Annotated in this window: 50 protein-coding genes and 2 pseudogenes (1 of these 52 running past the window's edge); 35 read left to right on the forward strand and 17 right to left on the reverse strand. The window is 54.9% G+C overall.

All coding sequences use genetic code 11. The features are described from left to right. A pseudogene (gene ssuB / locus PEH01S_RS14585) lies at positions 1–341 on the forward strand (aliphatic sulfonate ABC transporter ATP-binding protein); the annotation flags it as partial. A 21-nt stretch (positions 342–362) separates the two neighbouring features. Beyond that, a complete protein-coding gene (locus PEH01S_RS14590; protein WP_025849552.1) occupies positions 363–668 on the forward strand; it encodes a hypothetical protein in 306 nt (101 codons plus the stop codon). Between the two features lie 38 nt (positions 669–706). Here PEH01S_RS14590 and PEH01S_RS14595 read toward each other — a convergent pair whose 3' ends face one another. Next, entirely contained in the window at positions 707–1,936 is a 1,230-nt protein-coding gene (locus PEH01S_RS14595) for an MFS transporter (protein WP_127486277.1), read from the reverse strand. Between the two features lie 207 nt (positions 1,937–2,143). Between PEH01S_RS14595 and PEH01S_RS14600 the strand changes: the two genes are divergently transcribed. From PEH01S_RS14600 to PEH01S_RS14610, 3 genes are all read left to right on the forward strand, one after another. After that, positions 2,144–3,007 (forward strand): transporter substrate-binding domain-containing protein, encoded by an 864-nt coding sequence (locus PEH01S_RS14600; protein WP_036713876.1) that lies wholly within the window; start codon positions 2,144–2,146, stop codon positions 3,005–3,007. A 114-nt stretch (positions 3,008–3,121) separates the two neighbouring features. After that, complete coding sequence (locus PEH01S_RS14605; protein WP_025849549.1) at positions 3,122–3,802, forward strand: amino acid ABC transporter permease; 681 nt, start codon at positions 3,122–3,124, stop codon at positions 3,800–3,802. Further along, complete coding sequence (locus PEH01S_RS14610) at positions 3,795–4,517, forward strand: amino acid ABC transporter ATP-binding protein (protein ID WP_025849548.1); 723 nt, start codon at positions 3,795–3,797, stop codon at positions 4,515–4,517. Before PEH01S_RS14605 ends, PEH01S_RS14610 begins: the two co-directional genes overlap by 8 nt. A gap of 68 nt (positions 4,518–4,585) precedes the next feature. On the opposite strand, the gene PEH01S_RS14615 is transcribed toward PEH01S_RS14610, so the two are convergent. The 3 genes from PEH01S_RS14615 to PEH01S_RS14625 form a co-directional block, all read right to left on the reverse strand. Next, positions 4,586–5,761, reverse strand: a complete 1,176-nt coding sequence (locus PEH01S_RS14615; protein ID WP_025849547.1) for a M20 family metallopeptidase — start codon at positions 5,759–5,761, stop codon at positions 4,586–4,588. 129 nt (positions 5,762–5,890) lie between these two features. Then, positions 5,891–6,073, reverse strand: coding sequence for a hypothetical protein (locus PEH01S_RS14620; protein ID WP_025849546.1), 183 nt, complete (start codon positions 6,071–6,073; stop codon positions 5,891–5,893). Positions 6,074–6,244: 171 nt separating this feature from the next. Continuing rightward, positions 6,245–6,415, reverse strand: coding sequence for an aspartyl-phosphate phosphatase Spo0E family protein (locus PEH01S_RS14625; protein ID WP_084159585.1), 171 nt, complete (start codon positions 6,413–6,415; stop codon positions 6,245–6,247). 189 nt (positions 6,416–6,604) lie between these two features. On the opposite strand from PEH01S_RS14625, the gene PEH01S_RS34600 reads away from it, so the two are divergent. Next, positions 6,605–6,751 carry a hypothetical protein gene (locus PEH01S_RS34600; protein WP_164827846.1) on the forward strand — a complete coding sequence of 49 codons (147 nt, stop codon included), beginning with the start codon at positions 6,605–6,607 and terminating at the stop codon, positions 6,749–6,751. Between the two features lie 157 nt (positions 6,752–6,908). Continuing rightward, positions 6,909–7,637, forward strand: a complete 729-nt coding sequence (locus tag PEH01S_RS14630) for a phosphonate ABC transporter ATP-binding protein (RefSeq protein WP_127486279.1) — start codon at positions 6,909–6,911, stop codon at positions 7,635–7,637. A gap of 66 nt (positions 7,638–7,703) precedes the next feature. On the opposite strand, the gene PEH01S_RS14635 is transcribed toward PEH01S_RS14630, so the two are convergent. Both PEH01S_RS14635 and PEH01S_RS14640 read right to left on the reverse strand, forming a co-directional pair. After that, entirely contained in the window at positions 7,704–8,690 is a 987-nt protein-coding gene (locus PEH01S_RS14635; protein ID WP_127486281.1) for a YpdA family putative bacillithiol disulfide reductase, read from the reverse strand. 127 nt (positions 8,691–8,817) lie between these two features. Continuing rightward, positions 8,818–9,696 (reverse strand): helix-turn-helix transcriptional regulator, encoded by an 879-nt coding sequence (locus PEH01S_RS14640; RefSeq protein WP_127486283.1) that lies wholly within the window; start codon positions 9,694–9,696, stop codon positions 8,818–8,820. Between the two features lie 144 nt (positions 9,697–9,840). On the opposite strand from PEH01S_RS14640, the gene yicI reads away from it, so the two are divergent. The 10 genes from yicI (at position 9,841) to PEH01S_RS14690 (ending at position 25,348) form a co-directional block, all read left to right on the forward strand. Next, positions 9,841–12,168 (forward strand): alpha-xylosidase, encoded by a 2,328-nt coding sequence (gene yicI / locus PEH01S_RS14645; protein ID WP_127486285.1) that lies wholly within the window; start codon positions 9,841–9,843, stop codon positions 12,166–12,168. Positions 12,169–12,281: 113 nt separating this feature from the next. After that, entirely contained in the window at positions 12,282–14,072 is a 1,791-nt protein-coding gene (locus PEH01S_RS14650; protein ID WP_127486287.1) for a sensor histidine kinase, read from the forward strand. After that, positions 14,065–15,621, forward strand: coding sequence for a response regulator transcription factor (locus PEH01S_RS14655; protein ID WP_127486289.1), 1,557 nt, complete (start codon positions 14,065–14,067; stop codon positions 15,619–15,621). The genes PEH01S_RS14650 and PEH01S_RS14655 overlap by 8 nt, the downstream gene beginning before the upstream one ends. Positions 15,622–15,721: 100 nt before the next feature. Beyond that, positions 15,722–16,681, forward strand: a complete 960-nt coding sequence (locus tag PEH01S_RS14660; RefSeq protein ID WP_127486291.1) for an ABC transporter permease — start codon at positions 15,722–15,724, stop codon at positions 16,679–16,681. A 12-nt stretch (positions 16,682–16,693) separates the two neighbouring features. Continuing rightward, positions 16,694–17,602, forward strand: coding sequence for a carbohydrate ABC transporter permease (locus PEH01S_RS14665; protein WP_127486293.1), 909 nt, complete (start codon positions 16,694–16,696; stop codon positions 17,600–17,602). A 47-nt stretch (positions 17,603–17,649) separates the two neighbouring features. Continuing rightward, positions 17,650–19,326: an ABC transporter substrate-binding protein gene (locus PEH01S_RS14670; RefSeq protein WP_127486295.1), complete on the forward strand. Its 1,677-nt coding sequence runs from the start codon at positions 17,650–17,652 to the stop codon at positions 19,324–19,326. Between the two features lie 70 nt (positions 19,327–19,396). Next, positions 19,397–21,781, forward strand: coding sequence for a glycoside hydrolase family 95 protein (locus tag PEH01S_RS14675; RefSeq protein WP_307720093.1), 2,385 nt, complete (start codon positions 19,397–19,399; stop codon positions 21,779–21,781). 75 nt (positions 21,782–21,856) lie between these two features. After that, positions 21,857–23,893, forward strand: a complete 2,037-nt coding sequence (locus tag PEH01S_RS14680) for a beta-galactosidase (protein WP_127486300.1) — start codon at positions 21,857–21,859, stop codon at positions 23,891–23,893. A gap of 131 nt (positions 23,894–24,024) precedes the next feature. Next, positions 24,025–24,456, forward strand: coding sequence for an RbsD/FucU family protein (locus tag PEH01S_RS14685; RefSeq protein ID WP_025849534.1), 432 nt, complete (start codon positions 24,025–24,027; stop codon positions 24,454–24,456). Positions 24,457–24,538: 82 nt separating this feature from the next. Beyond that, positions 24,539–25,348, forward strand: a complete 810-nt coding sequence (locus PEH01S_RS14690) for a hypothetical protein (RefSeq protein ID WP_127486302.1) — start codon at positions 24,539–24,541, stop codon at positions 25,346–25,348. A 336-nt stretch (positions 25,349–25,684) separates the two neighbouring features. Here the strand turns inward: PEH01S_RS14690 and PEH01S_RS14695 are convergent, their stop codons facing one another. The 3 genes and pseudogenes from PEH01S_RS14695 to PEH01S_RS34605 all read right to left on the reverse strand — a co-directional run bounded on the left by PEH01S_RS14695 (position 25,685) and on the right by PEH01S_RS34605 (position 27,138). After that, a complete protein-coding gene (locus tag PEH01S_RS14695; protein ID WP_025849532.1) occupies positions 25,685–26,050 on the reverse strand; it encodes a hypothetical protein in 366 nt (121 codons plus the stop codon). A 92-nt stretch (positions 26,051–26,142) separates the two neighbouring features. Further along, positions 26,143–26,807, reverse strand: a pseudogene (locus PEH01S_RS14700) (transposase). Between the two features lie 76 nt (positions 26,808–26,883). Further along, entirely contained in the window at positions 26,884–27,138 is a 255-nt protein-coding gene (locus PEH01S_RS34605) for a hypothetical protein (protein ID WP_164827848.1), read from the reverse strand. A gap of 499 nt (positions 27,139–27,637) precedes the next feature. On the opposite strand from PEH01S_RS34605, the gene PEH01S_RS14710 reads away from it, so the two are divergent. From PEH01S_RS14710 to abc-f, 4 genes are all read left to right on the forward strand, one after another. After that, positions 27,638–28,171 (forward strand): hypothetical protein, encoded by a 534-nt coding sequence (locus tag PEH01S_RS14710; protein WP_025849531.1) that lies wholly within the window; start codon positions 27,638–27,640, stop codon positions 28,169–28,171. 24 nt (positions 28,172–28,195) lie between these two features. Continuing rightward, complete coding sequence (locus PEH01S_RS14715) at positions 28,196–29,731, forward strand: flotillin family protein (protein ID WP_127486304.1); 1,536 nt, start codon at positions 28,196–28,198, stop codon at positions 29,729–29,731. 130 nt (positions 29,732–29,861) lie between these two features. Further along, on the forward strand, positions 29,862–31,262 hold the full coding sequence (locus PEH01S_RS14720) for an MATE family efflux transporter (protein WP_025845800.1): 1,401 nt from the start codon (positions 29,862–29,864) through the stop codon (positions 31,260–31,262). Positions 31,263–31,607: 345 nt separating this feature from the next. Next, on the forward strand, positions 31,608–33,431 hold the full coding sequence (gene abc-f / locus PEH01S_RS14725; RefSeq protein ID WP_127486306.1) for a ribosomal protection-like ABC-F family protein: 1,824 nt from the start codon (positions 31,608–31,610) through the stop codon (positions 33,429–33,431). 124 nt (positions 33,432–33,555) lie between these two features. On the opposite strand, the gene PEH01S_RS14730 is transcribed toward abc-f, so the two are convergent. Then, on the reverse strand, positions 33,556–34,839 hold the full coding sequence (locus PEH01S_RS14730) for an MFS transporter (RefSeq protein WP_127486308.1): 1,284 nt from the start codon (positions 34,837–34,839) through the stop codon (positions 33,556–33,558). A 69-nt stretch (positions 34,840–34,908) separates the two neighbouring features. Then, complete coding sequence (locus tag PEH01S_RS14735) at positions 34,909–35,505, reverse strand: TetR/AcrR family transcriptional regulator (RefSeq protein WP_025845794.1); 597 nt, start codon at positions 35,503–35,505, stop codon at positions 34,909–34,911. Positions 35,506–35,776: 271 nt separating this feature from the next. On the opposite strand from PEH01S_RS14735, the gene PEH01S_RS14740 reads away from it, so the two are divergent. From PEH01S_RS14740 to PEH01S_RS14760, 5 genes are all read left to right on the forward strand, one after another. Continuing rightward, the gene (locus PEH01S_RS14740; RefSeq protein ID WP_127486310.1) at positions 35,777–36,835 is read left to right on the forward strand and encodes a tripartite tricarboxylate transporter substrate binding protein; all 1,059 of its coding nucleotides are present in this window, start codon (positions 35,777–35,779) and stop codon (positions 36,833–36,835) included. Positions 36,836–36,854: 19 nt separating this feature from the next. Further along, positions 36,855–37,322, forward strand: a complete 468-nt coding sequence (locus PEH01S_RS14745; protein ID WP_025845790.1) for a tripartite tricarboxylate transporter TctB family protein — start codon at positions 36,855–36,857, stop codon at positions 37,320–37,322. 55 nt (positions 37,323–37,377) lie between these two features. Further along, a complete protein-coding gene (locus PEH01S_RS14750) occupies positions 37,378–38,904 on the forward strand; it encodes a tripartite tricarboxylate transporter permease (protein ID WP_127486312.1) in 1,527 nt (508 codons plus the stop codon). Positions 38,905–39,015: 111 nt separating this feature from the next. Continuing rightward, positions 39,016–40,626 carry an ATP-binding protein gene (locus PEH01S_RS14755; RefSeq protein WP_127486314.1) on the forward strand — a complete coding sequence of 537 codons (1,611 nt, stop codon included), beginning with the start codon at positions 39,016–39,018 and terminating at the stop codon, positions 40,624–40,626. Next, positions 40,623–41,351: a response regulator gene (locus tag PEH01S_RS14760; RefSeq protein WP_036712635.1), complete on the forward strand. Its 729-nt coding sequence runs from the start codon at positions 40,623–40,625 to the stop codon at positions 41,349–41,351. The genes PEH01S_RS14755 and PEH01S_RS14760 overlap by 4 nt, the downstream gene beginning before the upstream one ends. 10 nt (positions 41,352–41,361) lie before the next feature. Here the strand turns inward: PEH01S_RS14760 and udk are convergent, their stop codons facing one another. Continuing rightward, a complete protein-coding gene (udk, locus tag PEH01S_RS14765) occupies positions 41,362–41,976 on the reverse strand; it encodes a uridine kinase (RefSeq protein ID WP_025845786.1) in 615 nt (204 codons plus the stop codon). A 165-nt stretch (positions 41,977–42,141) separates the two neighbouring features. Here udk and PEH01S_RS14770 point away from each other — a divergent pair, with 165 nt between their 5' ends. The 3 genes from PEH01S_RS14770 to PEH01S_RS14780 all read left to right on the forward strand — a co-directional run bounded on the left by PEH01S_RS14770 (position 42,142) and on the right by PEH01S_RS14780 (position 46,239). Next, entirely contained in the window at positions 42,142–42,957 is an 816-nt protein-coding gene (locus PEH01S_RS14770) for an SDR family oxidoreductase (RefSeq protein WP_127486316.1), read from the forward strand. Positions 42,958–43,008: 51 nt separating this feature from the next. Next, complete coding sequence (locus PEH01S_RS14775) at positions 43,009–45,711, forward strand: endonuclease (RefSeq protein ID WP_127486318.1); 2,703 nt, start codon at positions 43,009–43,011, stop codon at positions 45,709–45,711. 135 nt (positions 45,712–45,846) lie between these two features. Further along, positions 45,847–46,239: a hypothetical protein gene (locus PEH01S_RS14780; RefSeq protein ID WP_127486321.1), complete on the forward strand. Its 393-nt coding sequence runs from the start codon at positions 45,847–45,849 to the stop codon at positions 46,237–46,239. Between the two features lie 127 nt (positions 46,240–46,366). On the opposite strand, the gene PEH01S_RS14785 is transcribed toward PEH01S_RS14780, so the two are convergent. Further along, positions 46,367–46,702: a hypothetical protein gene (locus PEH01S_RS14785; protein WP_025845780.1), complete on the reverse strand. Its 336-nt coding sequence runs from the start codon at positions 46,700–46,702 to the stop codon at positions 46,367–46,369. Between the two features lie 194 nt (positions 46,703–46,896). Here PEH01S_RS14785 and PEH01S_RS14790 point away from each other — a divergent pair, with 194 nt between their 5' ends. The 3 genes from PEH01S_RS14790 (at position 46,897) to PEH01S_RS14800 (ending at position 49,907) form a co-directional block, all read left to right on the forward strand. Next, the gene (locus tag PEH01S_RS14790) at positions 46,897–48,066 is read left to right on the forward strand and encodes an iron-containing alcohol dehydrogenase (RefSeq protein ID WP_025845778.1); all 1,170 of its coding nucleotides are present in this window, start codon (positions 46,897–46,899) and stop codon (positions 48,064–48,066) included. 18 nt (positions 48,067–48,084) lie between these two features. Beyond that, the gene (locus PEH01S_RS14795) at positions 48,085–49,287 is read left to right on the forward strand and encodes an MFS transporter (RefSeq protein WP_127486323.1); all 1,203 of its coding nucleotides are present in this window, start codon (positions 48,085–48,087) and stop codon (positions 49,285–49,287) included. Positions 49,288–49,508: 221 nt separating this feature from the next. After that, a complete protein-coding gene (locus PEH01S_RS14800) occupies positions 49,509–49,907 on the forward strand; it encodes a hypothetical protein (protein WP_025845774.1) in 399 nt (132 codons plus the stop codon). 87 nt (positions 49,908–49,994) lie between these two features. On the opposite strand, the gene alr is transcribed toward PEH01S_RS14800, so the two are convergent. Continuing rightward, a complete protein-coding gene (alr, locus tag PEH01S_RS14805; RefSeq protein ID WP_127486326.1) occupies positions 49,995–51,239 on the reverse strand; it encodes an alanine racemase in 1,245 nt (414 codons plus the stop codon). Positions 51,240–51,308: 69 nt separating this feature from the next. Next, the gene (gene ald, locus PEH01S_RS14810; RefSeq protein WP_025845770.1) at positions 51,309–52,442 is read right to left on the reverse strand and encodes an alanine dehydrogenase; all 1,134 of its coding nucleotides are present in this window, start codon (positions 52,440–52,442) and stop codon (positions 51,309–51,311) included. A gap of 452 nt (positions 52,443–52,894) precedes the next feature. On the opposite strand from ald, the gene PEH01S_RS14815 reads away from it, so the two are divergent. After that, entirely contained in the window at positions 52,895–54,307 is a 1,413-nt protein-coding gene (locus PEH01S_RS14815) for an amino acid permease (protein WP_025845769.1), read from the forward strand. A gap of 19 nt (positions 54,308–54,326) precedes the next feature. Here the strand turns inward: PEH01S_RS14815 and PEH01S_RS14820 are convergent, their stop codons facing one another. Next, complete coding sequence (locus tag PEH01S_RS14820) at positions 54,327–55,559, reverse strand: PucR family transcriptional regulator (RefSeq protein WP_025845768.1); 1,233 nt, start codon at positions 55,557–55,559, stop codon at positions 54,327–54,329. A 154-nt stretch (positions 55,560–55,713) separates the two neighbouring features. On the opposite strand from PEH01S_RS14820, the gene PEH01S_RS14825 reads away from it, so the two are divergent. Continuing rightward, positions 55,714–57,033, forward strand: a complete 1,320-nt coding sequence (locus PEH01S_RS14825; RefSeq protein WP_127486328.1) for a Na+/H+ antiporter NhaC family protein — start codon at positions 55,714–55,716, stop codon at positions 57,031–57,033. 17 nt (positions 57,034–57,050) lie between these two features. Here PEH01S_RS14825 and PEH01S_RS14830 read toward each other — a convergent pair whose 3' ends face one another. Next, the gene (locus tag PEH01S_RS14830; protein ID WP_127486330.1) at positions 57,051–57,503 is read right to left on the reverse strand and encodes a GNAT family N-acetyltransferase; all 453 of its coding nucleotides are present in this window, start codon (positions 57,501–57,503) and stop codon (positions 57,051–57,053) included. Positions 57,504–57,653: 150 nt separating this feature from the next. Here PEH01S_RS14830 and PEH01S_RS14835 point away from each other — a divergent pair, with 150 nt between their 5' ends. Beyond that, on the forward strand, positions 57,654–57,671 hold the start of the coding sequence (locus tag PEH01S_RS14835) for an MBL fold metallo-hydrolase (RefSeq protein WP_127486332.1). 855 nt of this gene lie beyond the right edge of the window; the window shows 18 of its 873 coding nt (coding positions 1–18); the start codon lies at positions 57,654–57,656; the stop codon falls past the right edge of the window.

A 57,671-nucleotide genomic window follows, 5' to 3' on the forward strand; every position in this document is an offset into this window, starting at 1 on the left:
GCGCTCCGCGTCTGCTGCTGCTTGACGAGCCGCTCGGCGCGCTCGATGCGCTCACGCGCATCGAAATGCAGCGGCTGATCGAACGGCTGTGGCTGGAGCAGGGGTTTTCCGCCGTTCTCGTCACACACGATGTCAGCGAAGCCGTCGCGCTGGCCGACCGGGTCGTTCTCATCGAAGATGGCGCGGTTGCCCTGAACATCCCGATTGCTCTGGCCCGGCCGCGGGAAAGAGACAGCGGCTTTGCCTATTACGAGAAGGTGATCCTCGATCGCGTGATGGGCCCGGACAAGGAACCGGCCGCCGTTCCGGCGCCGAGGCCGGACTATTCGTTCACGATTTAAGAAAAAAAGGAGTGAAGGCGAATGCTTACCCGCACCTCTTTATCCGGGCAGTTCGATGAGGCTGACGTGCTTCAGCTTCCCGATTATCTGTTTGTCACGCATTGCTTCGAACGCTACGGCCTCAACCGGGGCATTTACAATACGATTGACGAATGGCTGTACCGCTTCGGCGTGCGGGACATCGTCCAGCGCCGCGAGGCCGTCCTGGCCTTTCTGGCCTCGCTGCAGCCGCCGGACCGGACGAAAGGAACGTATTTGAAATTCGGCAAGGGCGGCTTGACCAAGCAGCTGTTCGATTTTATGACGAAGCCCAAGCTCGTGGTATAAGCGTCATCCCGCCGACTTCCGGCCGTTGAGCAAACGACTCAACGGCTTTTCGCCGTTGCGACCGCCTCTTGCTCCGGCTTAATCGCGAGCAGCGCAACGAGGACGCCGGCGAGCACGATGCCCGCGAGCAGCCCGAACAGCAAGGCCGACGGCCATTTGATTCCAACGGAGATGAACGGCGGCCCGGCGGCTACCCCGATAAAGCGCATGCTGCTGTACACCGCGCTTACCGTACCCCGCTGCTCCTTCTTGATTCCTTCCGTAATCAAGGCGTCCAGACACGGAAGGGCGATTCCGATACCGATGCCCCCGAGGCCGACCCACACGAACAGCAGCCACAGCCGGGAGACCCCGGGCCAAGCCATACAGACGAGCGCGGCTCCAAGAAGGACGAGCCCGGCTACGGTCAGCCATTTCATCCGCGGTTTGTTTTCCCCGATCGCTTTGCCCGCCAGAAAGGACGCCAGACATAACGCGGACAAAGGCACGGCAAGCAAGCAGCCTTTGACCAGTCCCCGGATGCCGAATCGTTCCTCCAACGTTTCGGACAAGTAGAACAAGATGCCGAACAACACGAACATCGCAACGATCCCGATGACAAATATGGCGGCCAGCCACCGTCCCTCGTTGCGGGCGATTGTCCTCAGCACCGCGGCAAAGCTGCGGAAGCCCGTGTCCTGCCGGCTCTCGGACCCCGGTGTCCGGACCAGGCACGCGACCAGCAGGACAGAGAGGAGACACAGCGCCGGAATCGCGTAAAAGACGGCGGTCCAAGTCCACAGCGCAAGCAGCGAGCCTAACATCGGACTAAGCACTTTGCCGAACGTATTCGAGGTTTCGATCATGCCGAGGCCGCTGCTGACGTCGCTTTCTTTCTGGAACATGTCCCCAACTAGCGGCATGACGATCGGAGCGGCTCCCGCAGCGCCGATTCCTTGGATGAACCGGCCGGCCAGAATGAGGGCGTAGGCCGCATTTTGACTGAGCCAAGGGGCCAGAGCGCAGAGCAATCCTCCCGCTCCGGCGATCAAGAGACTTGGAATAATAATTTTTTTACGTCCGAAGCGGTCCGACAAGAAGCCGGCAATCGGAATCAGTACGATCGCGACGACGGAATATACCGTGATCAGCAGGCTGATTTGAAGAGAGGTTACGTGCAGCGTTCGTTCTAATGCAGGTAATATGGGAATTAGCATGGAATTCCCCAAGGTCATGATCAGCGGAATAGAGGAAACCGCTGCCAGATCCCAAGTTTTATTTGCTTCCAAGCCGTCGAACCACCTTTCCAGGAGGGAGAGTCAGGTCTTTGGGACGAAATAGGAAGCCTCCGGTGGTCCGGTCGACATACGGATGTTAGTTTATACCATATTTTCTAGTTCTATTCCATGCTTTATTCATTAATATACATATTCGGATTGTAAAAGGCGAACGTCTATTATATAATGTACGAGTTAAAGAGAAAGGAGATTTGACCAGTGACTAAAAACAAAGCCATTATCTTCATGCTCCTCTGCTTTACGCTGATCGTATCCGCATGCGGCACGAAGCCGGCAGCTACGACCGCCGACAAGCCGGCAACCGGGGGAGATACGGCCGCAACGACTCCGGCGTCCAAGGACTCCAAGCTTGAACAAATTAAAAAAGCGGGCAAAATCGTATTAGGCACGAGCGCTGACTATCCGCCGTATGAGTTCCACAAGGAAATCAACAAGAAGGATGAAATCATCGGCTTCGATATCGAGATCGCCAAAGAGATTGCCAAAGACCTCGGCGTTACGCTGGAAATCAAAGATATGAAATACGAAGGTCTGCTTGCCGCACTCGATTCCGGCAACATCGACTTCATTCTCGCCGGCATGACGCCGACGGAAGACCGCAAGAAAAACGTGGATTTCACCAAAATTTACTATACGGCTATTCAACGCGTGGCTGTCCGCGCGGAGGACAAGGATAAATACAAGTCCATCGACGATTTGAAAGGCAAAAAAGTCGCCGGCCAAAAGGGTGCGACACAAGAAAAAATCATTAAAGAACAAATGCCAGGCTCCGAGCTGAAGGCGCTCGGCAAAATTTCCGACCTGATGCTTGAGCTGAAAAACAAAAAAGTCGAAGCTCTTGTCGTCGAGCAGCCGGTAGCCGAAGCATACCTCAGCAAAAACAAAGATTTGGTGCTTGCGGACATTAAGCTGAATACGGAAGACAGCGGGTCGGCCATTGCCGTGAAAAAAGGCAACCCTGAGCTCGTGGAAGCGATGAACAAAACGTTGGACCGCCTGATGAGCGCCAAGGCCATCGATAAGATGGTAGCCGAAGCGAACGAGCAAGTCGATACGCAATAAGCAAGAGGGCGGGTTCATCCGTTCCTTGCAGCACTCCGACAAAAACCTGAGCGGAATTCTCCGGCGGGTTTTTGTTCGGTTATAACGCTTATTTAACAGGAAGGGGGGAAGCGAATGGATTTTTCATTTTTATCCAAGTATTACATGTTTTTTATCGACGGAGCGAAGATGACGCTCATCTTGTCCATCTTCACCGTCATTTTCGGGGTGCTGCTCGGCATGGTCATTGCCCTGATGCGCATGTCCCGGATTTGGCCGCTTAAAGCATTCGCGGTTTCGTATATCGAGTTCATCCGCGGGACGCCGATGCTTGTGCAGCTGTACATTTTTTATTACGGGCTGCCGAAGCTGGGCATTCAATTTCCCGAAGTGCCGGGAATCGGTTCATCGTTTCCCGATATGATGGCGGCGATTATCGCGCTGTCCATCAACAGCGCCGCGTATGTGGCGGAGACGTTCCGCGCGGGCATTCAGTCGATCGACAAGGGTCAAATGGAAGCGGCGCGCTCCCTCGGGATGCCGCACGCGATGGCGATGCGCTTTATCATTTTGCCGCAGGCGCTGCGCAACATTCTCCCGGCGCTCGGCAACGAATTCATCGTGGTGATCAAGGAAACGTCCATCGTCTCCGTCATCGGGATCGGCGAGCTGATGTATAAGGCCGACACGGTGCGGGGGAATACGTTCCAGCCTTTCGAACCGCTCATCCTGGCGGCGATCATCTACTTCATCATGACATTCACGCTGACCAAGCTGCTCGGCGTCGCGGAAAGGAGGATGAAGTCCTCTGATTAAAGTAACCGGTTTACAGAAGTCGTTCGGATCCAACCATGTATTAACCGGAATCGATATCGAGATTGCAAAAGGCGAGGTCGTCGTTGTCATCGGGCCGAGCGGATCGGGCAAAAGTACGTTTCTGCGCTGCTTGAACCTCCTGGAGATGCCGACGGGGGGAGACATCGAATTCGACGGTGTGTCGCTGCTCCGCGGCAAGCACGATATCAACCAGCTGCGGCAGCGGATGGGCATGGTGTTCCAGCAGTTCAACCTGTTCCCGCATATGACCGTGCAGGAGAACATTACGCTGGCGCCCATGAAGCTGAAAAATGTCGGCAAGGCGGAAGCGGACAAGATCGCGCAGCAGCTTCTGCGGCGCATCGGACTGGCGGACAAAGCGTCCAGCTACCCGTCGCAGCTGTCCGGCGGACAGAAGCAGCGGATCGCCATCGCCCGGGCGCTCGCGATGTCGCCGGCCGTCATGCTGTTCGACGAGCCGACATCGGCGCTCGACCCGGAGATGGTCGGCGAGGTGCTGGACGTCATGAAGGAACTGGCCGCCGAAGGTATGACGATGGTCGTCGTCACGCATGAGATGGGCTTTGCCCGGGAAGTCGGCAAGCGGCTCATCTTCATGGACGGCGGCAAAATCGTCGAGCAGGGCAATCCGGTTGACATCTTTTCGAATCCGCAGCATCCGCGGACGAAAGAATTTTTGGCCAAGGTGCTCTAACCGTATCCTATAAAAAAAGTAAAGCCGCGAACGTCCGGTTCGAATACCGGGTCGCGGCTTTTTGGCGTTTATTCGGCAGCGTTCACGCTGCGTTCGAATTCGTCGCGGACCGACTGCAGCAGAGCAGGATCGGCCAATACATCGTAAGCGGTGAAGGCCAGCGCTTTGGCGCCGAGCAGCATGCCTTCGAAGGCCCGAGGCTGCATGGCCAGATCGCGGAATTCCTTCGTATGCAGCAAATGCTTTTCGTCGACGACCTTGACGTACGGGTGAATCGCCGGGCAATGCCGCGATACGTTCCCAAGATCGAGCGAACCGTGATCCTTGCCGTATTCGATCTCGTTTTCCGGAATGCCCAGACCGACGAGATTGCGGGTAAACGTGTCCGACAAAGGAGTATTGGTAATGAGTTCGTCGTAAGAGTACTCGTAATTAGACCATTTCATCGTACAACCGGTTTGCAGTGCGGCGCCTTCCGCGCAGCGGATCACCTTTTGCACGGTTTCGTCCGTATAGGGACGGTTCGCGGATCGAATATAAAACTGTGCAGCCGCGTAATCCGGAATAATGTTCGGGGCTTTGCCGCCCTCGGTGATAATGCCATGAATTCGCGCGTGGCTGCGGAGCTGCTGCCTCAGGGCGCCGATCGACTGGAACAAAAGCAGCACCGCATCCAGCGCATTGACGCCTTCATACGGGCTTGCCGCGGCATGAGCCGCCTTGCCGAAAAACTCGAACTCCAGCGCATCCATGGCCAGCGAGCTCCCCGATTTTTCGTAAGCGTAGTACGGGTGGGCCATCAAGGCGAAGTCGACGTCGTTGAACAGGCCAGCCGCCGCCATATCGACCTTCGCCCCTTTCGTTTCCTCTGCCGGGGTGCCGTATACCCGGATCGTTCCGCCGAGCTGGTCAATGACAGCTTTCAATCCGACAGCCGCCGCAAGGCCCATCACGCAAATCAGATGATGGCCGCAAGCATGTCCCAGCTCCGGCAGCGCGTCGTACTCGCACAGGAAGGCGACGGTTGGTCCCGGCTTGCTTGCGGCGTACGTCCCGAGAAACGCTGTCGGTATCCCGGCGTAAGGGGCCTGCACGGTAAAGCCGTGCTCTTTTAACGCTTCGATCAGGCGCGCCGACGCCTTCCATTCCTCGTGGCCCAGCTCGGGGTTCTCGCCGATAAACCGGGAAATCTCCGTGAACGACGGGGCGTGCAGGTCGATGGTCGAGGCAATTTGTTGTTTCATCTTCAGATCTCCTTTGCTTCTCTGTAGCATGACATTATTATAACGAAAAAAGCGGAGCAAACAAACAAAGACCCCGCTGCAAGGGCTTGCAGAAACGGGGTCCGGATGTCGTACAGAATTTCGGTTCGGTTATTGCAGGTTACGGCGCTTGTCGATGATCTGCTCTTCGAGCTGCTTTTTAATTTTTTGCATCGCATCGACTTCCAGTTTATGATTTTGCCGGAATCGAACGCCGGTCAATGCCAAAGCCTCGTTCAAGGTTAACTCGACGGAAATTTTTTGCTCCTGCGGCTCGCGTGCTTCATAACTCATGGTGCATCGCTCCTTCTCATTAGGGTTTGAGAGTGCATCAATAAGCTGTATTTGGCAGGGGACTTGAGTGTATATGTTCGGAAAAATCCTTGATTTTCCTTGGCTTCAATATAACATATCATGTAACATATTGCAAGTGCAGGGCACAAAAAAGAGGCCGTCCGGCCCCGGTTATTTTATCCGTTCCTGCATCCGAAGACGTTGGATGGACAAGACAAGACGATCTATTTTTTGGCTGAGCTCTACTACCCGGGGATCGACGAAACTGCCTTTTTCTTCCACGAGTGAGTAAAGCTGCATTTGCATTCGCTCCAAATGCCGTCTCAATTCCGCTTCTTCCATCGTTTTCAGACCCCATCCTAACGCTGTAAAAATAGTAAATCCACTATCAGTCTATTATAATTCAACCCGGTTGTAAAATATGTAAATCATTGTCGAGTCTATTATTAATTTTTCTTTAAGTAAAAACGGCAGACCGTATAATCCCCTTCGGGAAGCGGTATATTACGGTCGACGGGAGGTGAGCCGAACATGGATAGCGCCAAGGCGAATACGAAAAACAATCCGAATTTCAAGGAGAACAAATTTACGGAAGAAGAAGCAATCATGCATGCCGGGAAGGCGGCGGACCGGCCTCCGAATTTGAATGAGATTCCTAAGGAAACGAATCCTCAGTAGCAGGCTCAGACCGTCGGTTGATAAACCGGCGGTTTGTTGTTTCAAGGGAACGGAATGTTTCCGTTTATGGTTTTTGGGTAGCGGAACATGTTATATTTATACAAAGACACAACAAGCCTGCTATTGCTTTGGCTCGAACAAAGGAGACATCGGACGGATGATCATCGTACGCAATCTAACCAAATCGTTCCCATCCGGGCAGCGGGTGCTGGACCGCATCAGCTTTCAGGCGGACGAAGGGGAGCTGGTGGCGCTGCTCGGCGCGAGCGGAAGCGGCAAAACGACCTTTTTCCGGTGCTTGATGCTGAAGGAAAAATGGAACGAGGGCCAGTATATCTACGACGGAAAGGATATTTCGGGCGCCGGCGCCTGGGAGAAGTTTCAACTGAACAAGCAGTGGGCCTATCTGGAGGAAAAGCCGAGCTTGAATCTGAAAAAAACAGCTTTGAAAAATGTGCTCAGCGCGCTGCTGTTCAAAAAATCGTGGTGGCGCTTTCTGACGAATTCCGTTTCGGAAGACGACCATATGGAAGCGATGGATTACCTCGATAAAGTAGGGCTGCTCGACAAAGCGCACGAGCCGGTGGAGAAGCTGAGCGGCGGGGAGAAGCAGCGCGTCGCGATCTGCAAGGCGCTGATCAAGGGAGCCAGGGTGATTTTTGCGGATGAGCCGGTGTCCGGCTTGGACCCGGAGGCGGCGAGCCTCGTCATGCAGGATTTCAAGTCGATTTGCCAGAAGCACAAGCTTATCGTGTTTTGCAGTCTGCATCAGGTGGAGCTTGCCGAAAAATTCGGCTCGCGCATCTGGGGTCTGTCGGACGGGAAGCTCGTGGTGGATATTGCAGGCCGGCGTCTGACCCAGCGGGAGAAGGAACTTATTTTTTAATTGGATTTGTTCATACGCGCAATGAAAAAGGTCGGCCTGACATTCTCTGTCCAGGTCGACCTTTCTTTAATTGACGGCAGGATCGCAAGCGGCGATCCGCTTCGCAATCAATCCGCCGTGCAAACGGCCGGTTTCGATAAACACCTCGTTGGCGTTCGCGCCCGAAGCGATGACACCGGCGACGAAGAGCCCGGGAACGGTCGTTTCCATCGTGGCCGGATCGTACTGGGGAATCCCGTCCGGCTCCGATACGACGGCCCCGGCTCCCGCCAACAAACTGCGGTCCGGACGGAAGCCGGTCAGCGCCAGCACGAAGTCGTTGTCGAATTCCTCTTCGCGTCCTTCGCGGGAAACGGTCACGGACGTTTCCGTAATCCGAACAACCCGGGATTGAAACAGCATCCGAATGCGGCCCTTGTTGACCATGCTCTCGAAGATCGGCTTCACCCACGGCTTAATGACCGGCGAGTAGGTCTCGCCCCGGTACACGACGGTCACCTCGGCGCCTGCCCGCAGCAGCTCCATCGCGGCATCGATTGCGGAGTTGCTGCCTCCGATGATCGCGACCTTCGTGCCGGTATACGGATGGGCTTCGCGGAAGTAGTGCGTCACCTTGCTCAATTCCTCTCCCGGGATGCCCAGCATATTCGGCTGCGAGAAATAGCCGGTGGCTACGACGACATGCCGCGCCGTCAAAGCGGACACGGCACCGAAGCGATTCCGGACCTTCAGGTCGAACGCGCCGTCCTGCCGTCGGGCCAGATCCGTAACGGTATGATATGAGCGGATGCGCACGCCGCTGCGGGCCGCCACGTTCCGGTAATAATTCAAAGCTTCGAGCCGATAAGGCTTGTCGTTCGGCGTGGTGAACGGGTAACCGCCGATCTCCAGCAGCTCCGGCGTGCTGAAAAATTGCATGTACGTCGGATATAAGTAAATCGAGTGCACGACGCATTCTTTTTCGATGATGAGCGGATCGATGCCGATCTTCTGCAGCTCCAAGGCTGCGGACAGACCGCAAGGGCCGGCACCGATAATGACAACTTCTTCCATGTATAAGAATTCCTCACTTTTCCGAAGGTATAGATCAGTTCCAAGCTCTCTACTCATAGTACCTTATCGGCCGGCGAATGCCAACTTTTGTTCACCCGGGCCGGTGCATCGGGCAAGCTTGCCGGAGTTACAGCTTTTTCCGGTATTCGGACGGCGTGCAGCGCATCGTTTTGCGGAACACCCGAACAAAATAACTGATATGGTCGAATCCGACATCGAGTGCGATGTCGGATATTTTTTTGTGCGGCTGCCGCAGAAGCTCCGCGGCCTGCCGCACGCGGTAAGAGTTGATGTAATCCACGGGCGTCTGTCCAGTCATCGATTTGAAGAAGCGGCAAAATTGGCCCTCGCTCATCGGGATCAGGTCCGCAAGCTCGCTGAGCCTGATCGGACGGTGATAGTGGTGCTGGATATAGACGATCACTTTCTTCAAACGTTCGGTTCTGGCCGTATCCGCCGCGCCGCTGCGGCTGCGATTCACCAGCCGGCCGGAGGCGGCGGCCTCATACAGCATGAGATACAGATGCCCCTTCATAGCCGCTTGATAGCCGGGAGGGGGCTGCCTGGACAAAAAGATCATCTCCCGGATATGCGCAAGCAGCCCAGGGTCGTTTTCCGGGGTGATCAGACGCGGAAACACCGCTTTCCGTTCCTGGAACGGAACGATCAATCCTTCCTGCATCGCGTCATATTGGGCGCTTGCCAGCATGGCGAAATCAAAAACCATGGCGCAGAAGCTGCAGCCTTGCCCGCCCCGCGCGTGTCCGGTATGGATGTCCCCTCCGTCGATAAAAACGGCTTCACCTGCCCGGACCGGGATATATTCCGTGTCTACCTGAAACAGCACCTCGCCTTCGATGCAGTAAAAAATCTCCGACTCCTTATGCCAATGGGAGTCCACGACGTGGGCACCGGGGGCAAATTGATACCAGTAAACGCCGAATGGAAAGCGTTCGTTGCCGTGCTGCTGACTTTCTTTTAAGGATTGACGCAGTGCCCGCTCCATGCCGAAATCGCCTTCCTTTCGTCAAAATCGTGCTATAAATGCATCGAATATTGATAGTTCGTCCAAAAACGTATCAGTATAATGACATTATAACGCTTACTAACCAACAATCAAACTTCCAACAGTAGAAAGGCGGTTCATCTCATGAAATTTACCGACGGCAATTGGCTTATACGGGAAGGCTACTCTGTTGCGGGGGCGGTGCAGGCGTACGATTTTGCAGTGCAAGGAGATACGCTGACAGCCTACGCGTCGACGGCTCCGATTCCGGGCAGGTGGGCCACGATCAATGCGCAGCTCATCACGGTGCAGCTTCATTCTCCGGCGCCCGGCGTGATCGGGGTCAAGCTGGTCCATTATGCGGGAGTACGCGATCGCGGGCCGGCCTTCCAGCTTTATAAGGACAACGGCAGCCATGCCGTCATCGAAGAGAACGAGGAAGAGGCGATTCTTCGAAGCGGGAGCCTGAGCGCCGTCATCAAGAAAGGTCCGCAGTGGTCGGTTCATTTCTACCGCGGCGAGGAGCGCATTACGGGCAGCGGCTTCAAATCCATCGCTCATATTGTGGACGGCGGCGGTCAGTCGTATATGCGCGAAGAGCTGGATCTTGGCGTAGGCGAGTGGGTGTACGGCTTAGGCGAGCGCTTCACCGCCTTCGTGAAGAACGGTCAAACGGTCGATATCTGGAATCAGGACGGCGGAACCAGCTCCGAGCAGGCTTACAAAAACATTCCGTTCTACCTTACCAATAAAGGCTACGGCGTCTTCGTCAATCAGCCGGATCTCGTTTCCTTCGAAGTGGCTTCCGAGAAAGTCAAGAAGGTGCAGTTTAGCGTGCCCGGGGAATCTTTGGAGTATTTTATCATCGACGGCCCCGATCCGAAAGGTGTGCTTGACAAATATACGTGTCTGACAGGCAGACCGGCGCTTCCGCCGGCATGGACCTTCGGCCTGTGGCTGTCGACCTCGTTTACGACACAGTACGACGAGGCGACGGTAAATTCGTTTGTAGACGGCATGCTGGAGCGCGACATTCCGCTGCATGTGTTCCATTTTGACTGCTTTTGGATGAAGGGGCTGAACTGGACGGATTTCGAGTGGGATGCGGAAGTATTTCCCGACCCGCAAGGCATGCTGAAGCGCTTGAAAGAAAAAGGGTTGAAAATCTGCGTATGGATCAACCCGTACATCGCCCAGCGTTCGCGTCTCTTTGAGGAAGGCCGCGAGAAAGGCTATTTGGTCAAGAAGCCAAACGGCGATGTATGGCAGTGGAATCTGTGGCAGCCGGGCATGGCGCTTGTAGACTTTACGAATCCGGACGCGTGCGAATGGTATGCCGGATATCTTCGGAAGCTTGCGGATATGGGCGTCGACAGCTTCAAGACCGATTTCGGCGAGCGGATTCCGACGGACGTCGTCTATTTTGACGGCTCCGATCCGCACAAAATGCACAACTACTACACGCAGCTGTACAACAAAGTGGTGTTTGAGGTGTTGGTCGAGAAATTCGGCAAAAACCAAGCGGCCGTATTCGCGCGTTCGGCAACGGTTGGCGGCCAGCAGTTCCCGGTTCACTGGGGCGGCGATTGCTACGCCGACTACGAATCCATGGCCGAGAGCTTACGCGGCGGTCTGTCGCTCGGTCTTGGCGGCTTCGGCTTCTGGAGCCATGATATCGGCGGCTTCGAGAATACCGCGCCGGCTCACGTCTTCAAGCGGTGGCTTGCGTTTGGCCTGCTGTCCAGTCACAGCCGTCTGCACGGCAGCACCTCCTACCGGGTGCCCTGGGCTTATGATGATGAGGCGGTTGATGTTACGCGCTTCTTCACGAAGCTCAAATGCCGCTTGATGCCTTATTTGTTCCATACGGCCGTACAGGCTGCGGAGCACGGGGTGCCGAGCATGCGCGCCATGTTCCTCGAATTCCCGGGGGATCCGGCAGCGGAAACGCTGGACCGTCAGTATATGCTGGGCGACTCCTTACTGGTTGCTCCGGTATTCAGCGAGAAAGGCGAGGTGTCGTATTACCTGCCGCAGGGACGCTGGACGCATCTGCTCACCGGGGAGACGGTGGAAGGCGGCTCGTGGCGCAAGGAGACGTATGACTTTCTCGGATTGCCGCTCTTTGTGCGCGATAACCGCTTCTTGGCCCTCGGTGCGAACGATACGCGGCCGGACTACGACTATGCGGAAGGCGTGGAGCTCGGGCTGTACGCATTGGCGGACGGCCAAGAGACGTCCGTGGTCGTTCGCAATATGCGCAGCGAAGCGGAGCTTTCCGTACGGGCGGTACGTGAAGGCAGCAGGATTACGTTCGCCTCGGAAGGCAGCGGCAAGCCGTTTGCAGTGAAGCTGTACGGGTTAGGCGCACCGGCTGTTGCTTTGGAAGGCGAGGGAGCGGTGCTGCAGGGCGGCAGAATTGAAGTGAAGAACAGCAGGCAAGCGTTTTTCTCGGTGCAAGTGGAAGGATAAGCTTCTCAACCCTTAAAGGATTCAAAGCATTCATTGACGGAAATGAGGCCCGGTCCGGCTGTCCAGCTGGACATCGGGCTTCTTACTGTAGGGACAGGAGCGGATAGCTGCCGATGGTATCTTATTTTATTCAGATGATGAACGATATGAAAATCCGCAACAAGCTGATCGTAACCTTTGTTGCGCTGGTATTCGTGCCGGTCGCGATCGTCGGTGTTTTTCTGACACGTGAGCTTCGGGACATGGCGTTGAATAATGCCATGGACCAAGCCTATCTGAATGTGGACCGGATAAAAAAGCGTTCGGGCGAGGTGCTGCAAGTAGCGGACGATTTGTCCTACCGCCTTTCCTATGACGAACGTCTGGAGAACCTTGTCAACCAGCATTATGAAAGCGTATACGACATGTTCGTCGCTTACCGTTCCTACCCGGATCTGCAGCAGGCGAAGCGGATGTACAAGGAAATCTCGAATATTCGCTTCTATAGCGAAAATCAGACCATGCTGAGCAATTGGCAGTTTTTCATTCCGGGCGAGGAGATTCGGAATTCGGATTGGTACAGACAGGCTAAGAGAGCGGTCGGCGTCAATCATTGGGATTATATTCGGGACGAACGTGACGGGAAATATTATCTCAGTCTGGTCAAGGGGGTCTACTTGGGAGGCAGGTATAAAAGCGGCGTGCTGGTGATCAATGTAAATACAAGTCTTTTGAACGAGATTCTGAACCAGGAGTCATTTTATACGATCATCGCGGACAGTCAAAATAACATCGTTGCAGCGAACAAGCCGGGGCTATACGGCAGGAGCTTGTCCGAAATTCATGGCGCTTCCAGTGTCGTCTATCGGAAGAGCGGCTCCTACGAAGCGACCATTGGGAATGAGGCATCCAAAGTGCTGATCGAGCCGCTGAATCCCGAAATGGAGGAGAACGGCCTCAGAATCATCTCCATTTTTTCCATTGAAAGCATCGTAGCCGACGCCAACCGGGTCAATAAGCTGGCGATATCCGTCATTGTCGTGAGCCTGCTTCTCGCAGTTCTTCTGATCTGCGGTTTCTCTTCTCTCATCTGCCGACGGCTGCTTCGGCTGAGCAAGCATATTTCGAAGGTGGGGACCGGCAATCTCGGCGTAACGATGGAGATCGACGGCAAGGATGAGATCGGTCAGCTATCCCGCCAATTCAATGCGATGGTCTGCAGCATTCATGAGCTGATGAACGAAGTGAAAGAGTCGGACCTGCAGAAAAGACGGATGGAGCAGAAGCAGAACGAAATCAAATTCAAGATGATGGCGAGTCAGATCAATCCTCATTTTCTGTTTAATGCGCTCGAGGCGATTCGTATGGAGGCCCATTTGAAGGGAGAGAACGAAATTGCCAGGGTTGTCCGGCTGCTGGGAAAGATGATGCGTTCGAGCCTTGAGGTGGGCAGCGGCAAAACTACGCTCAAGGAGGAAATGGAGATCGTCCGGTGCTACTTGGACATTCAGAGGTTCCGGTACGAGGACCGTTTGAACTATGAGCTTGTACTGGATCCAGGCACCGAGGCGGTCATGATTCCGCCGCTGATTATTCAGCCGCTTGTAGAAAATGCGGTGATTCATGGCATGGATCACAAGGAAGAAGGGACGTTGATTCGTGTGCGGGCCGAAATCCGGGGCGACAGAATTTGTTTTGTGACCAAGGACAACGGAGCGGGCATGGCTCCGGATCGTTTGGAGAAGGTCCTCGGCTTCCTGAACGAATCCGAGGAGCAGGACGGCGGCCGGATCGGGCTGCGCAACGTACACGTCAGACTTCAGCTTGCCTACGGTCCCGAATCCGGACTGACCATGTTCAGCGAGCCGGGAAAGGGCACTCGTATTGAATTTAGCATTCCGATAGGGGAAAAATCAAATGATTAAAGTGCTGGTTGTAGATGACGAGCCGAAGCTGCGTGAAGGGTTGAAGAGCATCGTACCGTGGACGGAACTGGGTTTTGAAATTGTAGATACGGCTGCCAATGCCAGCGAAGCGCTGGAGAAGCACCGGCAATATGCGCCGGATGTCATGCTGGTCGATATCCGGATGCCGGGCATGGACGGACTGCAGCTCATCGAGGCCATCCGGTCGCAGGATCCTGCGATTCATTTGCTGATTTTGAGCGGCTATGCGGAGTTTGAATATGCCAAAAGAGCAATTACCCATAAGGTCGACGGATACTTGCTGAAACCGGTGGATGAAGAGGAGCTAAGAGGCTATTTGCTGCAGATTCGAAAAGCGATCGAGCAAGAGAGCCGGCACGCGGCGTTGAATCAGATCGCCTCCGAAATGAGCCGGGAGCAGATGATCCGCTCCTGGCTTCGGCCGGAATCGCAGGCGATCCCCGAGTCTCATAGGCTTGCCGAACGCCTTGGTCTGCTGTGGGATCATTACCAGGTTGCGCTGGTTTATGTCCACGACTCCGACGAATCGGCCCGGGAGCCCGATTTGCTTGTCAAAAGCAAGCTGGTGGAAACGTTCGAGGAGGCAGGATACGGCACCGTGTTTTCGGTGCACGGCTGCCTTGGGATTTTGCTGCGGACTCCGGTACTGACCGAGGGCCGCCGTAAGGAGCTGCAGAAGCGGCTGGAGCGGGCTGCAAGTCTCGCCGGAGCGGCATTTACGGCGGCTGTCGGCCATCGCGTTCGGAAGTTTGCAGATGCGGCCGATTCGTATCGGACAGCAAGGGAGCTGCTTCGGGACCGGTTCTTTTACCGGCCGGGAGAGCTGCTGTCCCCGGACTCCGAACGGTTCGGAGACGGCGAATCGGCAGGGGAGCAAATGCAAAGCTATGAACCCGGGCAAGTGCTTGGTCAGCTTTATTACGCGGTGGACGTCGGTCATGCCGAGGCGCAGCAAAAGCTCCTGAAATCCGTTGCTTTGGCAATGATGCGCGACGGATTATCCGAATCGGAAATGAAAAGCGCCTTCGTTGAACTGCTGACCGGTGTGCTCGGCAAGCTGATTGTTCATCAAACCGGGCTGCAAGTCCGAACCAAGGAATATTCGGATCAAATCTCGGCTGTATTCCGCCAGCGCACCGTCTACGAGCTGTACCGCCACTGCGTCCACTTCCTGCAGGAACTGAACCGGCCGGCGGGGGAGGGGGGGAGCGAGCAGGAGATGAAACGCATCATAGATCTGATTCAGCGGAACTACAGCGAGAATCTCAAGCTGGAGACGCTGGCCTCCATCTTTAATTACAACAGCGCTTATTTGGGCAAAATGTTCAAGACCAGGACCGGCGAATATTTCAATACCTACCTCGACAAGGTGCGGATCGACAAGGCGAAGGAGTTTTTAAGAGAAGGCTTGAAGGTGTACGAGGTTGCCGAGAAGGTCGGATATACCAATGTAGACTACTTTCACAGCAAGTTTAAAAAATATGTCGGTACCTCGCCGTCGAATTACCGAAAGGAGCAGAAACGGTGAACCATATCTAATTTCTGTATGATTTTTGCTCGAATTCCACGGGTACTCCCTTTTCCTTACGTGGTTTATCATGATTGTAGACAAGTGAGGAGGGGATGGGTTGAAAGCGGTAACAGAAAGAGGGGGCAGCATCCGAATCGCGGTCAATAAGAAACGCCTCTGGACCACGTTCAAGGAGCAGAAAGCACTTTACGCCATGTCGCTGCCCTTTATCGCCGTCGTCTTCGTATTCCATTATTTACCTGTGTGGGGATGGCTCATGGCATTTCAGAATTACAAGCCGGGCCGAGGCATCTTCGAGCAGAAATGGGTGGGCTTCGATCATTTTGCGGCGCTATTTACGGACGAAAAATTTTATCTGGTTTTGCGCAATACGTTTGCCATGAGCATCATGGGGCTGATTGTCGGATTTACGGTTCCGATACTGTTCGCGGTCTTGCTCAACGAGCTTCGCGGAAGCGCTTTTAAACGGACGGTGCAGACGATCTCGTACCTTCCGCATTTCGTATCCTGGGTCGTTGTGGCGGGCATTGTGACCAAGATGCTGTCGATGGACGGGGGTGCGGTCAATCAGCTGCTGATGTTTTTAGGTCTGATCGACGGGCCGATCCAGTTTATGGCGAAAGGAAGCTGGTTCTGGTATATCGTGACCGGGTCAGACCTTTGGAAGGAAATGGGCTGGAGCGCGATCATCTATTTGGCAGCGATTACAGGGATCGATCAGGAGCAATTCGAAGCCGCCAAGGTTGACGGTGCGAGCCGGCTTCGCCAGATTTGGCATATTACGCTCCCAAGCATTGCGCCGACCATTGTGATTCTATTCATTATGTCGTTCGGGCATCTGATCAGCATCGGATTCGAGAAGCAATTCCTGCTCGGCAATCCCATGGTTATTGATCACTCGGAGGTACTGGATCTGTATGCGCTGAATTACGGTCTCGGCATGGGACGTTTTTCCTTCGGCACGGCCATCGGGATGTTCAACTCGATTGTGAGCATTATCCTGCTGCTTGTGGCTAACGGATTTTTCAAAAAATTCATGAAGCAATCCATCATGTAAGGGGGGAGGAGCATGGCTCATTCCAAAGCGTCGTTTAAACCGGCGCTCTCCGACCGGCTGTTTGATCTCTTCAACTACACGTTCATGACCATCGTTACGGTTACGACCTTGTATCCGTTTCTTCATGTGCTTGCGATTTCGTTAAACGATTCCGTCGATACCGTGCGCGGAGGCATCACGATCTGGCCGCGGCAGTTCACGTTTGAGAACTACGTGCAAATTTTTCAATACGAAGGACTGCTGACCGGGGCGAAAATCACCGTCTTAAGGACGCTGGCAGGAACGTTTCTGGGCTTGCTCAGCGGCACCATGCTCGGCTATGTGCTCAGCCGCGCCGACTTCCGGAGCAGAAAGTTCATGTCCGTCTTTCTTGCGCTCACGATGTATTTTTCCGGCGGTCTCATTCCGGTTTTTATTCTGATTCGGGATCTGAACATGATGAATACGTTTCTGGTCTATATCATTCCGGGTATGGTAAGCGCGTTCAACGTCTTCGTCATTCGTTCCTTTATCGACGGATTGCCGTATTCCCTTCAGGAATCGGCGAAGCTGGACGGCGCAGGCGACTTTACGATCTACTACAAAATCATTTTGCCGCTGTGCAAGCCGGTGCTGGCCACGATCGCGCTGTTCCTGGCGGTCGGGCAGTGGAATTCGTGGTTCGATACGTATCTGTACAACGGCTCGGCGCCGCACCTGACCACGCTTCAATTCGAGCTGATGAAGGTGCTTCAAAGCACGCAGGGGCAGAAAAGCGGTATGATGACGGGCCAAAACATGGCCGAACTCGTCAAGCAGATTTCACCGGAATCGATTAAAATGGCGATCACCATGGTCGTTACGGTTCCTATATTGGTTGTTTATCCGTTTTTGCAGCGTTATTTTGTGAAGGGTATGACGCTTGGCGCCGTAAAAAGCTGAGCTTCGCCATAAGGTCTGTTTATAAAATGATGTCATGGGGGGATACGATGAAACGCAAGAAGACATTTTCCCGGTTGCTTGCGGTTACGATGCTGCCTGCGCTTGTTCTCGGCGGTTGTAATAAAGGAGATGACAGTGCAGGGAAGGGCGGGGAACCGTCGGAGGCGCCGACGACCATTTCATTCTATAGCGCCGATACCAACGCCAATTGGGTGAACATGCAGGATGAGGTAGGCAAAAAGCTGACGGAAAAAACCGGCGTTACGATCAAGGCCGAGTTTGCGGTGGACGGCTCCAACCAGAAAATCCCGCTGATGGTAGCAAGCGGACAGTATCCGGACCTTGTCTTTGCCAAAGGCGATGCGAACCTGTTCGTGGATGCCGGCGCCTTTATCGACTTGACGAAGTTGATTGAGGAGCATGCTCCCAACCTGAAGAAGCTGTACGGGCAATATATGAACCGTCTGAAATGGAGCAACAAGGATGAAGCCATCTATGTGACCCCGACGCTTCAACCTGTAAACCAAACGTCCTTCGATGCGGGCGGCACCTTCCAGGTCCAGCACGAGGTCCTGAAGGAGCTGGGATACCCGAAGCTCAAAACGGTGAAGGACTATGAGAAAGCGCTGCAGGATTATTACAAAAAGCATCCGACAATCGACGGTCAACCGACGATCCCGCTGACCCTGAATGCCGACGGCTGGAGAATTATGATTTCCGTCACGAACCCGGCATTCATTGCGACAGGCGCACCGGATGACGGCGAATACTACATCAATCAGGAGACGATGGAAGCAAAGCTGCATTACAAACGTCCGGAAGAAAAGGAATACTTCCGCTGGTTGAACCATATGAACGACATCGGGATGCTGGATAAAGAAGCGTTTCTTCAGAAGACGGATCAGTACGAGGCGAAAATTTCATCCGGCCGCGTTCTTGGCACAATTGATCAGGAGTGGGGATTCGGCAATGCGACGAACGCGCTGAGAACGGCAGGCAAGGAAAACCGCACGTACGCGAGATTCCCGATCCAGCTTGACGAGACGACGAAGGACGCTTCGTTCCAAAGTGCGGGCTACACCGCAGGCTGGGGCGTAGGCATTACGACATCGGCGAAGGACCCGGTTCGGATTATCAAATTTTTGGATTATCTCGCTTCGGAAGAAGGACAAATTTTGATGAACTGGGGAATCGAAGGAAAGCATTACAGCGTGGTTGACGGCAAACGGGTCATCCCTAAAGAAATCATGGAGCGCAAAATCAACGATAACGCGAATTTCTCCAAAGAAACCGGAATTGGACTTTACCTGGCGCTGTTCCCTCGCTACGGCGACGGCGTGAAGGATTCGACAGGCAACTACTTCACGACGAATGCGCCGGAGACGATCAAACAGAACTATACGCCTTCCGCAAAAGAAACGCTGAAAGCGTACGGCGTTGACATGTGGAAGGATCTGTGGCCGAAGGAAGCGGAATTCAAAGCGAAGCCTTGGGGCGTTGCGTACAATATTCCGGTGCCCAGCGATTCCAGTATCAACATCACCTATAAAAAGGTGGAGGAGATTACCCGCAAACGCATTCCGGAAATCATTCTGGCCGCTCCGTCGAAATTCGATCAGCTGTACGATCAGTTTATCGAAGAGCTGAATGGCGCCGGGGCCGTGAAAATGGAGCAGGACTATACGGAGCTCGTACGTCAGCGTGTGAAGCTGTGGAACAACTGACCTTAGGGCCGGCCTCGCGCAGGCCCTTTTTCATTCGCGTTTTTTAGGAACGGGGGAGAGGACACTGAGCTTGGATCAGCGTCAGGTGTGGAAGCTGTGGTATCGCAAGCCTGCTTCGAAATGGGAGGAGGCGCTTCCGCTAGGGAACGGGCGGTTGGGAGCGATGGTATTCGGAGGGGCTTGCAGGGAGCTCATTCAATGGAACGAGGATACACTCTGGTCCGGATTTCCGCGAGATACGAACAATTATGAGGCGCTTCGGCATTTAAGTGCGGCTCGTGAGCGGATTGCCTCCGGCCGCTATGCCGAGGCCGAGAGGCTGATTGAGGACAAGATGCTCGGCAGGAACTCGGAATCGTTCCTCCCGCTCGGCGATCTGCGGATCGAACAGACCGGCTTGGACGAGCGCCTGCCGGAATATCGGCGTACGCTTGATTTGGACACGGGAATCGCCTCGGTCGAATTCTGGTCCGGTCGGCATCGTTTCCGCAGAGAAATGTTTATCAGCGTGGTCGATCAGGTTGCCGTCATTCATTTTTCCAGCAGCACGGGGAGCGAGATTCATCTGAATCTTGCGCTTGATTCCCCTCTGAAGCACGAGACCGGCTGCACGGATTCCGGCAAGCTGCGGCTGTTCGGGCAGGCGCCGACGCACATCGCCGATAACTGCAGAGGGGATCATCCCGCTCCCGTGCTGTATGAAGACGGTCTCGGCTTGCGCTACGAGCTGCGGCTTGCGGCGCAGACGGACGGAGGCCATATTGCCGTGGACCAAGGAAGTCTAAACATTGCCAGAGCCCGGTCGGTGATGCTCTTGCTCGCCGCAGCGACCAATTTTGAAGGGTTTCAAACGATGCCGGGCGCCGGCGGACGCGATCCGGCCAGGCTGTGCGAAGAGTGGCTTGAGGCGGCTGCGGTCCTAGGCTATGAACCGCTGCGCACGCGGCATGTCGAAGATCACCAGGCGTTGTTTCGCCGCGTGGAGCTTGAGCTTGGAACGAAGAGCGACCGTCTCGGCAAGGACGGCGTTCCAACGGATCAGCGTCTTGCGGACTATGCCCGCGGCGCGGAGGACCCGTCGCTGGAAGCGCTGATGTTCCAGTACGGACGTTATTTGCTGATGGCCAGCTCGCGGTCCGGGAACCAGCCCGCTCATCTGCAAGGATTGTGGAACCCGCACGTACAGCCGCCCTGGAACAGCAACTACACGACAAACATTAATACCCAGATGAATTATTGGCCAGCCGAAACAGCCAACTTGCGCGAATGTCACGAACCGCTGATCGAGATGATTCGTGAGCTTGCCGTGACCGGGGCTCGTACGGCAAAGATTCATTACAACGCCCGCGGTTGGGCGGTGCACCATAACGTAGATCTGTGGCGTACGGCCGGCCCGAGCGGCGGCAAGGCGATGTGGGCTTTCTGGCCGATGGCCGGCCCCTGGTTGTGCCGCCATCTGTGGGAGCATTACCGGTATCATCCGGATCTTCCGTATTTGCGTGAAACGGCGTACCCTCTTATGAGAGGAGCGGCGCTTTTTTGCCTGGATTGGCTTGTCGAAGACGGCCGGGGCCATCTCCTGACAAGCCCCTCGACATCGCCGGAGAATCTATTCCTCACGGCGGACGGCGTGCCATGTGCCGTATCTGCCGGCTCCACGCTGGATATGGCTCTTATCCGCGAGTTGTTTCGGAGCTGTATCGAAGCCTCCCGCTTGCTCGAAACGGATAAAGAGCTGCGCGAAAAGATGGAACGCGCGCTTGCCAGGCTGCTTCCTTATCGGGTTGACGCTGGCGGTCGGCTGATGGAATGGAGCGAGCCGTTCCCCGAGGCCGAGCCGGGACACCGGCATGTGTCTCATTTGTACGGCTTGTATCCCGGCTGCGATATGAACCTGCGCGATACGCCGCAGCTGGCGGCTGCGGCCGCCGAGTCGCTGAAGGTCCGGATCGATAGCGGCAGCGGACATACCGGATGGAGCTGCGCATGGCTCATCAATCTGTTTGCTCGGCTGCGGCAGCCCCAACAAGCCTATCGTTATATCCGAACGCTGCTTACGCGCTCGGTTCATCCGAATCTGTTCGGGGATCATCCGCCGTTCCAGATCGACGCCAATTTTGGCGGCGCTGCCGGGCTTGCCGAAATGCTTCTGCAAAGCCATCTGGACGAGATTGAGCTGCTGCCGGCTTTGCCGCCTGCTTGGAAATCGGGCAGGGTCGGAGGACTGAAGGCCCGGGGAGGCTTTCTGGTAAGCATGGAGTGGAACGACGGGAAGCTGCAATCCGCCACGATTACTTCGACGCATGGTCAGAACTGCCGGATTCGCTGCGGCATTCCGGTGAGGGTGGAACGGGAAGACGGAACGCCTCTGACGCAAGGGGAGCTGTGCGCTTTTGAGACAATCAAGGGATTTGCTTATGTAATCGTACCCTTGCCGGCAGATGAAGCTGCGTAGCCGGGAGCGCTTCTGTCGAGCGATTCCGCGCTTTGGCACGATACCAATAACACAAGAAGGAAGCGATGAACGCACATGATCAATACTAAATTGCCGAAACTATGGTACGGCGGGGACTATAACCCGGAGCAGTGGGACGAGGAAATCTGGAAGGAGGACGACCGGCTGTTCAAGCTGGCCGGCATTGACGTTGCTACCGTAAACGTGTTCTCGTGGGCTTTGAACCAGCCGAATGAGGACACCTACCATTTCGCCTGGCTGGATGAGACGATCGACAGGCTGTACCGCAATGGCGTTTACGTCTGTCTGGCAACCAGTACAGGCGCACACCCGGCCTGGATGGCGCGGAAGTATCCGGACATTTTGCGTGTCGATTACGAGGGGCGGAAACGAAAGTTCGGCGGCAGGCACAACTCCTGTCCGAACAGCCCGACTTACCGCAAATACGCGAAGCGGATGGCAGGCAGGCTGGCCGAGCGGTACAAGGACCATCCGGCCGTGCTGATCTGGCATGTGTCCAACGAATACGGCGGCTATTGCTATTGCGATAACTGCGCTGCGGCGTTCAGGGCATGGCTACGGGAACAGTATGGGTCGCTGGATGCCCTCAACAAAGCATGGAATACCCGCTTCTGGAGTCACCACTTTTACGACTGGGAGGATATTGTCGTTCCGAATGCCCTGAGTGAGGAGTGGGGCGGCAGCCGGACGAACTTCCAAGGCATTTCCTTGGATTACCGGCGCTTTCAGTCCGACAGTCTGCTGGAGTGCTACAAGCTGGAGCGGGACGAGTTAAAGCGATTCACCCCGGACATCCCGGTGACCACGAATCTGATGGGCTTTTATCCGGAGCTGGACTATTTCAAGTGGGCCAAAGAAATGGATGTTGTTTCCTGGGATAATTATCCTTCCCTGGAAACGCCGTTCAGCCAAACGGCGATGACGCATGCGCTTATGCGCGGCTTGAAGAACGGGCAGCCGTTTATGCTGATGGAGCAGACGCCGAGCGTCCAGAACTGGCAGCCCTACAACTCGGCGAAGCGCCCCGGCGTCATGCGGCTGTGGAGCTATCAGGCCGTCGCTCACGGAGCCGATACGGTGATGTTCTTCCAGCTTCGCCGTTCGATCGGCGCATGCGAGAAATACCACGGGGCGGTCATTGAGCATGTGGGACATGAGCATACCCGAGTCTTCCGCGAATGCGCGGAGCTGGGCAAAGAGCTGCAGCTGCTTGGAGATCGGCTTCTGGACGCGCGCTCCGATGCGAAGGTGGCGATTATTTTCGATTGGGAAAACCGGTGGGGCATCGAGCTGTCCAGCGGTCCGAGCGTTGCGCTTAACTATGTGGAGGAGGTTCACAAATATTACGATGCGCTGCACCGGCTTCATATCCAGACGGATATGATCGGCGTGGAGGAGCATCTGGAACGGTACGAGGTCGTCATTGCACCGGTTATGTATATGGTGAAGCCGGGTTTCGCCGAGCGGGTGGAGGTGTTTGTATCGCGGGGCGGCACGTTCGTGACCACTTTTTTCAGCGGCATCGTCAACGAGCACGACCTCGTTACATTGGGCGGCTATCCGGGCAAGCTGCGCAAGGTGACGGGAATCTGGGCCGAGGAAATCGACGCTTTGCTTCCGGACCGGCATAACCAAATGGTGATGCGCAGTCCGCGCGGGCATTTGGAGGGCTCCTACAACTGCGGCATCCTGTGCGATGTGATTCATGCCGAAGGCGCCGAGGTCGTTGCCGAATATGGCTCCGATTACTACCGGGGCATGCCCTCGTTAACGGTGAACCGCTTCGGTAAGGGCAAGGCCTGGTATGTGGCGTCCAGTCCGGAAGCGAGGTTCCTCCAGGATCTGATGCGGACGATCTGCGACGAGCACGGCATCGAGGCGGTCCTGAACGCTCCTTGCGGCGTGGAGACCGTTCGGCGTGTAAAGGATGGGCAGGAGGTTACCTTCGTGCTCAACCATACGGCCGAAAGTGCAGCCGTGCCGCTGGGCGACGCGGTCTATATCGATTTGCTGACAGGTCGGGAGCAGCGGGTTACATGCGAGGTACCGGCCCACGGAGTCCGGATTCTGCAGAAGCTGTCCGTCCATTAGCGGCTAGCCTGTTGCCTGATTCATAAATCGGCTCATGACCCGGAGTTGTTGACAAAAACTGGTCCGCTGCCCTAGGATTAGCTTGAACGCTGCGATACGGCGGCGCGAGACTAGCCCTTGGAGGTACGGACATGTTAAAAGGCATTCCTTCGATTCTTTCTCCCGAATTGTTCAAAATTATGATGGAAATGGGACACGGTGACGAACTGGTGCTGGCCGACGGCAATTTTCCGGCGGCGAGCCACGCTCAGCGTTTGGTCCGCTGTGACGGACACGGCATTCCCCAGCTGCTCGAGGGGATATTGACCTTTTTTCCATTGGATGCTTATGCGGAGCATTCGGTTGCCTTAATGGCCGTCGTTCCGGGCGATCCGGTGAAGCCGGTCATCTGGGACGAATATCGTGCGATTGTCAAGAAGCACGCGCCCGAAGCCGCCGAGCCTGCGTTTGTGGAGCGGTTTGCGTTCTATGAGCGCGCCAGGCAAGCGTATGCCGTCGTCGCGACGGGCGAAGGGGCGTTATATGCGAACATCGTGCTCAAAAAAGGCGTCGTCAAGCCGTAACGCCAATCATAATCCGTCCCTGAATCTCATAGATTAAGACTACGAATCTATCTATGATTTCCGATGAAATGGGGATGCGCCGATGATAGCCGTTCTTAGAAACCGTCTGGCCCGCGGAAACGAACGTCAGCTGCAGCTTTTGCTTGCGGGATTTTTGCTTGGCAATTTAATTGCCGTCATTTTGTCCGCGTATTGGACAACCCCCCGGGAGAAGCCGCTTCCCGTCCATTATACATATTCCACCTATGCGGCGGCGAACGGGGTAAAGCTGCATGCGATGCGGACGGCGCCTGACAATATCGAGCTGAAGCACATCGTGACCAACGTGACGGCAACGGCCGATTACGGGATTAACGGAGGCTTTTTCTGGAACGGCGACCTGCTCAGCATTGCGGTTGTCAACGGCAAGCCGCTGAAGGGCGAGCCCCACGATTACGGCTCGGGCTGGTATAACATCGATTACCCGAAAGGGACGCTCGTCTGGGACGAGGTGGCGCGGTCGTTCTCCGTGCAGGTGGCGCAGGAGGCCGGGGAGCTGAAAATGACCGATCCGAACCGCTACTGGGCGCAAGGCGGGGTCAGCATGTCTCTCGGGGCGGAGGAGCGCTGGATCGAGCAGGCGAAGAAGGAGGATATGCCGGCGTTCGACGAGCCAAGACTGCGCTCGGGAGCGGTATTCGACCGGCAGCAGAACCTGTGGCTTCTCGTGTCGGACAAGCCGTGCACCGTTGAGCAATTCCGCCGGGCGGTGCTTGAGACGATTGTGCCGGGACAGCTGGTGGACGGCATATTTCTGGATGGTGACGGCTCTTCGCAGATGCAGAACGGACAAGTCCGTCTCAAGGGCGACTCCCGGGAGGTCTATCAGATGTTAGCGCTCAGGGCAAAGTAAAGACGGCCGTGGGAATGATGTCGGATGACAAGAACTTGTGGCGAGAAGAAACCGTTAAAAAATAAGTAACTTAAATTAATCGGTTCTTTGTACGTGAAAGAACCGGTTTTCCTTGTCTATTACCCAGTTGACATAAGGTGAATATCAAGAGGAAAGCGAAACGCAATTTTTGGACTGATTCCAATGCTCTTGAACAACCGTTCCGTGGCTTCGCGAAGCGCATATCCCTTCTTTAACAAAGGCTATGTTAATTCTTAATGTTGATTTTCAACCTAAAATATAACCGCCCCGTAAAAGGCGGTTTATTAAGCTATCGTTTCCCGTTAGAATTATAGTTTATTTAGTTGAAAACTCGTCAATGGCTTGAACAGCTAGTTCCAAAGCTTTCATTCTTCTTTCCAAAAGTGTTCTTTGGGGACTACCAGTCTTTGACTTAGCATAACTATTTTCTATTGATGGAAATAACCCGGTAATAACAATACGAGCTTCCGCTAAATCTTCCTGAGTATAATGATGAGGTCTTTGATTCCAAACGTTTTCTAGCATAGTTAAGCCGATATGAACTGCTTTGAGTCGTTTCTTCACCAGAGTAGTATTGGCGCCATTATGAGTCATCTGTGACAAGGCATTCTCGAGTTTACTGATTGTAGATTGCAAAGATTTTATCGATTCTAACTTATCTTGATTGGATACGTTCCTCATGTTAGTACCGTCCTTTCTTCATTCCTTTTCGAAAGTAAATTGCCTATTAGCTCAACAGTAAGCCATCCGTCGAAGTCTGGCATTCGTATCCTTCACAGAAAACAGGCATGAGGACACCAACATGTTTTTTTTATTCGACGCTGTATTCTCATACTCCTTGCTGTCGATATAGCGGAACCACGCCGGGTAATGCTCCAAATATTTGGTTGCCGCCCCGTTGAAACGGTCCATCCATTTCTTCAGACGGCTATGGTAGCTGTTGACGTTCTGGATATGGTAAACGCCTTCGACTATACCTTGGAATGCTTCGGTCGGAATCTGTTTTAGCGCAGCGAGAATCTTATGACGCCAGTAAAAGAGGCTCACGAATGAAACCTCATCATACATCAGTTCGGCGCATTTTCGCAGCGAAAATCCTTCAATTATCAGTTCTATAAAGCGAACCCACAGATGAGGTCGCCGCGTCCGCTGCAGAGGCAGGTCATTGAACGTTTGAATGCAAGACTTGCAACGATAACGTTGGCGTTTGACCGCTCCTGTGCGCGTTGTAATTGTGTACTTACCGAAACGAACAACAAGTATGACCATGGCAATGCGGGCAAACCAGCCCGTCTTTATGCTTTTGTTCTTGAATTTCATCAATCACCTGGGTAGGAGCTGCCGCACTTTTAATTTCCGACTGCAAGAAGCGAATAAGCTGTTGCTTATCCCGATTGTCCAAACCCTTAGCAAGTTCAATCAATCCTCTCAAATCCAAAGGGCATCAGTTCCAACCAATGATTACCCTTATTATAGAACAAGCGTTCGATATATTCGAATATCAACAATGAAGTTCAACATAGCCTTAACAAAATGAACGATTCATCCGATAGTTCCTCTAGCGTAAGGCTTTCAGCATCGGCCAGGGGATGCTGGCGGGCGGAAAGTATTCCTGAAATCATATATTTAACTGGCACGTGGAAATGGGAGCGATCAGCATCATTAGCCTGCTGAGATGCCTGAAATTTTTTGTAAGTTTGCCAAAATCCCAAAATTTTAATCCCTGTACTCCGGAGGTAGGCAAGCTGCTTGCATCCTTGGTCAGTCATCTGAAAAATCCTGGATTGCATAAATTGTACATTATTGGGTTTCTCATTCTTGGCAGCAACGTTGCCTTGTTTAATTGCATGGGGTATGTACTGATTGCTCCACCGTATTCACTCAGTCAAGTATTGGTAGGCTGGATCTATATCGTATTTCTCGTGGGAGTGTTCAGTTCCGTTTGGATGGCGAAGCTGGCAAATAAATATGGGCGCCGAAAAGTGCTTAAGTTCTCTCTGGGCATTACATGAGTCGGAGTTTTCCTGACGTTATATTCCCACCTTTGGTTAGAAATAGTATAAATCTGAACCGTTAAACGAGTCGGCCCAAAAGGTTGGCTTATTTAATCCATAGAACAGAAATTGATAGGATAAATAAACATGATGGTTCCGGTGCTTCATTTCTATTTGCATAATAAGGAAAATAGAGGCAAAAAACGAAACTTTTGTACGTATGATGCGTATTACGACTTGAGTACATAACCCTAGACGGTCAGGAGGGAAGGACATGCTTGGAGTGTATTGGGGGCTGCTGATTACCGGCGTCCTATTCGCCTTGGTGACGGTGCTGCTCGGCGACTTGCTCAGCAACGCGCTGGACGGGATGTTCGATTTCATGTCCGGCGACGTGCTTCACTGGCTGCAGCCGATGGTGCTCTTCAGCGCGATTACGGTGCTTGGCGGGGCCGGGGTACTGCTGACGGGCTATACGTCTTTGGTAGCGGGGGCGGTCTTTGTCCTATCCCTGCTGGCTGCTGCCGCATCTGCCGTTCTCATTTACTTTGTCTACGTGAAGCCGATGGAGAGAACCGAAAATTCTGTCGCATTCTCGATGCAGGATTTGGTCGGCCGCATCGGCGAGGTGACCGTCCCGATTCCCGCGCGGGGCAGCGGCGAGGTCGTGATGCGGATCGGCGGCGGCGTGACGAATCAAATTGCGGAAAGCTTCGACGGGACGGAGATTGCGGCAGGTCTTAAGGTTGTGACCGTGGAAGTGAAGGACGGCGCACTGCTGGTGTCTTGTCTGGACTCCAATCATTAATTACTTATCGAAGGAGCGGTGCAGATGGATGGAATAAGCGATGCCTTGTTGGTTCCCGGAATTGTCGTTGCCGTTATCGTAGTGTTGGGTCTGGCGTTCTGGGCGCGGTACAAAACGGTCAGTCCGGACGAAGCGATGATCGTGACCGGTTCGTTTCTCGGCAGCAAAAACGTCATGACGGACGACAGCGGACGCAAAATCAAAATCGTACGCGGCGGCGGTTCGTTCATTCTCCCCGTCTTCCAACGGGCCGAGTTTCTATCGCTGCTGTCGCATAAGCTCGATGTCTCGACTCCCGAGGTATATACGGAGCAAGGGGTGCCGGTGCTTGCCGACGGCGTGGCGATCATCAAGATCGGCGGCTCTGTCGAGGACGTTGCTACCGCGGCGGAGCAGTTTATGGGCAAGCCGACGGAAGCGCTTAAAGGCGAGGCGCAGGAAGTGCTGGAAGGCCACCTGCGGGCCATTCTCGGCTCGATGACGGTGGAGGAGGTGTACCGGAACCGGGACCGCTTCGCACAGGAGGTGCAGGGCGTCGCAGCCAAGGACTTGAAGAAAATGGGGCTGCAGATCGTTTCCTTCACGATCAAGGACGTTCGCGACAAGCAGGGCTATCTGGACGCGCTGGGGAAGCCGCGGATCGCCGCGGTGAAGCGCGACGCGGAGATCGCCGAAGCGGAAGCGCTCCGCGATGCGCGGATTCAGAAGGCGCGCGCCGAGGAAGAGGGGCAGAAGGCCGAGCTGCTGCGGGACACGAACATCGCGGAGGCTTCGAAGGAAAAAGAACTGAAGGTAGCCGCCTTCAAGAAGGAGCAGGATATGGCCCGCGCGGAAGCGGACCAGGCCTACCACATTCAGGAGGCGCGTTCGAAGCAAAGTGTTGTCGAGGAACAGATGCGCGTCGAGCTCGTGCGGAAGGAGCGCGAAATCGACCTCGAAGCGAAGGAGATTCTTCGCCGCGAGAAGCAATATGACGCTGAGGTGAAGAAGAAGGCGGACGCCGACCGGTATGCGGTCGTTCAGGCGGCGGAAGCGGAGAAGGCGAAGCAGATCACGCAAGCCGACGCCATGCAGTACCGCATCGAAGCGGAAGCGAAAGCGCAGGCGGAGCAAAAGCGACTTGAGGGCCTGGCGATTGCGGATGCCGAGCGGGCCAAAGGGACGGCGGAGGCCGAGGTGATCCGGCTGCGCGGCTTGGCCGAAGCGGAAGCAAAGCAGAAGCTCGCGGAGGCGTTCGAGAAGTTCGGCGAAGCGGCCGTTCTCGACATCATCGTCAAGATGCTGCCGGAGCTGGCGGGCAAGGTGGCCGAGCCGATCAAATCGATCGACAAGCTGACGGTCGTCGATACCGGTCACGGCGAAGGCGCTGCGCGAGTCAGCAACTACGTAACGCAGCTGATGGCGACGGCGCCGGAAATGCTGAAGAGCGTCAGCGGACTGGACTTGGAGAAGCTGGTGAAAGGCTTGACGAATCGTACGAGTCAGCAGACTTCCGTAGCGAATCAACCGGCGCTTGTTCCGGCGGCTCCGGCCGATTCGACGGCAAAGCCGGAAGCGTAAGCGGGGTTAGGCGCGCAATCTGATTTACGCGCGGCCCGTTCTGGATTATAATGGAGAAAGCGGCATGTTTCACGTGTGCGCATTGAGGGCGGCCTCCCGGGCCGCTTTTCTTTTCTCCGGAGGGATGACCATGTCTAAATCAATTGCTGCAAGCGCCAATTTGACTGAAGGCCCCATAGCCAAAAAGCTGCTGCTGTTCGCTCTGCCGGTTCTGATGGGCAACGTCCTTCAATCGTTGAATGGAACGATCAACTCGATCTGGGTTGGCAATTATCTCGGTGAGAGCGCTTTCGCCGCAACCTCCAACGCGAACAACATTATGTTTTTCCTGCTTAGCCTTGTGTTCGGCATTGGGATGGCTTCCACGATTTTGATCGGACAAAGCATCGGCGCGCAAAATGAGGAGCAAGCCAAGCGCGTTGTCGGTACGAGCGCCCTGTTTTTTATGACTCTCGCGGTGATCATCACCGTGATCGGCTTCGTTTTCTCATCGACGATTCTGGAATGGATGCAGACGCCCAAAGATGCGATGCCTTATGCCATCGCGTATTTGCGCATTATTTTTGTCGGCGTGCCGTTCATGTTCTTTTACAATTTCGTGATGATGATCATGCGGGGGGCGGGCGACTCCAAGACGCCGTTCTACTTCTTGCTGCTGTCGACTGTGATCGATATCGTGCTGAATCCCGTGTTCATCTTCGGATGGGGGCCGATTCCACGGCTCGAAACCGCCGGCGCGGCCGTTGCTACGGTTATCGCGCAGCTGGTAAGTCTGGTCGGGCTGATCGCCCATTTGTACCGGACCCGCTATTTTTTGCGCCTGACACGTGCGGACCGGCGATATATTCGGCTGGACCGGCAAATCATCGTGTCGCTGGTTAGAAAAGGGCTGCCCATGGGCCTGCAAATGATGGTCGTCTCGACCAGCGCCATTGCCGTCGTAAGCCTGGTGAACAGCTTCGGCTCGGTTGCGACCGCAGCGTTCGGCGCAGCGATGCAGCTCTCAAGCTATGTTCAAATGCCGGCGATGGCGATCGGCGGAGCCGTCTCGACCCTGGCTGCGCAGAATGTCGGAGCGGGCAAATGGGACCGGGTGCATAAGACGACCCTGATCGGCATCGGATTCAACATCGTGATGACGGGTGCGCTTGTCGGCCTGATTTATATATTCAACCGGCAGGCGCTGCATCTGTTTCTGCAGGACGAGGCGGCAATCGCCATCGGCATGAATATCAACCATATTACGCTATGGGCGTTTATCCTGTTCGGGATCACGTTTGTCGTATCCGGCGTCGTTCGTGCGACGGGCGCGGTTATGGTGCCGCTGTTGACCACCTTCCTGGCGCTCTGGTGCATCCGGGTGCCGGTGGCTTATTATTTGGGAAATACGTTCGGGCTGGAAGCGCTATGGTGGAGCTTTCCCATCGCCTTTTGCATTAGCATTTTGATTTCCGTCGCTTACTACGTGTGGGGAAACTGGCGCAGCGCGAAGATGCTGACTCCGGAACCGGGCCGGGCGGAGGAGCTGTGATGAAAGTTTTCGTATAATGAATTTCTCCCTTGGATTGCGGCGGAACGTTATGGTAAAGTGAGCTCATCTTAACCTTGCGAAATCGGAGGACTTGTGCGGCGATGAAGTAATGACACGTTATCCTATGAACAACTTGCAGGAATGCAATCGTTTTTCCCCGGGGAAAACGGACGGGATACGTGTGCCGACGAGAGTCCATTCGATAGAACGACGAACGGTTAGCAAGCTGCCGGGCCGGAAGTTTTTTCCGTATGCTCCTGCGCTTCTAATCCTCTCCTTTGCATGCATACGACCGTAAGCCCCGGGCTGCGGTTTTTTTGTTGCCATGAAACGGAGGAATGCTGAATGCTAATCGTGAAAGCAACGGATTTACGCAAGGAATGGAACGGCTTGGTATTGTTCGAGAACGTGTCCTTCGAGATTGCCGAAGGGCAGCGCGTCGCGATTTTCGGACGGAACGGAACAGGGAAAACGACGCTTCTGAAGGGATTGTTGGGCCAAACGGCGTTCGATCACGGGAGCGTACACCGGCATCTCCCCCTTGAGGAGTGGGGATGGTTAGAGCAGCATCCGGAAGGAGTGCGGGAGCAGACGGTGCTGAACTTCGTGCTGTCCGGCTCGGAGAGCCGCTATGCGTTAAGGCTTGAGCTGGAGGAATTGCAGCGGCGGATGAGTCGGGAGGAATCGGCGGAACTGCTGAACCGGTACGGAGAGCTGCACGAACGCTATATGCAGCAGGGCGGCTACGACTGGGAGCTTCAAGCGGACAAATGCTTGCAGCGGGTGAAGCTTGATCCGGGCTTATGGCAGCAGCCTTTTCATTGTCTGAGCGGGGGACAGAAAACGAGAGCTCAGCTTGCGAGACTGATGGTTCGGGAGCCGAAATTCATTGTGCTTGACGAGCCGACCAACCATCTCGACGAGGAAACGTTAAGCTGGATGGAGCAGTGGCTGCGGCAGTACGCAGGCACCGTGCTGTTCGTTTCGCACGACCGGTATTTTCTGGACCGGACGGCGTCGGCCATTTACGAGCTGACCGGACAGGGCGGCCGAATGTATCCCGGAGGCTATTCGGATTACCGGAAGCAGAAGGACATCGAATGGCAGTCGCAGGAAGCGCTGTATAGAAAGCAAGAGCAGGCCAGGGAGAAGCTTCTGGAAAGCATCCGTCGCTACCAGCAGTGGTTTCATCAGGCGCATCAAGCTGCGGGACAAAACGATTTTTTACGCTCGAAAGCGAAAAAGAACGTATCCCGGCTTAAGGCGAAGGAAGCGGCGCTCGAACGTCTCGAACGCGACCGGGTGCGGAAGCCCCGCGAGGAAGGGAGCCTCCGGATGCAGCTAAAGGACCGGCCGTTCGCGGCCGAGACGCTGCTGCGCATGGAGAAGGTTCGCTTTGCCTACGATGGCGGAAGAATGATCTTTCAGGGCTTGAACGCGAACGTCAACCGGGGGGACCGGGTCGCGGTCATCGGACCGAACGGAGCAGGCAAAACGACGCTGCTGCGGCTCATGACCGGGAGCTTAACCCCGGGCTCGGGTGAAGTCAAGCATCATCCGCAAACGAAAATCGGTTACTTCGCACAGGAACTCGACCAGTTGAACCTGGACGAGACGATTCTGGATAGTCTGCTGCGGCTGCCGGAGATGACCCAGTCCCACGCGCGGACGATTCTGGGCTGCTTCCTGTTTAGCGGGGACGAAGTGTTTAAACGGATCGGCGACTTGAGCATGGGCGAGAAGTGCCGCGTTGCGTTTCTCCATCTGTATTTTGGCGGGTTCAATCTGCTTATCCTGGATGAGCCGACGAACTATTTGGATATCGACACACGGGAGAAGGTCGAGGAAGCGCTGCTCGAATACCAAGGGGCGCTCGTCCTTGTTTCGCACGATCGCTACCTGCTGCGGAACATCGCAAACCGGCTGCTGATCTTGGACGGCAAGGAGGCAAAAGCGTTCCCGGGAACGTATGACGAATACGTAGCGAAGCGGAGAGATGCCGCTTACTCGGCGGAGCGTCGGCGGCAGGAGAATGAAATCGGCCAATTGGAGCTTAAGCTTGCGCAGCTGATGGCAGAGCCGGAGCCGGAGCTTGAAGCGGACCGGCAGCAGTTAATGGCGGACATCAAGCGGCTGCGCGCGCTGCTAATCAGCTTGAAGCAATCTTAGCAGGCTAAAAAACAGATGCCTTTCGGGACGGAATACACGCATCCTGAAAGGCATCTTTCATTACATTTGCGGGATCGCCTGTCTTTAGCGGCGCCTCGAAACGGTTCTCTATGCAGGAGTTAAGTTACGCAGTCGGCAGCGACTCTTTCTTGGGCAGGCCCGCTTCCGTTCCCGATTCGTTCGTGCTCAGGCCGGAAGGGAACGACAATCGCAGGCTGATGCAAGCGGCGGCAGCGACAAGCGCGGCGGAGATGAAGAACGTCGTCATCAACGAGGTCGTGCTCATCAACAGCCCCGCGGCTCCCGAGCCGATCAAGACGCCTCCGGTCATGAGGGGAGCCAGAATACCGTTCGTTCGGCCGATGTAATCGGCATGCACCAGCTTAATCATGAACGTGCTGAGCACGATTTGCAGGAAAGCTTCCGTGATCCCGACGAAAAAGCGCATGGAAGCCGTGACGAGCGCCCACCGGGACAGCACTTCAAAAACGATCGAAGCCGCCAGGATCAGCAGGCCAAGAAACATAACCGTCTTCGCGAACCGTTGAATGCGGGACGAAAGCGCTGCGGCGAGAAGCCCGCCGAGAAGCATTCCGATCCCGGAAACGGCATAGAACCATTGCAAATTCTCTTTGTCCAGACCGAGCCGTTCGATCAGGATGTAGACGTCGAGCGGTTGGATAATCCCGACAGCGAGCCCGATCAGCGTGAAGATTGCGGCGATGACGACCAGATTCCGGTTCTGCTTCACGTAGCGAAAGCCTTCGACCATGTCTTGAACGACCGTGCTTTGAGCCGCTTCCAAGGAACGCTCCGATGACGGGAGCCCTAACTGGATGAACGCTGCGAACAAAAACAATCCCATCAGCACGAACAACGAATATTGGATGCCCAGCGTCGTATAAATCGCCGTGCCGATCATCGGTCCGACAATAACGAAAATCGACATCAAGCCTTGCGTGATGCTGACAGCCAAGCCGACCTGTTCCTCGGGAACGTGCTTTTTGAACAGGATGGAGGAAGAGGGCTGCGAGAACTGGCTGACCACTGCGGATACGATCGTCGCTACGAAGACGGCCTGCCACAAGCCGGACATCATGCACAGCATGATGATTCCGATGGAAGCCGCGCTCAAGGTGTCTCCGGCGATGACCGTTTTCTTCGGGTTCCAGCGATCTGCGAAGGTGCCGCCGATGAACGAAAAGATAAAGATCGGTAAATATTCGAACATCGTGAGCAGAGAGACGGCTACCGGATCGTTGCCCGTCATCTCCATCACATAAAAGAGCAGGGCAATATTGCGCGTCCAAATCGCAAGCTGCTGCAGCAGGTCGGCGAAAGCTACAATCTGGAATACGCGGTTTCGCCATAAGGGCGGGTGGTTATGGGGGATAGACGAATGACTCATGGATAAATCCTCCTTCATAATAAACTGACCGTCCGGTTTAATAAGGCTCGAAAAAAAACGGAAAACTGCTTAGTCAGGCCGAATTCCGTTTAGAATCGTATCGATCGCTTTGCGATGAATGGCAATCAATTGGTCCATCGTATAATTCTCGTAATAAGTAGCGCTCAAGCCGCCCAGCGTTCCCATGACGATGAAGGTTAATTGCTCGGGATCGTCTTTTTTGAATTCTCCCTTATCCATGCCGGCCTGCAGCACGTTCTTTACATGCTGGTGGGGTGTTTTGGCAAGTGCCACCAAATAATTCAAGATGTCGGGATCGGCGGTTTGACTGCCGGAAAATTCCTCCGCCGCTTTCATGAGCGGATTTTGAAGATCGAGCGCAAAATGATCGGCCAGCGCGTACAGCCGTTCGGTTTCAGTCGTCAAGGAAGCGGATAGCTTACTCCATTGATCAATCCACTCCTGCATGTTCTCATCCAGTAGTTTCAGGAACAGCGATTCCTTGCTCTTGAAATGGTAGTAGATGCTGCCTTTGCTCATACCGGACTTCACGCGAATTTCGTCAATCGACGTGGCACTGTAGCCTTTTTGGACAAACAGCTCCTTGGCGGTGGCGAGTATATGTTTGCGGGTCTGTTCCGCTTCTTCGGGACGTTTGCGTGCCATCGTGCACCTCATTTATTAATCTGACCGTCCGGTCTAATTATTAGAATAACGGATGCGGACCAAAATTGCAAGACCGCCGGCGGGAAACCAATCGATGAACATTTCGCGAACAGAATGAGCAAAATGCGCACAATGCGAATTATTCAACTTATGAGCAGAAGCTAGGCTCATGAAAGCGCTTAATGCTACAATGACGAAGCAATCGACAAGAAAGCGCTATCAAAATATAGTTTACAAACAAAAACAAAAACAAAAACGGAGGTCCTCACTTATGATATTGAAGACGCTATCGAGCAAATCTTGGAAAATCGCGCTGACCGGCGTTCTGGCCCTCGGTCTGACGGCTTGCGGAGCGGGCGGAAGCGCATCGAAATCGAATGACGAAGCCAAGCCGGCCGCTTCCGGCAAATCATCGTCGTACCCTGAGAAGCCCATTGTCATCGTCGCTCCGTCCGGCGCAGGCGGCGGCTGGGACAAGACGGCGCGTTCCATTGCCAAGACGCTCGCCGAAAGCAAGGCGGTCGGTCAGCCGCTCACCGTGGAGAACAAGCCGGGCGGCGGAGGAGCGGTCTTCATGGCCGAATATGCGACCAAGGACAAGAAAGACAATTACAAGCTGTTCGTCAACTCGCCCCCCATTCTGATCAACAACTTGAAGAAGGAAGGCAACAGCCCGTACGGGTACAAGGATACGACGCCGCTGGCGCAGCTTACCCAGGACTATGGCGCGATCGTTGTCAGCGCAAACTCGAAGTTTAAAGATATGCAATCGGTGATCGAAGCGCTGAAGACCGATCCGACGAAGGTAACGGTTGCGGGAGGCTCCGCGCCGGGCTCGATGGATCATCTGATTGCCGTGCTGCCGGCTTACAAGTCAGGAATCGATCCGAAGAAAGTGAAGTACGTTTCGTACGATGGCGGCGGCGAAGCGATGACCTCGCTGCTCGGCGGCAATGCCGACGTGATTGCGACCGACGCTTCCAGCGTAGGCGAGTATGTCAAAGCGGGCAAAGTGCGCGTGCTTGCCGTGACCGCGCCGAGCCGTCTCTCCGGTGAGCTGAAGGACGTCCCGACGCTCAAGGAGCAGGGAATCGACGCCGAGTTTAAGATTTGGCGCGGCATCTTCGGGCCGAAGGAAATGGGCAAGGACGAGCTGGCCTTCTGGGATGCCAAGCTGAAAGAAATGTCCGATTCCGAAGTCTGGAAAAAAGAGCTTCAGGCGAATGTATGGGAGAAAGATTACAAGAACGCGGCCGATTTCAAAGCGTTCCTCGCCCAGCAGGAATCGCAGGTCAAGGACATGCTGACGGCGCTCGGCATGGCGAAATAAGGACAGGGAGGTTGGTCCGATGAGCAAAGCATTTGACCGCACGATGTCCGGCGTTTTTCTCGCGATCGGAACGGCATTCGCTTTCGGCAGTTTATCGATTTCCGGCAGCGCTTACGGCAGCCACGTGGGGCCGAACATCTTTCCGCTGGGCCTTGGCATTCTGCTGATGCTGATCAGCTTGAGGCTGTTCTACGAAACACTGAAATACCCTGCAGCGGACAAAGGGGAAGGCCGTGGAGGGAAGCTGGATTATAAGCGGTTTCTCGTTATGTTGGTTTCGGCGATCGGCTATATCATGGTGCTTGAAGAAATCGGTTATGTGATCAGTACATTCATCTTTCTGATGATTGGCTTTCAAACGATGGAACGGGGAAAATGGCTGTACTCGGCCGTCATTTCCGCAGGCTTTTCCGTCGGCGTCTACTATGTCTATGTCGAATTGCTGAAGGGCACTTTGCCGGGCTTGCCTTCTTGGCTGGGCCTCTGAGCGAAAGCGTGCGAATCGGCAATTGTTCGGACTGCTTGGGAGGGAAGCGCTTTAGATGGATACGTTACAATATTTGCTCAGCGGATTTGCCACGGCGCTGATATGGTACAACTTGCTGTTCGCCTTTGCCGGCGTCTTGATCGGGACGATGGTCGGTGTCCTTCCGGGGATCGGGCCGATCAGCGGGGTCGCTCTGCTGATCCCGGTCACCACCTCGCTTACCAGCGGACTGCCGCCGGAGGCTGCCGCGACCAGCTCGATCATCCTGCTGGCCGGCGTCTATTACGGAGCGATGTACGGCGGCTCGACCACCTCGATTCTGCTCAATACGCCGGGCGAATCGTCTTCCGTCGTCACCGCCTTGGACGGTTACCCGATGGCGAAGCAGGGCCGGGCGGGGGCGGCCCTCTCGATAGCGGCCATCGGCTCCTTCATCGCCGGCTTGATTTCCTTGATCGGACTGGTGCTCCTGGCCGAGCCGCTGTCGAACGTGGCCCTCAAAATGGGCCCCGCCGAGGAATTTTCGCTCATGGTGCTCGGACTGTGCGCGCTGAGCGGACTGGCTGGGAAATCGATCACGAAAGCGCTGCTGATGACCGTATTCGGCTTGGCGCTGGCGACGATCGGGATTGACGCGGTATCCGGCGTCGCACGCTTTTCATTTGACATCCCCGAGCTGTATCAGGGCATCGAGTTTTTGACCGTGGCCGTCGGGATGTTCGCCCTTGGAGAAGTATTCAAGACCATACTTGAAAAGGATGCGGACGCCGGCGAAATCGCCAAAATCAACAGTATCCTGCCGACGAAGCAGGACTTGAAGGACAGCGCGCTGCCGATAGTGCGCGGGTCGCTCGTAGGCTTCTTCAAAGGCATCGTCCCCGGCTCCGGGGCGACCTTGGCCTCATTCCTCTCGTACCTGCTGGAGAAAAAAATCAGCAAGCATCCGGAGAAATTCGGCAAGGGCGCCATCGAGGGCGTCGCCGGTCCGGAATCGGCCAATAACGCCGCTTCCGGCGGTGCCATGATTCCGCTGCTTACGCTCGGCATTCCCGGAACGGGCACGACCGCCGTGCTCATGGGGGCACTCATCATGTACAACGTGCAGCCGGGTCCGCTTCTGTTCGAGGATCATCCGGGCATCGCTTGGGGCCTCATCGCGAGCATGTTTATCGGCAATGTCATGCTGCTGCTGCTCAATATGCCTTTGGTGAAGGTGTTTGCCAAAATTATCGAAACGCCGGCGAAATACTTGATTCCGATTATCGTGACGATCTCCATCTTCGGAGTATATGCCGTGCAGATGTCCGTCTTTCATTTGCTGCTGCTGCTTGCATGCGGGGTTGCCGGCTATTTTCTTTCCAAACACGACTACCCGATTGCGCCCCTTGTTCTCGGGCTGGTTCTCGGACCGATGATCGAAAACAATATGCGGCGGGCGCTAACGATTTCGAGCGGCGATTTTTCGATCTTCGTCATGAAGCCGGTTTCCTTGATCTTCCTGATTATCGCCGTACTGTGGCTCGCCATTCCGTTTGTGATGAAGCTGCGCGGCAAAAAGGTAATCGTTAACGAAGAAGCGTAAGGCGGGGCGAATCCGTTCCGACACAATCCCCGGGCAGGTTCAGTTTATTGGGCCCCCGGGGATTTATATCGGTTGGACAGGATATGGTATTATAGGAAGAAGGGGGAATTTATGCGCTTACAAACGAAGTTGATTTTGCTCATATGTACACTCCTTTTTTCCGTGCTTGCGGTGGCGGCGGCCGTGGTCGAATATATGGTGACGTCGATGATGGAAGACCAGATCGGCACCCGGGCGCTCAAGGTGGCGGAGACGGTGGCGGCCATCCCCGAAATCCGGGAGGCGTTCAAGCTTGCGGATCCGTCGTCCGTTATTCAGCCGCTTGCCGAGCAAATTCGCGAGAAAACAGGCGCTTTGTACTTGGTCATCGGCAACCGCGAAGGCATACGCTACTCCCATCCGCTGCCCGAGCGGATCGGCAAAGAAATGGTCGGCGGCGACAACGGTCCGGTGCTTGAAGGGAAGTCGATCATCTCCAAGGCCGAAGGCTCCATGGGGCCTTCGCTGCGCGGGAAGGTGCCGGTCCGGGCCGGGAACGGGGACGTAATCGGCATCGTATCGGTGGGATTTCTAGTGGACGATATTAACCGTTGGGACGATGTGTATCAGTGGCGGATTTTGCTTATTTCCCTTGCTGCCCTTGTCGTAGCGATGGCGGGAGCCGTGGTGATTGCCAGAGGCGTCCGCCGTTCGATTCACGGTTTGGAGCCGGAAGAAATCGGAACGCTGTATATGGAGAAGAAAGCCATTCTCGAATCGATCCGCGAAGCGATACTCGCGGTGGACCGCAACGGCTTGATCACCTTGGCGAACCAACAGACGCTGCGCATTCTGGGGCTCCCCGATGATACCGAGCTTATCGGCAAGCCGATCCGGGATATCGTCCCGAAGTCCCGGCTGCTCACGGTGATTCGCACCGGCCGGTCCGAATTCGACGTGGAGATGATTATGCACGGTCAGGAGGTTGTTGCGAACCGGGTGCCGGTGTTTAATAGGCAAAATGAAGTCATCGGCGCCGTAGTCAGCTTCCGCAGCAAGTCGGAGGTGTACCGGCTCGCGGAGGAGCTGTCCCAGGTCAAGCGGTTCGCCGAGGGGCTGCGGGCGCAGACCCATGAATATTCCAATAAGCTGTACGTCATCTCCGGGCTTATCCAGCTCGAAATGTATCAAGAGGCCGTCGAGATGATTTCCAAGGAAACGGACGTGCATCAAAATTTCATTCAGTTTATTATGCGGGAAATTCCCGATCCGGTGATCGGAGGATTGTTAATCGGCAAATATAATCGCGCCCACGAGCTCAAAATCAACCTCGAGATCGATCCCGAAACCTCGTTCAAGGATGTGCCGGCCCGGGTGGACAGAGATCTTCTCGTCACCATCATCGGAAATTTAACGGACAATGCCATGGAAGCGCTGCTCGATTATTGTGCCGCCGAGGAGAAGAAGGTTACCTTGTTTCTGAGCGATTACGGAGAAGATCTCATGATCGAATGCGAAGACAACGGTCCCGGCATCCCGGACGAATGGGCGGAGAACATTTTCCAGAAAGGCGTGTCGAGCAAAGAGGGCGAGCACCGGGGCATCGGGCTAGCGTTGGTCAAGCATGCCGTGGATAAGCTCGGCGGCCGGATTCTGCACGAACCGTCGGGAGAGGGCGGTACCGTGTTCTCGGTTGTCATTCCGAAACGGATCGAAGAACCGAAGAAAGGGGAAGAAACTTGAAGGCTGACGCTGCGAATACAACGCCGTCGATCCGCGTGCTGATCATCGAAGACGATGAGCGGATCGCGGAGATTAACCGGCGCTTCGTTGAGAAAGTGCCGGGCTTCGACGTTGTCGGCATAGCGACCGACGAGCCGCAGGCGCTGGAGCTCATGAGCGTGCTGGAGCCGGATCTGGTGCTGCTCGACATTTATTTTCCGGAGACCAGCGGGCTTGAGCTGCTTCGTACGATCGGCCAGCAGCATCGGCAGGCGGACGTCATCATGATTACCGCAGCCAAAGAGGTCGAAGCCGTGCGGGAAGCGATCCGTGGCGGCGTGTTCGATTACATCATGAAGCCGGTGCTATTCAGCAGAATGCAGGAGACGCTGCTGCGGTACGAATCGTTTCACCGGACGATCAAGCAGCTTTGTCAGGCTAACGCTTCGATCAGTCAGGACGAGATCGACCGGCTGCTCCAGGGCAGCGCAAAAAAAGAAGCCCCCGGTCCGGGAGCTCCTCTGCCCAAGGGCATCGACAAGCTGACGCTGGATAAAATCGTCCAAGCGATTTCCGAGGCGAACGCGCCGCTTACCGCGGAAGAAACGGCGAAGCGGGTCGGCGTCAGCCGCTCTACGGCCAGACGCTACCTGGAGCATCTGGCGGAGGAAGGGCAGCTTCGCGCCGATTTGTCTTACGGGGATGTCGGCCGCCCGGAGCGGGTATACTTCCAGAAAAATAAATGAGATAAATAATTTATTCCATTAAATACTTTTCCGTCAAAATCGACAGCAGCTGGATGCCGACTTCATTGTGCCCGCCTTCGGGGATGATGAGGTCGGCATATTTTTTGGACGGCTCGATGAAGGCTTCGTGCATCGGCTTGACCGTCGTCAAATATTGGTCGTACACGGATTGGATCGACCGTCCGCGCTCCTCGATATCGCGCAGCACTCTGCGCAGAATCCGTACGTCCGGATCGGTGTCCACGAATACCTTGATGTCCAGAATGCCGCGCAGGTGCTCGTCCGACAACACGTGGAGCCCCTCGATAATGACGATCTTGTTCGGCTTCAGTTCCACGTTGCGGGTGGTTGAACGCGCATGCTTGGAAAAATCGTAGACGGGCGCAGTCACAACCATTTGTTTTTTAAGCTGCTTCAAATGCTCCAGCAGCAACTCGTTATCGAAGGCGAACGGATGGTCGTAATTGATCGATTCCCGTTCCGTGAAGGATATATGCGAGTGATCCTTGTAATAATTGTCCTGCGAAATAAACGTCACTTTGTCGGATCCGAGCCGGTCGATGACGGAGCGTGCGACCGTCGTTTTGCCCGAACCTGTGCCTCCTGCGATACCGATGATTAACATAAAGGGGAAAATGCCTCCTGCCGCGTAAGATCAAACTTCAATTTTAGTATTGTAGCACAAATGCCCTTGGAACACGAGTCCGGTCGGATGCTGTCACATATTCTTCGGAGCTTTTGGCAAAATAACGCTGTTGCCGAATAGTTCAAGACAAAGGGGCGAGAACGGATGAGTGTACAGACTTTGCAACGACCCGGCACGACGCTTCCGGGGCTGCAAGACAAAGTCGCGGTCGTGACCGGCGCCGGTTCCGGGATCGGCCGCGCCGCCGCCATGGCTCTGGCCAAGCAGGGAGTGAAGGTATGCCTGCTCGATCTGCTGAACGAGCGTACGGAGCAGGTCAAGCAGGAGCTGGCAGCCATGCAGGCGCAGGCGATCACGGTGGACGTGGACGTATCCGATCCGCTGCGGGTGAAGCAAGCGATCGATACGGCGGCGGGAACATGGGGGCGGCTTGACGTCGTCTTTGCCAACGCGGGGATTAACGGCGTGCTGGCGCCGATCGAGGATATGAAGCCGGAAGACTGGGACCATACGCTGTTCGTCAATTTGAAAGGGACGTTTCTGTGGGTGAAATATGCGATTCCTCATATGAAGCAGAAGGGCGGCAGCATCATCGTGACCAGCTCAATCAACGGCAGCCGCGTCTTCTCGAATATCGGGATGTCGGCGTACAGCACGTCCAAGGCGGGCCAGATCGCTTTTGCAAAGATGGCGGCGCTTGAGCTTGCCCGTTATAAAATCCGGGTTAACGCCGTCTGTCCGGGTTCGATCAAAACGCACATTAATCAAAGCACGCATCCGTCGCCCGAGCTGGAGAAAGTCAAGATCAAGGTGGAATATCCGGAGGGCAGCCAGCCCTTGGAGCACGCTCCCGGACAACCGGAGCAGGTGGCGGATTTGGTCGCTTTTCTGGCGTCTGATGCTTCAAGCCACATCACCGGAACGGAGATCTTCATTGACGGGGCAGAGTCGTTGATTTGATGCTCTGGCGACAGGACGATAAAGCCCGAATACCGCAAAGGAGGTAACCAAGTGATCGTAGAAAGCGAGCTGCAAGCCGCCAGGGAGAAGCTCTCCCCATTGCCTGACATCGCGCCTTTGTCGTCTGACGATTTTCGCGATTTGGTAAAACGGAGAGCCGTTTCGGTTTTACATCTGACGCCCGATGAACAGGCATGGGCGACCAACGAAGAGCTGAGAAGAGAAACCGAGCGGCGGCTGCTTGAGAAAATCAACCGGGACAGTAATCTGCTGCCGGTTGATTTTTTAAGCAAAGGGGTGGAAAGAGCGAAGGCGGTCGGCCGCATCATGACTCCGTCCGGGTTGGGAACAGGGTTCCTTATCGATCGGGGAGTGATCATGACGAACAATCACGTGCTTCATGATATCGAGGAGGCCGGACTCAGCTTCATCGAATTCGATTACGAAGAAAACAAGAATGTCATTAAGGTCAAGCTGAAGCCGAGCGAGTTGTTCATAACGGTTAAGGAACTGGACTTTACGATCGTCGCTTGCGAGTCCGCAGGAATTGAGCAAATCACGCCGGTTAAGCTGCTGAGAAGTCCGACCACGATTACGCGCGGCGAATACGTCAACATTATTCAGCACCCCAGAGGCCGGAAAAAAGAAATCGCCTTGCAGGATAATACCGTAAGCTACGTGTACGATAAAGTCATTCATTATTCAACGGATACGGAAGCGGGCTCGTCCGGCGCAGCCGTATTCAATAATAAATGGGAGCTGGTCGCCCTTCACCGCGCCGGCTTGAACGAAACGACGCCGCTTAACGAAGGAGTACGCATTTCTGCTATTGTGAGCAAGCTGATCTCAATGGCCCACAGGGGAGATACCGGAGCCGCCCGCATCACGAGAACGCTGGAGGACCGCTCGCCTTATTTGGGTTATTACGATGTGGCAGGGTTGATCGATAGTCAAGAAGCGCTGCTCGAAGTTGAGGTGCCTTCCTACAAAGGAGACAAGCGATTTGCCGACATCGGGTTTTGGAATATCGAGCACTTTAACAACACCTCGGATAGGCGAAGGATCAAAGACGTAGCACGGGTTGTCGCAAATTTGTCCATGGACGTTCTGGGCTTGGTGGAAGTTGAGAGAGGAGCGCTGGACCGTCTTATTGAAGCTATAAAACAACACAACGGCACGGTGATGAAATATGTTTACCTGGATTCGACCGGCAATCAGGATCTAGCCGTTCTGTATGATACGGCTACGACGGTAGTGGAGCTGAGAGACGATATCAACCGGAAATATTCCGATCTGCTTCATTCCACCGTTGCTAACAAGCCTGCTTTTCCGCAGCAGCGGGAACCGCTGTTCGCTAAATGTACGATCAAGGAAGAAGGCAAGGATGTCGAGTTCCTTATGATCGTCGTTCATCTGAAAGCGATGAGGGACCCCGAAAGCACGGAAAGACGCAAATTGGCGGCGGAAATCATCTCCGTGATCATCGAGGATTTGAAGCGCGACGAAGCGTTTCGGCATCTTCCTATCGTGCTTGGCGGCGATTTGAACGACGATGCGGGCAGTGTCTCTTTATCGCCGATTATGAATTCTCCGTCCTTGGTTACGTTAACGCGTGACGATGCGGATGCCGGTCACATTTCTTATCTGGAAGATCCGTTTTCCTTAATCGACCATATCATCGTGAGCCGGGATATGAATGTCGGGTCCATTCAGCAGGATGATGCGGCTATCGTCAGACTGGACCAAAGCGTGCAGCAGTTTGTAAAAGATATATCCGACCACGCTCCTCTGGTTCTTAGGGTGATTTATCGGGACGAGGAAGCGCTGGCTTTGCCGGGCTTGCTCCCGCGGTTGCCAAGCGTTCAATTCATGGCCGGCAGCACGCTTGAGCGGACGATGCTTAAACTGGAGCTGAACCGCAGTCACCTGGAAAACGAACGGATTTACTATGACGAAGAGAAAGACAGGCTGAGCATCGTAGATTATTACCGTTCCGTCAACCTGCGGTCCGGGAGCGGGGAGGAGCTGTTCCGGGATCTTCATCGTCTTCTGCTTCACTCGCATACGAACGTTTTAGCTTACGACCGAAGCCGGTCCGAGCTGTATTCCTGGGTCGATTTAAGAGAGGACGGAAAGCTTCGGAGTCTCTATTCCAGCCGGGATCTGGATCCCGAGCGTTTGATTCGCGAAGACTATGTATTCGAACAACAGAAGAGGGAGTTTCTTGAAGCATTGCCTCATTTGGAACGGATGAATGCCGAAGAGCTGCAGCACATGTTGGACGAAAAATTCCAATTTAACGTTGAGCATGTCGTTCCTCAGTCCTGGTTCGGCAAACGAAACCCTATGCTCGGCGATATGCACCACCTGTTCGTCTGTGAAGCGGATTGCAACAGCTTTCGAGGAAACGTGCCGTATTTCGATTTTGCCGACTACACGCCCGAAGCGTATCAAGAAACGATTCGAAACGAATGCGGCAAAAGAGGCGGAACGATCAAATTCGAGCCGGAAAACGGAAAAGGCGAGGCGGCGAGAGCCGTGCTCTATTTTCTGCTCCGCTACCCCGGGAAAATCAACGGGAACCAACGGATACGGATCGATATCGAGATGCTGCTTTCATGGCATAGGGAGCATCCGGTGACGATGCATGAGAAGCACCGGAATCGGGCGATATTTGAGCTGCAAGGAAACCGCAATCCCCTCATCGACTTTCCCGAAGCGGCGGATCGAATCCGTTTCGAGCTGGGGCTCTAAGCCGCACCGGCCGGACAGGTAGCGCGGGGAAGCCTTTTATGGTATGCTCGCTTCAAGGTCTAAGCTCCGTTCGGTTCGGAACGTTCGAGGCAATCCGCCGAACAGCTGCCTACGGCTCTGGGAGGGGGAAAGAGCATGAACGAATTTATCAAGATTAAGGAGCTGGAAGGGGATCTGAAAATTTCTCATAAAAAGAGGGATTTCGGACTAACGGTCTCGACCAAAGAACTCGTTTTCCAAAAGCCGCATGTCAATTATCATATCAAGCTTGAAGATATTATCAGCATCCTGCCGTACGAGCCGCCGTCCGGTGCCCGTCCGATTACGTTCCAAAAAAACGGCTCCGCCGGAAGCGAAACCGTCAGTATGCACTCCGGAATGCCGCACTACCGCTTGTACGTGAAAGAAGCGACGGTGCATAACCGCAGCGGCATATTTCGCCTTGACGGCGTACAGTTCGTATTGCCGATTTTGCGCGATTTGCTGCTCGCGATTTCCCAGTACGGCGGCCTTAAGAGCATTACTTGACGGCTTTTCCATATCCGGCCCTGTTGCAAAGCTATGCTGGCAGCAGGGCTTTTTGCGGCGAAAATTGCAAAACCCGCCGGAAACGGAATTCCGCGGGCTTTGCCGAGCGTATTGCCTTTTAAAAAGCCTAGTCCGTCACATAAATAACGTATTCCTTAACCGGCTTTCCGTTTTTAAGCTGGATCAACAGAGAATCGCCATGTCCGGTTCCTTCCAGATACCATACGCCTTTCTTTTTGTACACTATGGCGTTTTCTCCCTGGACTTTGTAGGTATACCCCGAAGCAGAGTATAACTCTCTGACTTCGCCTTTATTCATGTACCAAGGATCTTCATAGTATGCTTGGCTTACTGCCGATGGAGAAGCAGAAGCAGGCTCGGTTGCCGCCATGCTCGCCGTAGGCGAGAGGGCGCTTGCGAAAACGGCTGCGGTAAGACTTAAGACTGCGAATGTTTTTTTCATACGGCGTTCCTCCTGAATTAAATTGTATTTCTATTGCATCATATACCAATTAGTGGGGATGTATGGGTTTATGGAACATCTCGTAGAAAAACGGACATTTCTTGTGAAAAGAATGTCGAATTTCGTATGCTAGTCCTACGGTTCGTTACCTAGTATAATATATAGAATGCATGAGTATCGAAGGAGGAATGACGATGAATTCGTTTGATTTTCATAATCCGACCAAAATCCTGTTCGGCGCGGGCAAGCTGGAGCAGTTGGGCGAGCAAGTAGCTGCCTGCGGCAGCAAAACAGTCCTGCTCGTTTATGGCGGCGGAAGCATCAAAAAGACCGGCTTGTATGACCGCGTCCTCACGCAGCTTGCCGGGGCCGGTGTCCGCACCGTGGAACTGCCCGGCGTCGAGCCGAATCCCCGGGTCACAACGGTGCGCAAGGGAATCGAATTGTGTCGCGCGGAAGGCGTCGACTTAATCCTGGCCGTAGGCGGAGGCAGCGTAATCGACGCAGCCAAGGCCGTTGCCGTCGGCGTCCCGTATGAGGGAGACGTCTGGGATTTTCTGATGCGGAAAGCGAAAATTACGGCAGCGCTGCCGCTCGGCACAGTGCTGACCTTATCGGCAACGGGCTCCGAAATGAACGGCAACGCCGTCATCACCAACTGGGAAGAAAAGCGGAAGAAATCGTTCGCCAGCATCTATGCTTATCCTAAATTTTCCATCCTGGATCCGACGCTGACGTACACGGTGCCTGCGGATCAAACGGTGAACGGGATCGTGGACATGATGTCGCACGTCTTCGAGCAATATTTCAGCCTCACGCCGGATACGCCTCTGCAGGAGCGGCTCTGCGAGTCGATCCTGCAAACGATTATCGAGAACGGCGAACGGGCACTCGCCGAGCCGGAGCAATACGAGGCCCGAGCGAATCTGATGCTGTGCGGCACATATGCGCTGAACGGCGGCATGATCAGCGTCGGCGTGCAGACCGACTGGGCGACGCACGCCATCGAGCACGAGGTGAGCGCAATCTATGATATTGCGCATGCGGCGGGGCTTTCCGTTTTGTTCCCGAACTGGATGAAATATGTGTACGCTAGCCGTCCGGACCGGTTCGTGCAGTTTGCCGTCCGGGTGTGGAACATCGATCCGGCAGGCAAAAGCGACGAAGAAATTGCGTTGGCCGGCATTCAGGCGACGCGGGATTACTTTACGCGCATCGGCGCGCCTGCCCGTTTGGCCGATCTCGGTATCGGGGACAGCGAAATCGGGCGAATGGCGAAGGAAGCCGTCAAGTTCGGTCCGATCGGATCGTTCAAGGTCTTGCATGAGGACGATGTGAAGGCTATTCTGCAGCTAAGCTTATAAGAGGGAAGAAGACTCATCATGAAATCGACGACCTCTGAGCGAATCAACCATACGATCTTTGTGCTGGTCACTTTGCTTTATTGGTGCTCGCTCTATGTTTACGTTCCGATCCTGTCCCCGTACCTCGATCATCTAGGCGCATCTTACACCATGGCCGGGATCGTGCTCGGCAGCTACGGTCTGACGCAGATCGTGCTGCGTCTTCCGCTCGGGATCACGTCCGACCGTTTCAAGAGCCGGAAGCCGTTCATTCTGCTCGGCATGCTCTGCACCGCGTCCAGCTGCCTATGCTTCGCCTTGGGCGAGCAGCTTGGCTGGGCGTTCGCCGGCCGCGTCCTGTCGGGGGTAGGCGCCTCGACGTGGGTAGCTTTTACCGTCATGTATGCCGGATTATACCGTGGCGAACAGGCGACCCGCGCAATGGGCACGATCAGCCTGCTTACTGTCGCCGGGCAGCTTTTCGGCATGAGCATGAGCGGCTACTTGGTCAAATGGGGTGGGTGGAACGCCGCATTTTGGACCGGGGCGATTATCGGTCTGGCTGGTCTGGCGCTTGCTTTCCTGTTGAAGGAGCCGAAGGAGAGCGGCGAACGGGCTGCGATGCGCTTCGCCGACCTTGCGCCGGTGATGAAGGACAAGCTGCTGCTCAAGGTTTCTTCGCTGTCCATTTTGGCGCACAGCGTCTTATTTATTACGATGTTCGGATTTACTCCCTCGTACGCCTTGTCGCTAGGGGCGGACGAAGCCGGGCTGACGCTGCTTGTATTTGCTTTCATGATTCCGCACGCGGTCAGCTCGTTTATGACCGGAAAACGGTTTGCCCCGCGCTTCGGGGCGTGGAACGTCGTGCTGCTCGGCTTTGCGGTCAGCGCCGTATGCTCGGCGGCAACGTCGCTGGTTCCGGGCTTCGGGCTGCTGCTGCTAACGCAGGCGGTTAACGGATTTTTCCAGGGGCTGCATTTCCCGCTGCTCCTGGGGCTCTCGATTCAGCACATTCCGGAACAAAAGAGGGCTACGGCAATGGGACTGTATCAGGCGGTCTACGCCATCGGCATGTTTGCGGGGCCGTTCTTGGCCGGCGGCTTGAACGAGTGGGCGGGACTCAAGAGCGGTTTCTATTTGGCCGGGGTACTCGGGTTGAGCGCCGTGGGCTTGACCTTGTTCTGGTTCAGGCCCCGCCGGCAGCTGAGCGATGCTTCTCAAGCATCGCTCAGCAGATAATGCGTATGAAAAAAGCACCGGAAACGGTGTTTTTTTCATACCCGGCTTGTTTCAAGTAGGGGACTCCAGCCGCTTGCCGCCAACGCCCTTTTATAAAATAGGCTGTCGCATCCTGACGAGAAACCACACTTCTTGCACAAGCCGCGCATCTACTAATACTATCAACTTTAAGGAGAGGTGATTGTATGGCTTGTGGTTGCGGCTGCTCGAGGCGAAAGGGGATGGCCAAGGCGGTGAACCGGAGAACCGGTCAATCGGGGGCGTGCCCCTGTAAAGTAAATAATGCGGGGCTCAGGTTCCGAAGCAGAAGAGGAAATCTGCTGACGTTCGAGGTCGTCTACAGCTCCCAATGCACTCCATGTACAAGCAGCCCCCTCATTACGTTCTTCATTCCAAAAGTATTCCGCGGCAAAGCGCGTATCGTGAAGGTTGATCAAGTACTGGTTACCGTAGCGGCAACCTCTCTGGCCGATTTCGTGCTGGCGGCCAAAGTTCAGAATCGCTGCATCAGACCGTTGTCCGAACGGAAGTGCGTGTTCAAAGTCGTGTCGACTTGCTCGCAAACCAGAAAGCTTCGTATCATTAACGGAAAACGGGTCAGCGATTTCTGCCTGACCTAGATCTCAGTCGGTACAGCCGCGTCCGCGAGCCGGGAAATACAATGAAACGGGCAGGGGAAACCCTGCCCGTTTGTCGTTCCGTCCTGTTTATATAAAGCGTGTGGAAACCGTTCGGCCTTCCTGCACATAAACCCGGGGAACCCGGGCGCCGATGCCGCACACGATCTCATAATGAATCGTATGCGCATGGCTTGCGACATCGGCGGCGGTTACCTTGTCTTCCGGCGTACCAAAAAGCAAAACCTCGTCGCCGAGCTTCGCGTCCGGAATAGAGGTAACGTCAAGCATCAGCTGATCCATGCAGATCGTTCCGGCTATCGGCGCAGACTGCCCGCGTACCGTCGCGGTTCCCTTGTTGGAGAGCGCCCGTGGCATACCGTCTGCGTATCCGATCGGCACCGTGGCAATTTTGGTATCTTTATCGGAGGCAAAGGTGCAGCCGTAGCTGACCGGCTCCAACGCCGGAACGTCCTTGAGCGATACGATTTGCGATTTGAGCCGCATGGCCGGCTTAAGGGGAGCGCCTGCGATCACGCCTCGTACCGAAGGCTTCAAGCCGTACAGTCCGATCCCGACGCGAACCATGTCCAAATGCATATGCGGATAAGCAATCGTTGCCGCGGTGTTGCAGCAATGCCAGAGAGGGACGGAAACACCGGCTTCCTCAAAAGCGCCGCGAAATTCGAGAAACCGGGCAAATTGCAGCTCCGTGTAAGCCGGACTCGGATGATCTGCATTGGCAAAATGCGTAAATGCGCCTTCCAGCGTCACATAAGGGCTCTCGTTCGCACGGCGGGCGAGCCGCAGCGCGGCATCTGCCGACGTAACACCGAGACGGTTCATCCCGGTCTCCATCTTGAGGTGAATCCGGGCTGCCCGGCCCAAGCTTTCCGCTTCGCGCATCACCGCTTCAAGCGCCTCGTCGCGAAACACCGTCAGCGTCACATCGGCCGCAACGGCCTCCCGGATTGCTTCCGGGGGCGTGTAGCCGAGCACAAGGATCGGAGCGGCAATGCCCGCCGACCGCAGACGGAGCGCTTCATCCAGAAAAGCGACCCCGAGGCGGTCCGCACCGGCGCTCAATGCCGTCCTGGCGGTTTCCACCGCGCCGTGGCCGTACCCGTTCGCTTTGACCACCGCCATCCACTGGCAGCCGGGCCGGACAAGCGAATGGAAGTAAGCCGCGTTCGATGCGATGGCATCGAGCGAGATTTCGGCCAGCGTCGGCCGGTGGCTAAAGCTGCCGTCCCAATCGGCGTCGTCCGGCTCGGGCCTAATCGAACGGGGGAGCTCTTCGTGCGGCTCCACAATGCTATCGTTCCTTGTGTGCATGTTGTGCTGCTCCTTCGTGTTGATTTGCGGAATAAATAATAATCTCCCCCAAAGTAGGGGGAGTTTTGCTTAGTTTCGGCTGGATACCGTTTCCAACGCTTTGTGCGCAGGCACATAATCGTAATTCAGATCTTTTGCTACCGCTTCGTACGTGATGGCGCCGCCTGCCGTGGTGAGACCTTTGGTCAAGGCCGGGCTGTCTGCGATCGCTTGCTTCACGCCTTTTCCTGCGATTTGCAGCGCATACGGAATCGTCACGTTCGTCAGTGCGATGGTGGAGGTGTTCGGAACCGCCCCCGGCATATTGGCTACCGCATAATGGACCACGCCGTGCTTGACATACGTAGGCGCATCGTGGGTCGTGATGCGGTCAACCGTGGCGAAGATGCCGCCCTGATCGATCGCGACATCGACAACGACGGAGCCTGGCGACATGCTGCGCACCATATCTTCGCTAACCAGCTTAGGCGCTTTGGCCCCTGGAATGAGCACCGCTCCGATGACGAGATCGGATTGACGGACCGCTTCGGCAATGTTATAAGGATTGGACATCAGCGTCTGAATTTGCGGACCGAATTGGTCGTCAAGCTGACGGAGCCGGTCTGCGCTCAAATCGATCACCGTCACATCCGCGCCTAAGCCGACAGCGATTTTGGCCGCGTTCGTGCCGACTACGCCGCCGCCGATGACCGTGACTTTCGCCCGCTGTACTCCGGGGACGCCCGCAAGCAGCACGCCTTTTCCGCCATAAGGCTTCTCCAGGAACTGCGCTCCGATTTGCGTCGCCATCCGGCCGGCAACTTCGCTCATCGGAGTCAAAAGCGGCAGCGTACGGTTGACTTCAACCGTTTCGTAAGCAATGGAAACGACACCTGATTTCGTCAAGGCCGCGGCCAATTCCGCATCGGCGGCCAAGTGCAGGTAGGTGAACAAGATCAAGCCTTCCCGGAAATAACCGTATTCGGAAGCAAGAGGTTCTTTGACCTTCATGATCATTTGGGATTTTTCCCAAACCTCTTGTGCGGCATCGGCCATCAGGGCTCCGGCTGCTGCATATTGCTCGTCCGTGAAGCCGCTGCCAAGGCCTGCTCCTTTTTCAATATACACGCTATGGCCCGCCTGTACAACGGTGGATACGCCCGCAGGCGTAATGGCTACGCGGTTTTCATTGTTTTTAATTTCTTTGGGTACGCCGATAATCATTATTGCCATCTCCCTCGATAATGTGGTTGGATCGTTTCGGTAAGCTGAGTATATCGAACAAATCCGGCGGTTTTCTTCGTGAAACGAGCTGAAAAGAATTGGATGCGTTTGTGTTTTTTCACAAAACGTAAGCGTTTTCGCAGGTGGGACGGGCACGTTTGTGCAAAGTAACAAATCGGCGCAATCATTTTTGAGTAACAAGACAAATGCAGACGGGAACGAGTGTGCTACGATTTAGACATCAATTCGTCACAAAAGCGAATGTAAGCGCATACCGTGTGCCGCGTGCAAGTTTTTGGTAAAATAGTAAGCACAGTCGTTTTCGCCGGGGCGAATCGGCTTGCGGCAGATTCATAAGGAGGGAAGCAACAGACAGAAGCAAGTCTCTATCCTTAAAGGCAAGAAGTTATGCACGTATAAGCCTGGAAACTAACTATCGGAGGAGATTTTTTGTGAAAAACAACAATGAATTGAAACGGGGACTGGAGCAAAAGCACATTACATTAATGTCGCTTGGCGCAGCAATCGGCGTCGGCTTGTTTTTGGGCTCCGCATCGGCAATCAAGGTGGCCGGTCCTGCGATTCTGATCGGATACATGATCGGCGGGCTTGCGATGTTCTTCATCATGCGGGCACTGGGGGAGATGGCCGTTCAGAAGCCGGTGGCGGGCTCGTTCAGCCGTTACGCTCGAGACTACATGAGCCCTGTGTTCGGCTTCTTGACCGGATGGAACTATTGGTTTATCTGGGTCGTGACGTGCATGGCCGAAATTACCGCCGTCGGGATTTATATGGAGTACTGGTTCCCGGGCATTCCGAGATGGATTTGGGCATTGGCCGCGCTGGTCATCATGAGTCTGGTCAACCTGATTGCCGTCCGAGCGTACGGCGAGCTGGAATTTTGGTTTGCGCTCATTAAAATCATCACCATCATCTTCATGATCGTGGTCGGCGTCGGCATGATCGTATTCGGTCTGGGGAACGGGGGCGTCGCGGTCGGAATCAGCAACTTGTGGAGCCACGGAGGTTTCTTTGCAAATGGCTGGTCGGGTGTGCTGCTTGCGATGCAAATGATCATGTTCGCTTATCTTGGAATCGAGATGATCGGAGTAACGGCGGGGGAAGTCAAAGACCCAGCGAAAGCGCTCACACGGGCGATTGACAACGTATTCTGGCGCATTCTCATTTTCTATGTCGGCGCGCTGTTCGTCATCATGTCGATTTATCCGTGGACGGAAATCGGTCTCAAAGGCAGCCCGTTCGTCATGACCTTCGAGAAGCTGGGCATTCCTTACGCCGCCGGCATCATCAACTTCGTCGTGCTGACCGCCGCGCTTTCGTCCTGCAACAGCGGCATTTTCAGCAACGGCCGCATGCTGTACAATTTGGCGCAGCAAGGGGAGGCGCCCGCAAGCTTCGAGAAGCTGTCCCGTTCGGGCGTACCGTCCCGCGCGATTATTGTCTCTGCTTTCTTCCTGCTGATCGGCGTCGTGCTCAACTACATCGTTCCGGAAAAAGCGTTCACCATGGTGACCAGTATCGCTACGTTTGCTGTCATTTGGGTGTGGGCTGTCATATTGATCTCGCAAATCCGCTTCCGCAAGAAGCTTTCGGCCGATCAAGCCTCCAAATTGATCTACAAAATGCCGTTTGCGCCTTACAGCTCTTACGTCGTTCTCGCATTCCTTGTGTTCGTGGTTGGGATTATGGCTTACACCCCGGATACCCGGATTGCGCTGGTGGTCGGTCCGATCTGGTATGCGATCCTGCTCGTGGTTTATTTCGTGAAAAAGAAAAAAAGCGCCTCTCCGGCCGGATCGAACGGCATGGAGAGACGCGTAGACGACGGTGCCACACAGGTATAGTCAAAGGGATACGAATGGATCAGGAGGACATGAGCTTATTGGTCTTTAGATCAATGTAAAGCGCAACCTTCTGATCCATGCTTTTTAAGTCGATCTCGCCGATTTCGGCAATCCGGGACAAGCGGTAGTTCATCGTATTGGTGTGGATATGAAGCGCGGCAGCGGCCTCCTTGGCGTTGCTGTCGTGCGTCAGAAACGTCTCCAGCGTATCCAGCAGATTCGTATGATGGTCGCGGTCATACTCTTTAAGCCGCTGCAAGTGGCGGTTCACCATCCGGTGGGACTGCTTGTATTCATAAATAGGGGGCAGAAACCGGTAAAAGCCCAGATCTTCGTAGTGGTGAATTTTCGTTTGATTCGGGAACAGCTTCTTCAGCCGCAACAGCGTGAGCGCTTCGCGGTAGCTCGTCTCGACCTTGCCGTATTCTTCGTACAGAGAGCCGCAGGCTGCGGCCATCGCGGATACGCGAAACCGATCCTGCATCTGCTTGGCAAAATGATTGATAAAGCTGCTGGCATGCTCTTTCCAGGACGTCGATTCGGAAGGGGAAGCGAGCAGGATGAAGTGGTGGTGATCCGCCGCATGGCATACGACGGAGATGCGCTGCGTCACCGACATCAAATAGCGGATTTGCTGGAGCCGATGATCATCGATCGATTCGGGAAATTCGAACACCATGACGTAAAAAGCGGGGGGCAGCGTCAAATGGATTTGAGCCGCTTTGTCCCGGACCGCCGCTTCGGTAGTCAGGTGCCCCGTAAGCAGCTGCCAGAAAAACTCCTGATAGCCTTCCTCCTGCTTGCGTTTGCGCGTTTGAATCTGCAGCAGCTTTTGTTTGGCCGTTTGCGCGGCCTTTTTTAATTGCTGCATGCCGTTATCGTCGATGGGCTGCTCTACCTCAAGCGCCCATATATATCCGAGAACTTCCTCATCTTTGCGAATGGCGACGGCAACGCGGTCCCCGAGACCGATATCCGTAATGGAAGCGATCCGGACCGGTTCGTCGGACTTCATGAGCTGCGGAATAACCCCTTGCCTCCATAAGCTTTGCACAACCTTCTCGGGCACCCGCCGGCCGATAATGGTCGCGATGCGGGCTTCGTCCGTCTGCCGGTCGTGCGCGCTATAGGCGACAAGCCGATGGTTGGCGTCTTCAATCGTAACCGGGCAGCGAAGCACCTCGCTGATGGTTTCGGCTAACGTTTCCAGACTGTCGAAATGCTGATCGAAGGGCCCTTTTTCGGCGGTCATGCTTCATTTCTCCTTTTTAAAGTTTCGGGTGGCAGCGGTACCATTTTAACTATAAACAAATTTTTTTGTCATGGGAATCCCCCGGAGGGGATCAAAATTTAACTGCATCGTGATATAATGGACGAACACCTATTCTCATGGAAAGGGATTTACTATGTCGCTTCGTCAGCTTGTAATCATTGTAGGAATTACCGTGCTTGGCATCGCTGCGGCCTATATGGCGCAAATTCCGGTCGTGTTCGGCTTTTCGGCAGGGCTGCTGGCTCTTATTTTGATTTCGCTCCGCAGCGGAATTGGAGGAAAAGAGCTTGGTGCCGGGATCCTGGAAGGGGTTCGCCGCACTAAGGAAGTCGTCTGGCTTCTTCTGCTTGTCGGCATGATTCTGCCTTGTTGGGCGATCAGCGGGACGTTGGACGAGCTGATTCAATGGGCGCTTGCCGTCGTGCAGCCGCAGTATGCGCTGACCTTTTCGTTTCTGATCTGCGCGTCCGTATCCATGATTCTCGGGACCTCGACGGGTACGCTAAGCGCGGTCGGCGTTCCGCTCATCGGCATGGCGATCCATGTGGGCGTTCCGCTGCCGTACGTCGCCGGGGCTGTTGTCTCCGGCATCTTTGTCGGCGACCGGACGTCGCCTTTTTCCAGCGCGCATCAGTTGATCGCGGCTTCGACCGAAACGTCCATCCCGCTGCAGTGGCGGGCGATGGCTCCGACCTCGGCGCTTGCCGTGCTCGTCTCGCTGGCCTTTTACGGATGGCTTGATCTGCGGACGGCGAAGAGTCCGGTAGAGCCGCCGGCCAGCCTCATACCTTCCGATCTGGGAGAATCGCTCGTGCTGCTGATCCCGATTCTCGTCCTTCTCGGTTCGATCGTGCTGCGGCTGAAGACGAAATACGGATTTCTGCTCTCCATTGCCGCCGCTATTATTGTAGGAAGCCTGCAAAAAGGGGTGGGGCCGGCCGCTTGGCTGCAAGCGATGTGGAGCGGGGCGGAGCATTCGATTGTTGAAGGCAAGGGATTGCTGAGCATGGTCAGTCTCGTCTCGCTTATTGTGCTGGCCGGGGCGTTCAACGGCATTCTGGAACGGTCGAACATGATCGGCGCGTACATCGAGCGGATGATGGGGGACTTGCCTTCGCTCGCTTCCGCCACATGGCGTACGGGAGCGTTCGGCTTCGTCCTTTGTCTGATTTCCTGCACGCAGACGCTGCCGATTATCATGTCCGGCCGCAACATTTTGCCCCTATGGAGCCGCCGGTTCAGCTCTGCGCACCTTTCGCGCGTCATCGCCGATACGAGCGCCGTGCTGGCCGCCGCCGTACCGTGGAATTTGCTGGCCGTGCTGTGCAGTACGTTTGTCGGAGTGCCGGTGGAGCAGTATTTGCCATTTGCGATTTTTTTGTGGAGCCTGCCGCTTTGCACTTATTTATATTCCGGTTATCTGGATCGTGCGAAAGTCCGCGTTCAAGCCTGAGACATCAGGCTTTTTGTTTATAAATCCTGCGAGAGACGCACCATATCGATGACCTGCATTCCGTTCTCATAAATCGGCTCCTCATAATGCCGGATGAAAAAGTCTCTGTCGATCCAGGTCATGCGGAAGCCGCATTTCTGATACAGCGCGAGCTGACCGATGCTTGAATTGCCGGTGCCGATTTCTATCGTTTTGTAGCCTAGCTGTCTCGCGGTCTCAATCGCGTGGTTCACCAGCTTTTTACCTATGCCTTGGCCTTGGTGGCGCTCGTCAACGGCAATATTGACGATTTCCACCGTGTCGGGTCTGGTAGGCAGAAGAACGTATACCCCGAGAATGAATTTCCCCGCTTGGGCGACATAGCATTGGCCTCTTTCAATATATTCTTCAACCAGCCTCGGGGAAGGGTCGGCTAATAACAGCAAATCCATTGGAGGCTGTTCATGGGATGCCAGTTTTACAATTTCCATACGATCACTCCTAGAAAGTTAAAAAATAGCAGTTTCTTCACATAAACAATTCGGTAAGCTTCTGCCCGGTTCCTTCTTTTTGCTCATAATTGGTTGAAAGCATCCGCATACTAACCAATAAACATGGCTCATGAGGCAAAAGGAGAACTTATGACGGGACCGAATACG

This window comes from Paenibacillus ehimensis NBRC 15659 (assembly GCF_004000785.1).
Classification (GTDB): domain Bacteria; phylum Bacillota; class Bacilli; order Paenibacillales; family NBRC-103111; genus Paenibacillus_G; species Paenibacillus_G ehimensis.

What these genes read in the sequence shown, in the direction of transcription:
- PEH01S_RS14655 (WP_127486289.1), top strand. Translation starts at nt 14,065, where the DNA reads ATGATTAAAGTGCTGGTTGTAGATGACGAGCCGAAGCTGCGTGAAGGG.
- PEH01S_RS14685 (WP_025849534.1), top strand. Translation starts at nt 24,025, where the DNA reads ATGTTAAAAGGCATTCCTTCGATTCTTTCTCCCGAATTGTTCAAAATT.
- yicI (WP_127486285.1), top strand. Translation starts at nt 9,841, where the DNA reads ATGAAATTTACCGACGGCAATTGGCTTATACGGGAAGGCTACTCTGTT.
- PEH01S_RS14790 (WP_025845778.1), top strand. Translation starts at nt 46,897, where the DNA reads ATGAATTCGTTTGATTTTCATAATCCGACCAAAATCCTGTTCGGCGCG.
- PEH01S_RS14680 (WP_127486300.1), top strand. Translation starts at nt 21,857, where the DNA reads ATGATCAATACTAAATTGCCGAAACTATGGTACGGCGGGGACTATAAC.
- PEH01S_RS34600 (WP_164827846.1), top strand. Translation starts at nt 6,605, where the DNA reads ATGGATAGCGCCAAGGCGAATACGAAAAACAATCCGAATTTCAAGGAG.
- PEH01S_RS14625 (WP_084159585.1), bottom strand. Translation starts at nt 6,415, where the DNA reads ATGGAAGAAGCGGAATTGAGACGGCATTTGGAGCGAATGCAAATGCAG.
- PEH01S_RS14590 (WP_025849552.1), top strand. Translation starts at nt 363, where the DNA reads ATGCTTACCCGCACCTCTTTATCCGGGCAGTTCGATGAGGCTGACGTG.
- PEH01S_RS14745 (WP_025845790.1), top strand. Translation starts at nt 36,855, where the DNA reads ATGAGCAAAGCATTTGACCGCACGATGTCCGGCGTTTTTCTCGCGATC.
- PEH01S_RS14830 (WP_127486330.1), bottom strand. Translation starts at nt 57,503, where the DNA reads ATGGAAATTGTAAAACTGGCATCCCATGAACAGCCTCCAATGGATTTG.
- PEH01S_RS14715 (WP_127486304.1), top strand. Translation starts at nt 28,196, where the DNA reads ATGGATGGAATAAGCGATGCCTTGTTGGTTCCCGGAATTGTCGTTGCC.
- PEH01S_RS14695 (WP_025849532.1), bottom strand. Translation starts at nt 26,050, where the DNA reads ATGAGGAACGTATCCAATCAAGATAAGTTAGAATCGATAAAATCTTTG.
- udk (WP_025845786.1), bottom strand. Translation starts at nt 41,976, where the DNA reads ATGTTAATCATCGGTATCGCAGGAGGCACAGGTTCGGGCAAAACGACG.
- PEH01S_RS14665 (WP_127486293.1), top strand. Translation starts at nt 16,694, where the DNA reads ATGGCTCATTCCAAAGCGTCGTTTAAACCGGCGCTCTCCGACCGGCTG.
- PEH01S_RS14785 (WP_025845780.1), bottom strand. Translation starts at nt 46,702, where the DNA reads ATGAAAAAAACATTCGCAGTCTTAAGTCTTACCGCAGCCGTTTTCGCA.
- PEH01S_RS34605 (WP_164827848.1), bottom strand. Translation starts at nt 27,138, where the DNA reads ATGACTGACCAAGGATGCAAGCAGCTTGCCTACCTCCGGAGTACAGGG.
- PEH01S_RS14640 (WP_127486283.1), bottom strand. Translation starts at nt 9,696, where the DNA reads ATGGAGCGGGCACTGCGTCAATCCTTAAAAGAAAGTCAGCAGCACGGC.
- PEH01S_RS14770 (WP_127486316.1), top strand. Translation starts at nt 42,142, where the DNA reads ATGAGTGTACAGACTTTGCAACGACCCGGCACGACGCTTCCGGGGCTG.
- PEH01S_RS14635 (WP_127486281.1), bottom strand. Translation starts at nt 8,690, where the DNA reads ATGGAAGAAGTTGTCATTATCGGTGCCGGCCCTTGCGGTCTGTCCGCA.
- PEH01S_RS14605 (WP_025849549.1), top strand. Translation starts at nt 3,122, where the DNA reads ATGGATTTTTCATTTTTATCCAAGTATTACATGTTTTTTATCGACGGA.
- PEH01S_RS14735 (WP_025845794.1), bottom strand. Translation starts at nt 35,505, where the DNA reads ATGGCACGCAAACGTCCCGAAGAAGCGGAACAGACCCGCAAACATATA.
- PEH01S_RS14755 (WP_127486314.1), top strand. Translation starts at nt 39,016, where the DNA reads ATGCGCTTACAAACGAAGTTGATTTTGCTCATATGTACACTCCTTTTT.
- PEH01S_RS14750 (WP_127486312.1), top strand. Translation starts at nt 37,378, where the DNA reads ATGGATACGTTACAATATTTGCTCAGCGGATTTGCCACGGCGCTGATA.
- PEH01S_RS14780 (WP_127486321.1), top strand. Translation starts at nt 45,847, where the DNA reads ATGAACGAATTTATCAAGATTAAGGAGCTGGAAGGGGATCTGAAAATT.
- PEH01S_RS14670 (WP_127486295.1), top strand. Translation starts at nt 17,650, where the DNA reads ATGAAACGCAAGAAGACATTTTCCCGGTTGCTTGCGGTTACGATGCTG.
- ald (WP_025845770.1), bottom strand. Translation starts at nt 52,442, where the DNA reads ATGATTATCGGCGTACCCAAAGAAATTAAAAACAATGAAAACCGCGTA.
- PEH01S_RS14615 (WP_025849547.1), bottom strand. Translation starts at nt 5,761, where the DNA reads ATGAAACAACAAATTGCCTCGACCATCGACCTGCACGCCCCGTCGTTC.
- PEH01S_RS14690 (WP_127486302.1), top strand. Translation starts at nt 24,539, where the DNA reads ATGATAGCCGTTCTTAGAAACCGTCTGGCCCGCGGAAACGAACGTCAG.
- abc-f (WP_127486306.1), top strand. Translation starts at nt 31,608, where the DNA reads ATGCTAATCGTGAAAGCAACGGATTTACGCAAGGAATGGAACGGCTTG.
- PEH01S_RS14795 (WP_127486323.1), top strand. Translation starts at nt 48,085, where the DNA reads ATGAAATCGACGACCTCTGAGCGAATCAACCATACGATCTTTGTGCTG.
- PEH01S_RS14740 (WP_127486310.1), top strand. Translation starts at nt 35,777, where the DNA reads ATGATATTGAAGACGCTATCGAGCAAATCTTGGAAAATCGCGCTGACC.
- PEH01S_RS14730 (WP_127486308.1), bottom strand. Translation starts at nt 34,839, where the DNA reads ATGAGTCATTCGTCTATCCCCCATAACCACCCGCCCTTATGGCGAAAC.
- PEH01S_RS14710 (WP_025849531.1), top strand. Translation starts at nt 27,638, where the DNA reads ATGCTTGGAGTGTATTGGGGGCTGCTGATTACCGGCGTCCTATTCGCC.
- PEH01S_RS14630 (WP_127486279.1), top strand. Translation starts at nt 6,909, where the DNA reads ATGATCATCGTACGCAATCTAACCAAATCGTTCCCATCCGGGCAGCGG.
- PEH01S_RS14800 (WP_025845774.1), top strand. Translation starts at nt 49,509, where the DNA reads ATGGCCAAGGCGGTGAACCGGAGAACCGGTCAATCGGGGGCGTGCCCC.
- PEH01S_RS14720 (WP_025845800.1), top strand. Translation starts at nt 29,862, where the DNA reads ATGTCTAAATCAATTGCTGCAAGCGCCAATTTGACTGAAGGCCCCATA.
- PEH01S_RS14820 (WP_025845768.1), bottom strand. Translation starts at nt 55,559, where the DNA reads ATGACCGCCGAAAAAGGGCCCTTCGATCAGCATTTCGACAGTCTGGAA.
- alr (WP_127486326.1), bottom strand. Translation starts at nt 51,239, where the DNA reads ATGCACACAAGGAACGATAGCATTGTGGAGCCGCACGAAGAGCTCCCC.
- PEH01S_RS14825 (WP_127486328.1), top strand. Translation starts at nt 55,714, where the DNA reads ATGTCGCTTCGTCAGCTTGTAATCATTGTAGGAATTACCGTGCTTGGC.
- PEH01S_RS14650 (WP_127486287.1), top strand. Translation starts at nt 12,282, where the DNA reads ATGGTATCTTATTTTATTCAGATGATGAACGATATGAAAATCCGCAAC.
- PEH01S_RS14620 (WP_025849546.1), bottom strand. Translation starts at nt 6,073, where the DNA reads ATGAGTTATGAAGCACGCGAGCCGCAGGAGCAAAAAATTTCCGTCGAG.